Here is a 56,574-nt window from a genome sequence, read left to right on the forward strand (position 1 = left end):
ATTAATAAATACAACCATGAAAAAGCAAATATTGTTGGGCATGGTTACTTTATTAGTAGCTATACCTGGTTTTTCACAAATTAAGGCCGATGAAGATAATGCTATCGGTCCCAACGCAGTTCCCTTTCTGCCGAGTAACCTCAGCCAATTACCTTACATGAATTTTCATGGCTTTCAGTTACAGCCTAAGTTGTACCAGCCGAAAGGATTCCAGGGCGTTTTAATACCTAAACAGAAAACCGAAAAGCCCAACTGGCTTAAACCGGAAAATATTAAAAACAGCATGCCCCGGATGAAGCCGCCGGCCAATCAGAAAATGAGGGTGGCCCGACCAGATTCTACCATCCGGTACCATTAGCCACCGGCCGGGTAATATTTTATGCAAGTAGTAACATTAGTTTTCTTCTGGTTCAGTATGCTGGTGCGGTACCTTCGGGTTTACAACTAATAAAACCAAACTACTTTATTTAAGATAGTTCGGGTGCTATTTTTATTCTGATACCAAAATATTACTGCTTTTAAATATATTGCGGTGTATTATACTTACCTGCTCCTTCCCTGACTTTTTGCTGTAGTCGGTTTTATTTACTACAACAGGTTTCCGGGCCGGCAGATTTCCGGGCATACAAATTTTATAAACCATAACTAATCTATTAACCTGATACCACCCATGAGAAAACTACTTTCCTGCTTAATCCTGGCGCTGTTCTTAGCTGCCTGCGCCGGTTCTAAACCTAATAAAATTAACGACAAAGACTGGGTTAGTATTTTTGACGGCCGCACCCTGAACTGGTGGAAGGTCGGCGAAAACTCCAGCACCTTTCGGGTAGAAAACGGGGCCATTGTAGTAGAGGGCCCCCGGGCGCATTTGTTTTACGATGGCCCTTTACGGAACCATAACTTTAAAGATTTTGAGTTTAAAGCCGATGTAATGACCACACCGGGATCTAACTCGGGTATGTATATTCACACCGAATACCAGCAAACCGGCTGGCCCAGCAAAGGCTACGAAATTCAGGTAAACAATACCCACTCTGACTGGCGGAAAACCGGCAGTGTGTATGCCATTGCCGACGTTAAAGAACAACTGGCCCAAGACAATGAGTGGTTTACCCAGCACATTATTGTACAGGGCAAAAAAATTACAGTAAAAGTGAATGATAAAATTGCGGTAGAATATACCGAACCCGAAAATGTAAACCGCCCCAATGATATGGCAGGCCGCCTGTTATCCACCGGAACGGTAGCGCTGCAAGGCCACGATCCGAAAAGTAAAGTGTATTATAAAAATATTATGATTAAGCCTTTAGATTAATTTAAAACCCAAAGAATTCGGATTTCGAAAATATCTAATTTATACCAAATTGCATCAACTAGCTGCCATTAGTTAAACCTCACTGGTCTTAAAGACCTGTGAGGTTTAACTAATGGTATAACCATAGTTCTGCTATGGAAGATAGTTCATGAGATTTGGTATTATTTCCGCTATATAAAAACCGTCAGCTAGATTCTGGCGGTTTTCTTTTTAGGTTTTCTCTTCTATTTCTCCTATTATTTTTTCAGGAGCTTTAATAAGAATGGCCTCATTCAATAAATTACCCATTTGCCGCAAAGCCCGGGAATAAAGTCATGCCGCCATCCACAAACAGGGTAATGCCGTGCACGTAATCCGATTCGTCGGAGGCCAGCCAGGCAGCCGCTTCGCCAATGTCCTGCGCTACCCCAATCCGGTTGTAAGGAATTAATTCCAATAATTTTTGAGCAGCTTCTTCGGTTTCCCAGGCTTCGGTATTAATGCGGGTTTTAATGGCACCGGGTCCAATGCTGTTTACCCTGATTTTGTGGGGTGCCAGTTCCTGGGCAATAGATTTCATAAAGAGCATGACCCCGCCCTTGGAAGCTGCATAGTTCACGTGGCCAGCCCATGGAATAACTTCGTGCACCGAACTGATGCAGATTATTTTGCCGGCTGCCCGGGAAATATTTGGTTGTACGCCCCGCCGCATAAACTCTTTGGCAGCTTCACGGGCGCATAAAAACTGGCCGGTCAGGTTTACATCCAGCACCTTTTGCCACTGGGCCAGCGTCATGTCCAGAAAAGCAGCATCCTGCTGAATACCGGCATTATTTACCAGAATATGCAGGGTTCCAAATTCTGCTAATATTTGCCGGAACATTTCCTGCACCTGGTCTTCCTGGCTTACATCGGCTTTTATCGCTATGGCCTTACCGCCTTCTTCGGTAATTTCCCGCACCACTTTATCGGCTCCTTCGGCACTGCGCGAATAATTAACAATAACTGTTGCGCCATCGTCGGCTAAAGATTTGGCTATGCCGGTACCTATACCCGAACTAGCACCTGTTACCAGGGCAACCTGATTTTTTAACCGTAATTTTTCTTTCTGGGCCATGCTGCTGAATATTTGTCTCTAATTCGCTTTATCTTGATTAGTCTGATTTTACTCTATTTAGGAGTTATTTGTTCCTTCCAATCTCAGCCCGACTTCTTGCGGGCAATTACCAGTAACCCAATATTCTAAAATTCACTTGGTATAGGAATAAAACCTGAAAAAAGTAGGCGCAAAAAAAATAAAAACTTATATTAAAAACGTAAGCTTCTATCTCTGCCCTATGCCACTACAAACCTTGAACCCCGAAGTTATTACTCCGGAAAAGCCATCCGGCACGCCCGACCCTTACGTTATCACCAACGATAGAATTCAGGATCCGCCGGAAACCCTAAGCGGTATATTCAGCCACCTGGGGCCAGGTTTTGTGTTATCGGCAGCAATTGTAGGCTCCGGCGAACTAATTGCTACAACCGCACTAGGCGCCAGAGCCGGGTTTGTTACTTTCTGGATAATAATTCTGAGCTGTCTGGTAAAAGTTACCTTGCAACTGGAATGGGGCAAACACGCCATCCATTCCGGCGAAACCACCATGGCTGCCCTGAATAAATTGCCGGGCGGCAAATTAGGTAAAGTAAACTGGAGCATCTGGCTATGGCTTTTTATTCAGCTATTTAAATTTTTGCAGATGGGCGGCATTGTTGGGGGTGTGGCTATAATTTTAAATATGGTAGCCCCAGCCCTAAGTATTCCGGTTTGGGCGGTGGCCATTACCTTGCTCACGGCTTTACTGGTATTTAAAGGTTATTATAAACTCATTGAAAAGTTTTCCCTGGTAATGATGGTTTTCTTCACCGTCATGACTTTGGCTTCGGTCTATTTTCTACAGTTTACCGAATTTCAGATTTCCTGGGCCGACCTGCAACAAGGCCTGACTTTTACTTTACCGCCAGATATGGTAATGGTGGCCATTGCGGCTTTTGGTATTACCGGGGTAGGCGGCGACGAAATTATGTACTACCACTACTGGTGCATCGAGAAAGGTTACGCGGCCTATACGGGACCTAAACAAGCTACGCAGGAGTGGGAGAAAAGAGCCCGGGGCTGGATAAAAGTTATGTATTACGATGCCTTTCTGGCCATGGTGGTTTACACCATAGTTACAGCCGCCTTCTATGTGTTAGGCGCGGCAGTACTCCACCGGCAACACCTGGTACCGGAAGGCTACGATGTAATAAAAACTTTATCAACGATGTACACCAACACCTTAGGCCCCTGGGCCGAAGTAATATTTATGATTGGGGCTTTTATGGCACTGTACTCAACTTTCTTTACGGCTGCCGCCAGTTTTACCCGTACTTTTACCGATGCTTTCGGACAATTAGGTTGGCTGCGCTTTCACCACTACCCTACCCGGATGCGGGCCATTGCCATTTTGGCCTGGGTTTTCCCGCTGGCCTGGTGCGCCCTGTTTATCTTTATTAAACTGCCCGTAGGCATGATTTTGATTGGCGGTTTTATGACATCGATTCTGCTTTTGTTAGTAGTGGTAGCGGCCATTCACTTCCGGTACCGCCGTTTGCCTGCCCAGTTAAAACCCAGTCGTTTTTATGACCTGGCTTTTTGGGTAAGCGCCGGGGCAATTGTGACACTGGGTTTGTACGGCATTATCCAGGTTATAAAAATTTAGCGCATTATTATCCCGGATAAAGTTATAGTTACGCCACTTTTAGCAGAACCGCAAGACAAAACCTAAGCGCAATTTTAATAAGTCTTATACCAGGAAATTCCGATGTTATTAAAGTTGCTCGATTTGTTTTTTACCGGGCTGCACCTGGCCATTATCGGTTTTAATCTTTTCGGTTGGCTGTGGCCCCGTTTCCGGAAATTACATTTTTTATTAGTACTAGCTACGGCTGCCTCCTGGCTGCTGCTGGGCTTATGGTTCGGCTTGGGTTACTGCCCCATTACGGATTGGCAATGGCAGGTTAAAACCAAACTCGGTGAAAGAAACCTGCCCAATTCTTTTATAAAGTATTACGCCGATTACCTTACTGGCCGGGATTTTAGTCCGGCTTTGGTAGATACCTGGACGGCTATTTTATTTGGAATAGCGGCTTTACTATCGGTGTATTTTAATTTTATTCACCCAAAACTTAAGAGAACACCTGTTTAATCTTTTCAATCCATTTAAGAATAACTGCTGTTATACAAAAGCACCCAGCGTTATAAAGGTGAAGGATGGGGTACGAGAACAGTTTTAAGTTTCTACTCAACCTATTTGCTAAGCAGCTCTGGCCTGCGCACAGCTACTCGTTTAAGCACGAAGTGAGACAAATCTTAAGTTAAGACTATTATGACCTCTAATTTTAGTTATCCAGTTGCCAGCACCTTAGCTGAAAGCAACAGTAAAAGCTGCTGAGCAAGTGTAACAACCTTTACCATCCGGCTGTAAAGAACAACCCTTACATATTTGATTTGTGCCTTTCCGTGAAAGCTGAAAAATAGTTTGTTTATGTTTGTTAGACGTTAACAGATTACCACTAATGTTCAGCTTTCACAGGAAAGGGCTTAATATTTTTAATTATACCAGTTGCTCTGTATAAAGTATAACATATCTAATTTTTATAAGTCAAATTTCATATTAAATCAAACTTAATATTTCAACCCGTTTATTAAATTTTATATGGTAAAGCTAAATAATAGGTTTAAATTTAACAACACTATCCTATAAAAATAGTTATTTTATAAAATGCAGTCTTTAAATTAAAGCTATTTAATTTATTTTATACAAATACTGAACATTGCATTAAAATTTTAAAGGGATGAACATTAGACTTAAATCATCTTTAAACCAAGTGGTTAATATGGATTGATAGCAGCTACTTTTTTAATGCAGATACTGAGCCATAATAATTAACTTGCCGCCTCTAATTGGTTGCATGCGCCGCATAAAAAAGAAGATTTCGAACTGGAGTTGGGTCATTCTGAAGCTCTCTATCCTGACGGGTACCTTTTATCTTTTATACACATCTGTGATTGGAGACAGGCAAGAGCCGGAGACCTGGTTTTTAGAATTACTGCGTGCTTTGAAAAATGGTAAAGCCACCGGTATTTTGCTGGCGTTCGGCCTGATTTTTCTCAACTGGGGATTGGAAGCAAAGAAGTGGCAAAAACTGGCAGCCAAAGTAGAAAAGCTATCTTTTTGGCGGGCTTACCGGGCTGTGCTGGTAGGCATTTGCCTGGGTTTTATCACTCCCAACCGCCTGGGCGACTACGCCGGCCGGATTATGGAACTGCAAAGCCGTCAGCGGCTGGAAGCGTTGGGGTCCATATTTCTGGGGCGTTTTTGCCAGTTAAGTATAACCGTAGCGGCTGGTTCGGTTGGGGTCTTTTATTTCCTGGCCAACTTTTTAAAACCTGATTTAAGTATTCTGGTGGGTATTGCCACTACCCTGCTTTTAGTAAAAGGCAGTATTTTTCTCTTACTATTCCGACCTGGCATTTTGCTAAACGCTGCTACGGCCATTCCTTTTTTGAACCGGATGTTACCATACGTAAATATTATCTCTACCTATTCGGTGGCCGAAATGCGTTCTTTGCTATGGCTCTCTCTATGGCGCTACGGGGTTTTTCTGGGGCAGTTTATGTTGCTGCTAGTTGCTTTTGGGGTGCAGGTGCCCTGGTACGAAATGGCTTTGGGCGTGAGCAGCACTTTTCTCTTAAAATCGGTGGTACCTTCGGTAAGTGCCTTGGCCGACTTGGGTATGCGCGAATTATCGGCCATCTATTTTTTTAGTTTACTCGGGCAAAGCAGCTTGCTGGTGATGAGCGCTAGTCTAAGTTTATGGTTTATTAATATAGGCATTCCGAGTTTAATTGGTTTATGTTTTATCTGGCGCTTGCAGTGGAAGGTTAAAAGTAAGCGTAAGCGAAAAAAGGAAAATCAGAAGTTCGAATTGGAAATATAGGATTATAACACAACGGGCAGCCTTTATCAGGCTGCCCGTTGTGTTATAGAATTTTAAAGACTAACTATACGCTTAAACCCCATCCCTGCCGGTACTCACGGGTTACAAATTGCGTAGCTTCCGGTGAATTGGTAAATTTCATGTTCACCGAATCCCAAAGTAGTTTCTTACCGGGGAACCGGGGCGCAATCATACCCAGCAGCATGGTTTCGGTTAATGGCCCGGCGTAATCGAAGTTAGAAGAGGGCTGTTTTTTACCGTCTTTGCAGCAGCGCACCCAATCCATTTCGTGGCTCATGTCAACCCGGGCGATGGTTTTTGGCGGTTGTTTATAGCTATCCATACGGCTTTTAGGTAGTAAGCGCGGGTTAGAACCATACGTATCGTGCATGAGTTTACCTTTCTCGCCTACCATAATTACCCCACCGCCCTGGTTCATGTTTTCGGTTATATCCAGTTCTTCGGGGCGGGGTGGCATAATACCCCCATCGGTCCAGATAAGTTTTACCGGCGGCATATTTTCGCGAGCCGCAAACTGGTAGGTAATTTGGGTGGCCAACGGATAACTTACCCGCGGGTCCTCTTTGGTACCACCCCAAGGTGTGCTGGAGGCTTCCACGCTTTCGGGTGGGCCCAGTTTTAAGGCCCAGTTCGGATGATCTAATAAATGCGCTCCCATATCACCCAAAGCTCCTACGCCAAAATCGGTCCAGCCGCGCCACGCAAAGGGGTGGTAATCGGGATGGTACGGCCGCATGGGAGCCGGTCCGATAAATAAATCCCAGTTTAAAGTATCGGGTACGGGTACCGTATTAGTTGGCCGGGCCTGCCCTTGCGGCCAATACGCCATCGGCCGGTTGGTCCAGGCATAAACGGTGTGCACATTGCCAATGGCGCCATCCCAAATCCATTCGTTTATGAGGCGGGCGCCCTCGCTGGAGTGCCCCTGGTTACCCATTTGGGTGATTACTTTGGCTTTCCGGGCCGCCTCGGCCAAAGTGCGCGCTTCGTGCACCGTATACGTAAGTGGTTTTTGCACATACAGGTGCTTTTTGCGCCGGATAGCTTCCATGGCAATAACCGCGTGGGCATGGTCGGGCGTGGCAATAACCACCCCGTCAATGTCCTTTTTCATTTTATCGAACATCTCGCGGTAATCTTGAAATTTTTTAGCTTTGGGATACTGCTCTTTTAATTGCCGGAAATTCGTAATCTGTTCGTTGATGCTTTTGCGTTCCTGCTCGGTTTTAGCCGCACTCAGGCGCGTCTGTGCCCTGCTCATATCATCGTCGAGCTTGGTAAAAGCCTTTTCCATATAGGCCTTGTCTACATCGCACAAGGCCACTATATTCTGGCTCGATAAATTCAGCAGATTCGCTCTACCCATACCGCCTACCCCAATACCGGCCACATTAAATTTATCGCTGGGCGCTACGTACCCCGGCCCTCCCAGCACATAACGCGGAAATATGTAAAAGGAAGCAGCCGTTAAGGCAGCTCCTTTTAGAAATTCCCGCCTTCCTACCGATTTTTTTTCTTTCTTTTCAGGCGTTTGTTCTTTTTCAGACATGTTGTTGGTTATTTATGAAACGGTATAGGTAATCAGCCTTCCAATTATGGTTTTGGTTTTTAAGATATATATTTTAAAGTAAAATGCAGTACCATCAAGTTCTTTTTCTTAAATTTTTTTCCTCCGGAAAGCTAAATATCTGACTTGGTTAAACCAGAATAAAAGATTACTTGATTTTTATAGAAGGATATTTAAAATAAATTTGCCGCGCCTAAGACTTATTCCGGGGCGGCAATTTATGCAAATGCTACTTTGGAGCTTACTATTTACATACGGGTGGGTAATGCTGCGGCGGCTTTGGGCCTGGGAACACATGGAACCGGTAAATATTCCACCAGATTACCTGCCGGAAACCAAAATATCGGTTATCATCCCTATCCGCAACGAAGGCCCGCAAATTGCCCAACTCCTGCAGGATTTAAATGCCCAAACGTATCCGCCGCATTTATTCGAAGTGCTGGTAATTAATGATCATTCCGACGATGACTCTTTAGCTGTGGTTAATAGCTTGTTGCACCAGGTTGCTTACCCCTTGCGTTGCCTGAGCCTGGCAGAACAAACCGGTAAAAAGGCAGCCGTTGCCTTGGGTGTAACCGCAGCCACTGGCGAATTACTGGCTTTTACCGATGGGGATTGCCGGGTGCAGCCGGCATGGCTGGCTTGCCTGGCTTATTATTACACCAGCCAACAAGCTAAATTTATCAGTGGCCCGGTTCTTTACGAGCCCACACCTACTCTTTTTGAGAAGATACAGTTGGTGGAGTTCGCGAGCCTGATTGGTACCGGCGGAAGTTCCATTGCTTTGGGTCAGCCCAATATGTGTAACGGCGCCAACCTGGCCTACCCTAAGAGCGTTTTTGCAGAAGTCAATGGCTTTTCCGGCAACGAACACCTGCCCTCCGGCGACGATGAATTTTTAATGCACAAAGTACACCAGCGTTATCCGGGCTCCGTGTGTTTTATAAAGGCCGCAGGGGCTACCGTATTTACCCGCGCCAGACCCACTTTGGCCGAATTTTTTGCGCAACGGGTTCGCTGGGCCAGTAAATGGTCCGCTTACCAATCCTGGCGGGTAAAGCTGCTGGCCCTGCTGGTATTTGGTGTAAACTTTCTTTTGTTTTTAGGAATGATTCTGGTTGTAGCCGGCAAATTTTCGGTGGGTTTGCTGGTGGTGGCGTTAACCATAAAAATAATGATTGATTTTTCTTTCTTGAAAGCGGTCTTACGGTTTTTTAACAAATTAAATTATTTATATATTATTATACCTTTGCAGATTATTTATGTCCCGTACGTGGTAATTACCGCATTGGTAGCATTGCGGGGCTCTTATTCCTGGAAAGGGCGAAAAATAAAACCATGATATTTCAGGCCTGCTTAACCCTGCCAATTAACACAACTTTAACATTACAAGGCTGCTGTTAAAGATAAATTAATGGTTAAAGTATAATAAAACCCGCCAAAAAACAGTTTTAACCGAATAGCAATAGCATTCCTGGTTGCCTATGAACGAAATTGAATACGACATAATAGACGAACTTTATTTCGTGACTTCCTATGGGGACATTGCGGAGGCCTTAAACCTGAACGGCGAGGCTTTAAGCAATCATTTAGCCGGCCTGCTTAAAAAAGGTCATATAAAAGCCTTATACCCGGACCCAGATACCGAAGTATCGTTTGACGAAATACAGTTTAAGGCTAATTACCAGCAGTATTTTTATTTGGCTACCAAAGCCGGGTTAATAGCGCATAACTCCCGTTAAATGGCAGTAACCCAACCAGCAGTTACTATTTCCCGGCCACCCGCCTATTATATCCGGCAACGTCTTTGGCACAACCAGCCGGCTATGTTGGGTTTGCTGTTTATTCTGGTGGCCACGGTAATTGCCGTATTAGGGTATCTGATTCTGCCCGATTCTACGCCTAATGCCAACAACAGCTTCGTAGAATTGCAGAAGAAGCCGCCGGGCTTTTCGGTTAAGGTTTTGAGGATTCCCACAGATAAGGAATTAGCGCCACCCGCTAATCCATTCCGGAAAATGTTGTTTGGGCAGGAAGAAAACTACCGGGAATATCCTATCCGGAGTTACAGCCTGAAAGGCGATACTGTATTTGCGAAACCGTACGAACAAAATAAGGCCTTACCGCAGGAAGTTCTGAAATTTCACTTACCAAATTTATTAAATGCCGGTAGCCCCGATTTAAAACAATTGCCCGAAAACGTGGTTTATACGGAGCATTTTTGGTTGGGCACCGACAATGCCGGACGCGATGTACTCAGCCGTTTATTGCTGGGCACCCGTATTTCTCTCGGCATTGGCCTGGTGGCAGTGTTAATTTCCGTATTTGTGGGTATTGTGATTGGTGCCATCGCTGGCTACTTTGGTGGTTTAACCGATCGGTTTATGCAGTTCCTGATGACCGTTGTTTGGTCGGTGCCCAGCATCATGCTGGTAATAGCAATCTCGCTGGCCTTAAACAGCAAAGGTATTTGGGTATCTTTTGTGGCGGTAGGGCTTACCATGTGGGTAGACGTGGCCCGCGTGGTACGGGGGCAATTTTTAAGTTTGAAAGAAAAAACGTATATTGAAGCAGCTAGTGTATTGGGGTTGCCCCGGTACCGCATAATAATGTACCATTTATTGCCCAACATGACCGGGCCGCTGATAGTAATAGCCACCGCTAATTTTGCCTCGGCTATTTTAATGGAAGCAGGTCTGAGTTTTCTGGGGTTGGGTGTTCAGCCGCCGGCTCCGTCCTGGGGCATGATGGTTAGTGAAGGTTTTCAGTTGATAGGAGCAAAAGCAGGTTTTTTCCTTGTTTTACTACCCAGTGTTCTCATCAGCTTATTGGTGTTGAGTTTTAATCTGCTCGGTAACGGGCTTCGCGATGCATATGACCCTAAAATCCTCCTTACCCATACCCCTGGCTGATGCTGCGGATATAAAGAAGGAATTAAACCTGAAAAGGCTGGAGCTTTCGGCCCTGCTGGAAATTACCCAGGCAATAAATAATAATCTGCCCGAGTATTCCCTGTACAAGATATTCCACTTTACCCTGCTGGCACAGTTGCACATCAATCGGCTTACCTTGTTTGTGGTAGAAGACGACTGGGAATGTAAAATATGCTTTGGCACCAGTTATAATTTTAAAAAGCTGGATACCTTACCCGAAACCATTACCGCTATTTCCGAAATAACCTTAATCTCAGATTTAAATCTGGATTATAAATGGCAGGAATTTGAAACGGCTATTCCGGTTTATCAGAACAATAAATTATTGGCTTTTGTACTGATAGGTAACTCCCAGGCCTATTATTCTAATATTGCGGCGCTCTCTTTTGTGCAGACCATCAGCAATATTATAATTGTGGCCATGCAAAACCGGCGGCTGGCCCGCCAGCGCTTAGCCGAAGAAGCCATCCGCAACGAAATAAAAATTGCCCGGGAGGTGCAAACCATGCTTTTCCCGAAAACATTGCCCAACAACCAGGATGTGGTGGTGCACGCCAGCTATATTCCGCATTCTTCTATTGGCGGCGATTACTACGATTGCGTGGATATTGATGCCGACCGTTTTTTGTTTTGCGTGGCCGACGTGTCGGGGAAAGGCGTACCAGCTTCTTTGCTTATGTCTAACTTTCAGGCGGGTTTGCGCACCATTGTGCGCCAAACCGACAACCTGGTGAAAGTGGTAAACGAGCTGAATCATTTAATTTATAACAACGCGATTGCCGAAAAATTTATTACTTCTTTCCTGGGTATTTACAACCGCAAAACCCGCGAACTGCAGTATGTAAATGCCGGCCACAATGCTCCGGTAATGCTCTACGAAGATAACTCCTGTCAGTTATTAACCGAAGGCAGTACCATGCTGGGCATTTTTGAAGAATTGCCTTTTATTTCGGTAACCAAATTACAGGTGCCGCACAAAACCTTGCTGCTTTGCTATACCGATGGCCTCACGGAAGTATTTAACCTGGAAGAAGACGAGTTTGGCCTGGAAAATACCATTCAATTTCTGAAAAACTCCCGTTACCTAAGTTTGTCCAAACTCCACGTGGAATTACTCGAAGAAATTAAAAATCACAACCAGGGCAGCACCGCTTTCCAGGACGATATCACCCTGCTTTCCTGCCGGTTTAAATAAGCAATTATGAATATCTCTGAAATATCCTTCGGGCTTATTATTCTAAGAATAGGGCTTTTTAGTTTATCATAAAAACTAAAAAGCCCTATTTTTTACGCCAATCTATGCTGTTCCGGTCCTGCCGGTTCGTTGTTGCCTTTTATGTTGCTACTTTCACCAGTTCCCCAGATAAATTCAGAAATGACAAGATAAGCAGGTAATTTGTAGTGCAGGAACTTATCGATACATTTACATGTATCAATACATATATGACAACTAACCTGAAAGAACTGGAAAAAATGGCGAAAGCTTTGGGCGATGTGAACCGGCTGAAGATTCTGGAATTTCTGGCGCAACAGGGCGGCTCCGGATCGTGTTCAGCTATTCTGGGGTGCCTGAATCTGGCCCAGCCATCGGTTAGTCATCACCTGAAAGTTTTAACCCAGGCCGGTTTGATTGCTGCCGAAAAAGAAGGCCGAAATTTTACGTATTCGCTACAACCAGCGGGTTTTAACACCTTTATTTCCGGCATTTCATTCGGCAGGTCTCCTATTAAATGATGACGAATATTAGACAAAAAGCCGTAAAGGTTTAAGAAATAAATAATTTATAAATAATAAAGTATCGCAGACAATGAGCAAACAAAAAATAACAATAGATATTGTATCGGATATAAATTGCCCCTGGTGCTATTTAGGCGAAGCCCGCCTGCAAAAAGCAATAGATCAAACCCAGGACAAATACGATTTTGAAGTTCAGTTTAAACCATACGAACTAAATCCTTTTGCGGCGTCGGAAGGCGAAGACAAAGAAGAATATTTTATCCGGAATTACGGCCGCGATGGCCTCAGCCGCTTAACCGAATCGAGCCGCAGGTTGGTAGAAGCCGGTCAGGCCGAAGGCATTGTATTTGATTTTGAGAAGGCAAATTCCGTACATAATACCTTTAATGGCCACCGGCTTATTTGGCTGGCGCAACAATATGGGGTACAAACCGAGGTAGCTAAAGCTTTGTTCCGGGCTAACTTTACTAACGGCGAAAATGTAAATGACCCGGCCGTTTTAACCCGGATAGGTCAGGAGCATGGCATTCCGGCCGAGAAATTAAATAATTTCTTCGCTGGCGAAGAAGGCAAAGACGAAGTAAAAGCGTTGGAGCAACAAGCGCAGCAAGCCGGTATCAGTGGCGTGCCGGCCTTTGTCATAAACGAGCGCTACCTCGTTAGCGGCGCACAGCCTACTGAAACTCTCGTAAACGTGTTGAATCAAATTGCTCCGGTATATACCAATATCATCCCGGATGGCGCTACCTGCGAGGTAGGCGGGGATTGCTAAAAAGCTGGCGGTGATAATACCACCTATTGGGCCAGATGCCGTCCGAAACAGCAATATAGAATAGCTTCTATCATGGCATTAATTAGCCCAACGGTTAACCACCAACCGTTGGGCTAATTTTTTTGTGTAAATAAGCTACATCCTTATTTAGTCTCGGCCAGCACATTACGATTCATGGTTTCGTAAAAATCAGCCATAAGCTTGTCCTGGTCAAAATTCTTCCAGACCGTTATTTTGCGCGGGTTATTTGGCTGCTCTACCCACCTGTTATTTCGCAGAACAGTACTTGGTATTTGCCGGGAAGTCGCCCAAACCTATTTTTTTCAATAGCAACTGCAGCTATGTCTAATAGCGCCCGCGGCGGGGGTTTACCGTGGTAATAGATGTGCTCGAAAAGGTTTACCGAATAATCGCCGAAATTGGTGAAAGCTACCAGTGGCGACCGGTGACGGGTTCGGCCACCTTTGGTCCTTTACCCGGCATACGCTGGTTAATTCCGGCTTTGGTAGCCCGTACGGCATTGGTACTGTTTTCTTAAAGGTTTAAATATAGATATGTTCTTCCAGGTAAATTCCTTCTTTAATTTAATAAACCCGCCTATAATTGACCAGACGCAGGATATAAAATAGCAGCATTTTACTTGTGCGGCTAACCGTTTCGGCCATCCGGCTTAGCCGTTTTCGTTCGCCCCGGCTATCACAATTTCATCCCGAATTTCATTTTCTAATTCCAGCTCGTCGGGTTTACTCTGGCGGGACTCCGGTACATAGGGCAGTACTTGTTCTAAAGCACTTTTAAGGGATAACAAGGCTTGATGTTTGGGGCTGCCTGCCTCCTCCGGGTGCAGCAGCGTTTGAACATGGTCGAGTAAATCCTGAACAGATTGTGTAGTGAGGCTTACCGGTAAATTAGGTTGTTCGTTCATGATAATATTAAAATATTCGTTATGCTTAAAGTTTACCTTATGGCTTACGGTTTAAACAATCAGAAGGATAAACAACCTCTATCACAAAAAGTCCAGCCCATTGCTCCCCTTGCATAATTTATAAAATATATTAAATTATAATCCTCAATAAATTATATTAAAATCTATAATTAATCTGAACAACTAAACAATCTTCTATAATATTCTTATCTAATAAATAAGACTATTTCAAACCTGATATTAATTAAAGACAAGTTTCGCATCTCAGATATCACCTTTCGAACACCTTAAATATTAACAATAGGATACCTACTAAAAAAATAAAACCCATCCGGAAATCAGATGGGTTTATTTCTTTTAAAGTTTACCAGCGTTAGTTAACAGACACCATCTTGTATTTTTGTAATTGTTCAACTGGGCCAATCTGCACCTTCTGAATAACTCTTCCCCGCTTTTTAAGCGCAATCTCAACCGGCGCCATGGCTTTAGTTAAGTCAGAAGAGATTACTTTTCCATAAAAATTTAATGCTTCCACCGAAGCACCCTTTTCAAAAGTATGTCGTTGCTGGTTTTTATTTACCGGATGGCCGGGAATTAACTGATAATTAGTACAGATTACTTCGTACTTGGGCAAAAAAGGCTTAATAACGCTGGTAAATATTTTTTTCATAAACTTCTTTTTAAATACAATTTTCGTCTGATTATTTATAATGTTTAATTTCCAGATAAAGTAATAAATAAAAATTTACATTGGCAAATAGTTATACTGTATTTTTTAAATATTACATCCAAAAATAAATATTTTTCTATTATTAAAATATTTATAAATACAAACCAAGCAGCATCTTCTAAATATCTTTGGCGGTGAATGCCTGCGACAATCTCCACACGCAGTAAACTGATGGATACAGGAATTATAAAGCTGGCTATAATTGGAAAGTAGACATCAACAGATCAGGGTTTTAAGAAAAAGCAAATTTTGTTGGTCACCCGGAATTTGTTAATTATCTTACATAATGTTTTTACTGTTGCTTTGAGAGGATGACGAAAATAAGAGAAACAACTGCTATTCCGGATAATGAACAAATCCGGCTGGAATGTTTAAGATCTTACCGGATTCTGGATAGCCAACCCGAGGCTCCTTTCAACCTTATTGCTACCCTGGCTGCCGAGCGGTTTAATGCGCCGGTTGCCCTTATATCATTAGTAGATAAATACCGGGTTTGGTATAAAGCCAGTATAGGTCTAGGAGGTATAAACGAAGTTCCCCGGCAGGACAGCCTGTGTTCGATGGTTGTTTTACAGGATGCGGTAACGGTAATTAACGATGCTTTACAGGAACCATGCTTGTTGGTTAATCCGTTTGTGGCCAGTAATTTTGGATTGCGTTTTTATGCCGGCGCCCCCATTAAAACGCCGGATGGCCTACGTCTAGGCGCTGTATGTGTAATTGATAAACATCCGCGTTATTTTGATGAATCAGAGCAGAAAGGCCTGGAAGAACTGGCTGCTATGGCCATGCAGGAAATTAAGAACCGCCTTTGTTCTTAAACGGGTTAATAAAACGTTGTTAATACAACATTAAGAGTACTGTTTGTTTAGATACCAATTCGTTCTACTTCTACTGATTCATTTTTTTTCCCGATTGAATCACCTAACAGAAAGCGCCAGAACTGTTTCTATATTTCTCCCAAAATTTATTTAAGCCATTAGTAAACCTGCAGTAGCAGTATACCGGTTGGCATTAGTATTTAAAAACAAAAAACTCCGACGTAATTGCCGGAGTTTTTTTTCCATTCTCAGGAATTTACAAAAAAGATTAAGTTCTCATAAATTATCCCTTCTCTTCTTCAAAAGCTTGTGTTCTATAAAGGTTAAAAGGTTAGGTTCAGCATTCTGAGCTTTACCGTTTATGCGACACTAGTTCTTACCCTTATCTTTATGGTTCACGCAGAATATTTTTCAAGAAGCCGCCGTTATGCCAATTTCCAACCATTCTGGTATTCGCGTTTTACAAACTGATTTGCTTCGTCGAAGTTCGTAATCCGGGTATTTTTACCATCCCACAGCAGCTTTTTGCGGCCGGGATAAGTAAAGCCTTTGCCATCGGCGGTTGGGTTACGCAAGGTGTAACTCCGGATAGCCAGGTTACCCATCAGTACGGTTTCGGTGAGCGGACCAGCGTAATCGAACGAGGAAGTTAAGGCTTTGTGCTTGGCACTGTTGTAACCGGCTTTACAGGCCTCCTGCCAGGCCAGGTTATGGCCCCATTCGGGTACACTGGGGCTGGAAGCACTGGGGGAAGTGGTGAGTACCTGACCGGTATTCAAAAATACTTTCGGGTTAACGCCGTAAGTGCCGCAATTCATCACGCCTTTGGTGCCAATCATATACACGCCATTCGCGCCGTCCGGTTCGCTCAGTTGGGCATCAGCCGGAATTACATCGGGCCGGAAAGCCCGGATACCACCATCAGACCAGGTCATGGTAATGGGGGTTTTGTTTTTAGCGGTGGCCGGGAACTTTAATTGTACGTGCGAGGATGGCGGTGCGCCTTCTGGCAGATATTCTGCGTTCCAGTCTTTCAAAAACACCGAACCAATACTGGCTTCTACTTCGGTTGGGTAACCCAGGCCTAACACCCGGAAAGGCGGATCGATGAGGTGGCATCCCATGTCGCCGAGCGCACCGGTACCAAAATTCCACCAGCCCCGCCACTTAAACGGATGATATGCCGGCGTATAACCTACTTTGGTGGCCGGGCCAATCCATAAATCCCAATCCAGATACTCCGGCGCCGGTCCGGTAGACTGAGGCACGGGAATACCTTGCGGCCACACCGGCCGGTTTGTCCAGACGTGTACCGAATGCACATCGCCAATAACGCCGTCGTTAAACCATTTTATCATTTGCTGCTGATCCGGGTTAGAAGCACCCTGGTTTCCCATTTGGGTTACTACCTTGTATTTCCGGGCCGCTTCGGTAAGCAGGCGGGCTTCGTAAATATTATGCGTGAGCGGCTTTTGCACATACACGTGTTTGCCCAACTGCATGGCCGCCAGGGCTACCAAAGCGTGGGTATGGTCGGCGGTAGAAACCGTAATGGCATCAATATTCCGCCGCTCTTTCTCCAGCATCTGCCGGAAATCTTTATATTTCTTCGCTTTCGGGTGTTTGGCGAATTGGTCTTTCGCGTGGTTCCAGTCTACATCGCAGAGGGCCACAATGTTATTAGCACCGTTGTTATAGGCATTATTTACGTCCGAAAAACCTTTGCCCGCAACGCCTACCCCGGCAATGTTTAATTTATCGCTGGGGGCAATAAATCCTTTACCGAGCACGTGCCGCGGAAAAATAAAAAAACTGCCAGCCGCTGCCAGGGCACCGGCCTTGAGAAAATCGCGACGCGAGGTCGTGTTTTTTTCTTTTTCTTTCATGTTTACTTTAAGGTGGTTAACTAAAATACTAAAAGCATCAAGTTATAAATAGGAAGTAAGAATAGGAAGTAGAAAGGGTATTATTTTTAAACAAAGGAGTGAATGCAGGTAAAATTAATATGGGGGATGTAGAAATTTTTATCCTATAAAAAGGCTGGATAGGCTGTTCCTAGGAAAGGCACTAGCGGACGCTTGCGCTAGTGGAAAGTGAATTATCCAAACTAAATTCTACTTAACATTAATGGGCGGAATAACCTTCGCAAATGGCTTCTCCTCCCCTTCTACATACCATTCGGCATGGATACTGGGCTGTTCATCTAAGGTAAGCGATAGCCAGTTGCGGGCTCCTATAATGCGGCGGTTTGTTCCCGGAAACTTTAATAAGCGGGCGGTTATGCCCTGGTCCAAGACTTCCACCTTGCCGGCTAACAGTTTTTCCATCATGTACACCACCAGGGTGGGCGGCGGTAAATTCACCATAGCCGAGGAAGTGAGTTGGTTTATTACCAGGGGCTCAGCACCCGTATTAGCTTCCGGTTCTGACTGAATAAAACCAGTAAAAGCCACGTGGGCATCGCCGGAAACCAGCGTAACCCGGCAGCCGGATTCCTGCGAAAATTTCAACAACCCTCGAATCAACCGGAGGCGTTCCTGCTGGTGCGCCCGGCTCAGCCACTGGTCTTTTAGGTCGTCTTCCATGCGCTGCTGGCCTGGTCTGATATTCAGAGCAGTTTCTAGTAAGGTTAAGTCGGCATTTACCACCGGAATCCCGGATAGAACGAGCAAGTGTTTACAAGCTTTCTGAGGGGTACCGTCGGGCAATAATTTTTCACGTATCGCCTCATCCAGCCAGGTCTGCAAAGAATCCCACGATTCCGGACTCGTTACCTGGTTCTGGGTACGCTCCGAGCGTAAATCCAGGGCTACCAAAGCCAGGTCACCCATCCGGTGCGCGAAGGTGTAACCGCTTTTGCCCAGTAAAGCAAGTTCCCCGATAACTCCATCGGTATTGGTTTGTAACTGAAAAAGCCGGAAGTGCTCGCGGGCCTGGTAGTATATGCCTTTAAAAACAGGGCATTCCTGCTGTTCGGGCACATATGAGCCCCAGCCATCAAAAATATCGTGGTCGTCCCACATCATAAGGGTCGGAATCTGGCTGAGGATAGCGGCAGGTTGTTTCTGGCTCCACATGCGGGTATACAGGTTGAAGTAAAAGCTGGCTACTTCCTGCTCCATTTCGGGGGTAAAAGGCGCCTGTACCCTTTTCTTAAGCTTTTTACTTAACCAGTTACGCAAAGCCGGCACCATTTCCCATACCTGGTCGGAATAAACCTGGTCGCCGCCCAGAAAAAATAAATGATAAGGTTTTTCCTGATGAACCCGCGCCAGCACTTTCCACATGGCGTTTTTATTCCGGAGCTTATTAACGTCCTGCAACGTATGCACCCCAAAACAAGAGCCATAACAAATCCGCAAAGGCTTATTTAGTTCGGGCACCAGGTACTGATAGGCGGTTCCGTTGTTTACTGCGTACGTCACTATTTGCTCGCTGTTGGTTTGCGCTACCCACCAATCCAGCCGCCACACATAAGATCCGGCAAAAGTCTTTAACAGAACAGCTACAGCATTGGCCTGAAACCCGCCAACAGTAAAGGTAAGCTGCGGCGGGGTTGCATTATCGGCCAAAACCAACAGTGCCGAAGTATACCACCGACCTTCTTTGCTACCCCGAAAACCCAATACAGGACCAACTATTATTCTACCGGTCATATGCTTATTTTTTCCGGTATAGGCTTTTTGCCGTTGTTTGTTTCAAATAGCTGAAAAAAGGTGCATTGGTAATTAAAATGAGAAATATTGCTATCCATGGCTTTTCTCCTCCTTTCAGCGCTTTTCCTTTATCACCTACAAAACCAGAAAGGCTGCAATAGATTACCTCCCCTGGTTAAATGCCTTGCATATTCACCCCTGCACTTTCCCGCACCTCTACGGTTTTGCCCATCTTTTTCTGAATAATTTTAAAATGATGCTCGTCTTCGGGGGTAATCAAGGAAATAGCTTCGCCGGTGGCGCCTGCCCGGCCCGTGCGGCCAATCCGGTGAACATAATCTTTGGGAGAGCGGGGCAAGTCGTAATTGATTACAAATGGCAACAACTGAATATCGATGCCGCGGGAAGCTAAATCAGTAGCTACCAGGGCGCGGAGTTGGCCCGTTTTGAAGCGCCTTAAGGCTTCGGTGCGGGCACCCTGGCTTTTGTCGCCGTGCAAGGCCATAGCCTCTATGCCGTTCTTGTTTAGCTTTACCACCAGATTATCGGCATTGCGCGTACTCGATACAAAGATGAGCACCTGTGCCATTTCTTCGTGCTTTAGCAGGTAGCGCAAAAAAGGACCTTTCCGTTCGGAACTAACCCGATAGGCCACCTGCCTGATTAAATCAATGCCTTCATTGGTGGGTGTTTCGGCCACCGAAATTACTACCGGGTTTCGAAGCATTCTTTCTTTAATGGCTTTAATATCGTCGGCGAGGGTGGCAGAAAACAACAGGTTCTGGCGTTTGGGTGGCAGCAGTTTCAGGATGCGGTCTACTTCTTCGGCAAAGCCCAGGTTCAGCATTTTATCGGCCTCGTCGAGTACCAAAACGGCTACTGCCGACAGGTGCACCGCCCGGTTTTCTATTAAATCAAGCAAACGGCCCGGCGTGGCTACCAATATATCGGTACCGCTCAGGGCTTTCATCTGCGGGTTAATGCTTACGCCGCCAAACACCGCCAGCGTTTTTACCCGCTCTCCCAAATACAAGCTAAACCCCTGAAATACGGTAGCCACCTGCAAGGCTAACTCGCGCGTGGGAACCAGCACCAGGGCTTGTACAAACCGGTTGCGGGTGGGCTTTCTTTCGCGAAACTGTTCCAGCATGGGCAAGGCAAAACCAGCCGTTTTACCGGAACCGGTGGGGGCAATACCTAAAATATCGTGGCCCGCTAAAATAGCCGGAATGGTTTGTTCCTGAATAGGATAAGGCTGCTGATAGCCCTGCGCATTGATGGCTTTGAGTAAAGGAGCAGATAAACCGAATTGGGAAAAATCCATAAAGCAGGTTTGGGGTTTAGGCCGAAAAGAGTTGTAAGGCAGCAAAGGTACATTTATTAAACTAAATAGCCTGAAAGGGCTATAGTGCCCAACGGCCGGAAGGGGCAAATAGCACTTGCTGCCGTTGCAGAAATGGGAATATTCAGGCTGAACTTTTAGTAAGAAGGATATAATCCGGAAATTTTTTAGTGGGTGGAATGACGCAGTTTCTAAACTTATAAAGCAGTTTATGAATTAAAATTTGTATATTGAAAAAAATTTGCAACTTATATGCTGGCTACGTTGTAGTAAGTATATAATAAAAAACAAAATATGAATAACGGAAAAGTAAAATTCTTTAATGAACTGAAAGGTTTTGGGTTTATTAAAGATACAAATTCAGATCAGGATTACTTTGTACATGTCTCTGGGTTAGTAGACGAAATCAGAGAAAATGACGAAGTAACTTTTGACCTGCAAGAAGGCAAAAAAGGTCTAAATGCGGTTAACGTTAAACGCGCTTAGTTTAGATATGAAGAAATCAATAAAAAAGCCTTACAATACAGTAAGGCTTTTTTATTGATTTCTTTAAAATTGAAGTCTTCTTTTAGAAGAGCCTTGTCAGGATTGTGAATTTAACCAAAATTAAAGTGAACAGAAAATATTTAGTTGACCCGATTACCCGTGAGTACTTATGTGTAGCTCTGAAAAAAGGAAAGGATTGGGAACCGAACAACCAGAAATCTTTGCCCGGCTTTATGGATTCGCGCACCAACCTGGATAATCCCGAATCTGAGTTGGTAACCGGCGAATTTAATGATAATTCATTTTATGAAAAGTGGATCCGGAACGGCACTAATTACATTTTGCGGTAGCCCTCCGGCATTAATCAGGCACTTAACAACTTAAAAAAACAAAAATCAGATAACAACAAATGGGTAAATCTCAAGAAACCTTTAACAAAAAAGAAAAAGAAAAGAAAAGACTAAAAAAACGTCAGGATAAAGAACAGAAAAAGGAAGAACGTAAAGCTACTTCGGCCAAAGGACAAAGCCTGGAAGAATTATTTGCTTACGTAGACGATAACGGCAATATAACTACCACGCCGCCGGATCCGAAGAAAAAGCGAATTGTTAACCAGGAAGATATTCAGATTGGTATATCGCGGCAGGCGCCACCCGACCCCGCCGATCTAATCCGGAAAGGAACAGTAACCTTCTTTAATTCTTCTAAAGGATATGGTTTTATTAAAGACCACGAAACCCAGGAGAGTATTTTCCTTCACCAGAATAGCTCTGCCGGCCCGGTAAAAGAAAACGACCAGGTTACGTTTGAAGTTGAAAAAGGACTAAAAGGCCTGAACGCCGTTAATGTAAAGGTTATTTCTTAACATACAGTTTAGCCGCTTTAAGAAGTTCAAAGCCGTATTTTTTTTAATAATCCTTTTTGCTTTGTGCTGCCAATCCATTAGTCTTCGGTTAGGCGCAATAAACGCTACTTGTAGTCTTGGTAGACTACAAGTAGCGGAATTTTAACTGTTCGTAAGTTTACCAAATCCTTAGATTTGGGAAAATGCGGCAGGTACCAGAAAGGTTCGGGTAATATTGGAAACAATCCGGGCATTAGCATATTCGGGTATGCTGCTGATTTTTTTCCATTCGGGATCGCTGCCAAATACTTTCCAGTTCTTATCATGTTCGGCCATGTCGTCGAAGGTCAGCATGTAGGTCAGGTTCGGCCGCATTTCCCCAATCAGGGTTTCACCGAAAAATACCGGGGTTAAACCTACTCTCTTAAAAATGGCAATTTCGCCGCCTTCGTTAAACATTTCTATTTTCTTCTTGCCGGCCACCTCACTGTGGCTCTCGTATCGCCGCAGCTCAAACATACGGGGCTGTTTGGCTGGCAACTCCATTTTAGGCATAAAAGCAAAAGCTTTCATAAAAGAGCTCTGAATGCGGTCGTAGGCCGGGGCGGTGGCAGGGGCCGTTAAATAAGCAGCGCCTGCTTTTACATAAGCCGCGTCCTGCATCAATTTATCGTTTACTTTTATAAAATCTTCTACCGAATTAAAAGGAATAACGGCGTACAATTTGGTTTGCCCTTGGGGTTGCTGCTCGGTAAAAACACCAATATTTTTGCTGCCCAATTTATTTAAGGCCGGTATGGCCGCCTGCTGAAAATAATCTTCAACCAGCTTTTGCTGGGTTTCGTTTTTAAGGGTATATACCCGCAGTTCGTAAAACTCCGCGTTGGCTTTCTTTTGTACCGTGTTACCGGTAGCAGCCAAGCTTACCTGGGGCAAAAAACCCGCTACAGTACCGGTAAGCAGGGATGCCTTTACAAAATTCCTTCTTTTCATATAAGATAATATTAGAGTGTTTGTTTAAATACCTGATTGCTCCCGAGCATTAAGATTTAAATCTTTAAAATTTAAGCCTTTCTTTTTTACCAACCTGCTAATAGCGCCCGGATAAAAACCCAAAGTAGAAAAAGCCTCACCCCCATCCAAATTTTAGCTTTGAAATTGTGAATAATACAATATACCGCCGCTTAAAAACCATTCCGCTCCTGCATCCATATTCCGCCCTTGTGGTTGCGAGGCACAGATATGATATTTACTCCGGGCAAAACAAATTTATTCTGGTTTCATTAAGACTTTAAATGGTATTACAGATGCTACTATCAAATAGAAAAATGCGCTTAAAAACAAGCTTTGGTCATTTTGAGCCTGTCGGAGGATCTATAACAGCATTATAAATCAATATTTAGCTATTTCGACAAGCTCAACAGGACTACAATAATGTAAGCGCATTAACCAATTGATATTTTTCATTAAATCCGAATATTGTCTTGTAGGCAGAACCGTATTTTTTCGGCGGCTGGCGGTATTTAAAATGGTAAATATTTCAGTTATTCCGCAGTTTGAACTCCTGATTAAGCGCGGCACATTCTTCTTTTAAAGTACCGAATATTACTTCCGGCGTTGGCCCCCAGCGGGTGATAGCGGTGGCTTTAAGAATAGGGTAAGCCGAAGTATAGCCACCAACCTCCGGTACTGCCAGCCCCATTATAATTTTAGAAATTTTGTGGTGCCGGATAACATAGGAACACATGATACAAGGCTCGTGGGTAGTATACAAAGTAGCTTCTGAAAAATCAGAATAACCTTGGCTAATAGCATGGCGGATGGCTTCAATTTCGGCATGGCAAGTAATATCTTGGTTGGTTTTGCCAGCTTCCCGGCCCGCGCCTATCACTTTCCCGTTCCTAACCAGCACCGCACCCACCGGGGCATTGCCGGTTTGCATGGCTTCCCGGGCCAGTTCCAGACAAATTCTCATCCAATGTTCGTGCATTACTTACTTTTATTTAACAAGGTCCATCCAAACGGCTTTGTACTTTTACCTGGTCTAAAAGTTAAACTTAGCTATTGAATAATTCACCCATTATTTCAAACAGCAATATTCTTTTAATTTTCGTCATCTTTGCAGCCATATTGTAAATAATAAAATATTAAACCCATTTATGGAAGTAAAAGATAGCAATGGCACCCTTTTGCAGGACGGCGACGCCGTAACCGTAATCAAAGATTTAAAAGTAAAAGGCTCGTCCATGACCCTGAAGAGAGGCACCACCATCAAAAAAATAAGGCTGACCGATGATCCGGATGAAGTAGATTGCCGGGTAGATGGTTCTAATATTGTGTTAAAAACAGCCTTCCTGAAAAAGTTATAACCTGGTAAAGCTGTTCTTGGTATTTTTTGTTCTATAGACAAGTCTCTATTTCATCCTAAGTTAGAAAAAGAGGGCTTAATAAAGCCTGAAGCTGCTAATAATAGGTTTTTAGCAGGCAATATTTAGAATGGATTTTAAGGCTTTAGAAAAATATATTGTTGTACAAACCTATTTGGCGGGCCTGGCTCGCAGGATAAAATATAATATTTCTAACCTTAGTAGGCTGTTTGTGCGTAAATAAATCTCCCGGAGTTACTTCCGGTATATTGGAAAAATGTTTCACCAGATAGAAAAAGAAGATTATGGCAGACAGAGTAGATAAGCAGGAAGGAAAAAGTCAGGCCCAGCACGATAGTACCGGCAAAGGCGTAGGCGTAAGCGGACAACAACCCGGCAAACACGAAGGACCGGTAGCCGGCGGTGCCGCAAATACCCGGGGCGAGAATAAACCCAGCCGGGAAGCCAGCACTGGCGGCGCCAAAAAAGGCAAGGAAAATGAAGCCACCGATTTATTAAATCACACGCACCGGAACCCTTCGGATGCGCGCGGCGCCGACAGTTCGGATAAACAGTTCCGCAACAACCAGCCCAACGCTGGCTTAGATCACAGCGACCAATAGAAGTTGGCTGCTTTTTAAAAATTTGAAGGTATTCTGTTTTTTTAAGACCCGGGCATCCCCCGGGTCTTTTGTTATTACTACCGCAGCCATCTAAGAAGAACAATTTAGCACCTACTGACTCTAACCGGCATATTTCCCGCTTAAACCGTTTATCTGTTCTCAACAATTTGTTAATTTGCCGTCCGGTTTAGCAATATTTTTCTGTTGTTGCTTAATTATTTAAACCGGAATTAAGCTCTCAAACTTTCTAATTAATGGGGAATATCATTGTTTTTGGTGCATCAGGACAATTAGGGCAATGCCTGCAGGCTGTGGCTCCTGAAAAGAATATAGATAATATTTATTTTTTAACTAAATCCGAAGCTAATATTTTAGACAATATTTCTTTACAGGCGACTTTTCAGAAATACGAACCGGTTTACTGCATTAATTGCGCCGCTTACACCGCCGTTGACAAAGCCGAAGACGAACCCGAAACAGCCCGCCAGCTTAACCGCGATGCCGTAGAAAATCTAAGCCAATATTGCCGTGCGTTTAATACTACGTTAGTACATGTTTCTACCGATTTTGTTTTTTCCGGTACCGGTTACCTGCCCCTGACTGAAACCGATGCGACGGAGCCGATTAATATATATGGCCTTACTAAATTAGAAGGCGAACAAATAATTCCGCAATATTTAACCAGTTATTATATTCTGCGCACCAGTTGGCTATACTCAGAGTACGGCAATAATTTTGTAAAAACCATGTTGCGTTTCGGGCGGGAAAGGCCCGAATTGAAAGTTATCTGGGACCAGGTGGGTACCCCTACTTACGCCGTAGATCTGGCGCGTTGTATCCTAACTATTATTAAGCAAGGCAGCCAACACTATGGCATTTACCATTACAGCAACGAAGGCCTAACTTCCTGGTACGACTTCGCCAAAAATATTTTTGAACTAAGTAAAATACCGGCTAACGTAATCCCGGTGCGTACCGCCGAATACATAACCAAAGCGGTCCGGCCGGCCTATTCGGTAATGGACAAAGCTAAAATAAAGCAACATTTAAACATAGAGGTGCCGTACTGGCGCGATAGCCTGGCCAAATGCCTGGAGAAATTAAATAACTAGTGCTTCACCAAATTAGAAATTATAAATTTTAGGTTAGAAGGGCTATTTTGACTTTTCAGTCTTCCTCTAATTCTAAAATCTATTTTGGGAAAGTACCAGAAGCTTTACTGGAAAACGTTTTTAGCGAATAAAAATAATGCTGAAAATATAATTATTCGGCTTTGGCTTACGTGCATTTGCACGCTTATTGCCACTACCAGAATCTTCCGATACCTGTTTATCCGATTATTATTCGTATCTTTATTAAAATAGAAAAATTATGCAGAAGATAATCAGGGAGTTAGAACAGATTAAAAAGAAAATGGAAGCTTTAAACTACGATAAAGGCGGGTTAACTTCTTTAAGAGACAATATTCAGACCGCCGTAAACGTACTTATTTCTTTCCAGCCCAAATTGGTTTATAGCCAGGATTTCAGCGCACTTAAAACTAATTCCAATAAATACATCGATCCTTATTTATATAACAAAAGCTTTAGCCCGTCTTACCTGGAAGATAAAATAACCCGGAGCCGGAAATATGCCATCGAAGATATTGATAAATGCATTAATACCTTAAAAGTGTATTAATAGTATTGGCCTGATGAGGGCTATAAATGAAAACAGAAAGCCCCGGACCAACTCAGGTACCGGGGCTTTTTATTTTCTACCGAAAATAACTTTACCCATTCTATACTAATATTAGTGGGTTTATGCGCTTAAAATATTGTAGTTCTGTTGAGCTTGTCGAAATAGTTGAATATTAATTTATAATGCTGTTTTAGATCCTTCGACAGGCTCAGGATAACCAGAACTCGTTTTTAGGCACATTTTCTATTTAATAGTGGTCTTAGATTCGAAGTCTATACCAGTTAAAGCATATTCTGTTTACGCAGTATAAACTAAGCGTTCTTTCGGAGTTCTGATAAAGGATAAAAACTGTCGCGCCAGTAAATACCGCCTTGTTTAAGCGTTAAGTAAGTAGATTTGAGAATAATATAAGAAATGAGGAGCCCGGCTAAGGGCATAAGCAAAACATGCCACCATTTAATGGCCATGCTTTTCCAGGGCAGGTAGAGCGCCAACTGAGAAAGAAATATTAAGAGAACCATGAAACGTTCGGTAGGGCCACCCAGTAGTAGCAGCAACGGCCAGGGTAAAACAAAGGCCAGCAAAGTACCCACCACACCAACCAGGGCAATAAATATGTTGTAATTGGCCACTGAAAAAGTATTTTTCATGAGCCCCTGGGTAAATTCCCGGATGTTGGTGTACCACTCCAGCCCAATTTGCTTATCGCCGTATAAAACATCTAAACGGAACCTGGCTTTTTTAACTAATTCGCCTAATTTCAAATCATCATCGGGCCGCAGTGCAATGGCCTGGTGGGTACCGGCTTTTTCGTATGCCGTTCTTTTCAGTAACATAAATGCCCCTACCCCCATATACGCTTTGGTATTCTGTTTCCGGGCATCCCAGGGCCGCAGTTTAAATTCCAGCATTATTTTAAAAGTAGAAATAACCCCCACCAAAACGCTTGATCTGGATTTTATTTCGGGCAGAATGGTTAAATAATCCAGCTGTTGCTGCTGAGCGTAATGCATGGCCTTGTCCAGGGCTTCGGGCGCATAAACTACATCGGCATCCGTAAAAAGCATCCATTCTTCCCGGCTCTGGTTAAAGCCCTGGTACAACGCGTGATTTTTACCTAACCAGCCGGGCGGCAGTTCTTCTATAGTTACCACTGTAACTCTGGGTTCGTTGCCGGCAAACCGGCGCAATATTTCGGGTGTGCGGTCGGTAGAGCGATCGTTAATGACCAGGATGCGGTAGTTCGGGTAGTTTAAACGGCAAACACTGGTCAGGGCTTCTTCCAGGTTCGCTTCTTCATTCCGGACAGGTATAATTATTGCCACCCCCGGTTTGGTATCCGAAATTGCCGCCGGTATTTCGGTCAGAAACTTAATTTTTCGCCGGTTAACCGACAAATAAATACTGGTGCACACCCAATAAATTGTACTCAGCAAGCCATACCAGAATAGTAGCATACATTTATTAACTGCTAACGGAGGAAATTGTTAAACCTAAAAGCCAAATTCTATTACTGTTCAAATTATCAGCCAATCAGTAAGGAGGCTTAAACTGTTTAATGGCTTTCACTCGAAGGTACAACGGTTACCTACTTTGGTTTTAAAATACAATTATTACCAAGACCTGATTAAGAGTTAAAAGATTAAACGCCTTTTTATTTTGCTTCCTTCTCAGGTTATTATTTTGAAGGTAAAAACAGGTAGAATTTCAAATCAAAGCCATTTTTAGGACATAACCAATATTTTTATTAAAATATTTAATATTTTATATCTACTTTTTGCACTATATTACATAGGTTAATTATTATCAGGTCTTTATCAAACTGGTAAAAAATTATACCTCTTCTTCATATTCCTGAACAAACAACGAGCAGGTTAGGCCAATCAGCTTTTTTTCAACCCGTTACACACTTCCGGGTGTGGGTACCTTTGGTTTTATAAGATAAATGTTGAACCCTCCAATAAAGCTATTGATGATCCTTTGAGACAAAACTCCCGGGCGGCAAGCCTACTCTTCTTTAAACTCCGGCTAAATCTGTTTTTTAACCATAATAATGCCCTGAAAAACAAAATTTTGCCGGTATCTAACCTGCAGGAATTGATTTAAAAGCAGGTGTTCTAAAGAAAAACAGGCATGTACTCCCCGTTTCTGTATCCTGTATCCGGGAAAAGAAAAGATTAACCTTTTCATTTCAGGACACCTAACCTCGCCAGACTTTAACTGAATAAAATTCAGCTTAAAATTACTTTCCCAACTTCTAGCCTGACCGATAAAAGAACAATTTGTCTTTATCCGCCAGGTAAAAACCACCAATAATAAGCGAATTATAATTAGGTAAATATCGCATTAAACGCTTGTAAATAAATCCACCACAAAAACTAAATGAAACCGAAAATGAAAAGACAATTAACCAACTATCAAATTCCTGGTTATACAAACCTAAAACCTGTTAAAAAGGCTTCTTTTATAAGTCTATTAACGCTTCTTGTATATGGTATTTCCCTAACAAACCTACTGGCGCAACCTACCAAAGAATGGGACAAAACGCTTGGTGGGAATAATTATGATGACTTACAATATATTCAGCAAACTTCAGACGGTGGCTATATTATGGGAGGCTCTTCTCTTTCTAATGCAGGTTCAGATAAAAGTGAAAATGCAAGAGGTAATTTAGGTAATTATGACTTTTGGGTAGTAAAAGTAAATGCTGCAGGTTTAAAAGAATGGGATAAAACAATAGGAGGAAATGGTAATGACCGCTTAGAATCGTTACAGCAAACCTCAGATGGCGGTTATATTTTGGCAGGCCCATCAGACTCTGATGCCAACGGTGACAAAAGCGAAAATATTAAAGGTTTTGGAAATTTTGGCAATGATGATTATTGGGTAGTAAAACTAAACGCAGCAGGTATAAAAGAATGGGATAAAACAGTTGGAGGGAGTAATTGGGATCATTTATATTCTGTTCAACAGACAACAGATGGCGGCTATATCTTGGGTGGATTTTCTTTCTCTGACGCTGGTGGTGATAAAAGTGAAAATTCTAAAGGTTTAGGTGATTATTGGATAGTTAAATTGAGATCTAACGGCACAAAGGAATGGGATAAAACGATTGGCGGCAGTAATGGTGATTGGTTGTACGCTGTAGAGCAAACAAGTGATGGTGGATATATACTTGGTGGTTGGTCTACCTCTGATGCTAGCGGAGACAAAAGCCAGGGTGTTAATGGTGGCACTGATTATTGGATAGTAAAACTGGATGCTTCTGCCAATATCGAATGGGAAAAAACGATTGGCGGCAATGGTATTGAATGGCTAAATTATTTACAAGAAACCGCCGATGGTGGCTTTGTTTTAGTTGGTGTTTCCGGTTCGGATGCCGGAGGTGATAAAACCGAGAATTTAAAAGGAGCTTTTGCCGATTATTGGGTGGTAAAGCTGAATTCCAATGGTGATAAAGAATGGGATAGAACCATTCCCGGGTATGGCTTTCCAACTTTAAAGCAAACAACCGATGGCGGCTATATTTTAGGCGGAATCTCTGATGCTAATGCCAGTGGCGATAAAACAGAAAATTCTAAAGGAGGTAACGATTACTGGGCTGTAAAATTAAATGCTGCGGGTATAAAGGAATGGGATAAGACTATTGGGGGAAATGCCACAGATGAATTAAATTCTATAGGGCAAACCGCTGATGGAGGATTTATTCTTGGCGGTACTTCTTCTTCTAACGCTAGTGGTGACAAAAGTGAGAATTCCAGAGGCCAAAGTGACTATTGGGTCGTAAAACTCCGGGCATATAACACGCCGCCGGCTGGCACCTGCAATCTGGCGCTTACAACCAAGGTTATTCAGGCAGAACCCTGGTACGGGGCCAGCGGACCATTTATTGGCGCGGGTGCCATTGATTTAACCGTTATAGGTGGTACTGCTCCTTATACTTACCGCTGGAATGCCGGTGCAGCATCCCAGGACCTGGGCCTGGCCTCGCCGGGTTTGTATTCCGTAACGGTTACCGATGCTAAAAACTGCACCGCCATGACTACGGTTTACGTGGGCCGCAAAAACAGTCCGCTCACGCTTTCCACGTCTCACCTAAATCCTTCGGTAGCCGGCGGGCAAAGTGGCTCGGTAGATTTAAGTGTGCTTGGCGGCAACGGCCCATATACCTTTAGCTGGAGCAACGGCGCCACTACCGAAGATTTAATTAATTTAGCCGCCGGTACCTATACTGTAACCGTAACCGACAATCTGGGCGAAACCGCTACTACTTCCGTTACCATATCGGCACCCGGCCAACCTTTAACCCTTACCCTTGCCTACCAGGACGTATCAACCGGCGGGGCCGACGATGGTTTTATAGATTTAACGGTGAATGGCGGCGTTGGCCCTTTTACTTACCTGTGGAATGCGGGAGCCCGCAGCCAGGATTTAACCCGTGTAGTGGCTGGTGTTTACTTTGTAACCGTTACCGATGCCAATGGCAACACCGCTAACATCGGTGTTCAGGTGGGAACTGCGGGCGCTAACCAAATGCTTGCCACGAAAAACCCCAGCCTGGCGAGTGATTTATTCGAAAAAGGAATTACCCTAACGGCTTACCCGAATCCGGCCACCGACCGGGCTACCATTTCCTTCCGCGTGGTTAAGGCAGGTGCCTATAATTTAGATTTATATGACATCCGGGGAGCCAAGGTAAAAAGTATTGCTGCCGGAAAAGCCCAGGCAACCCAAGCACTGGATTTAGAATTAAATGTAAGTAATTATGCCAAGGGCATTTACCTGCTCAAATTGATAACTGATGAAGGAATACTTACGAAACGACTGATTATTGGTGAGTAACTATAGTTGAATTTAATATCGCTAACTTTTTGATTTTATGTAAAAGCCTCGATTGTAAAAATTGGGGCTTTTGCTTTCTTTATTATGCTAAGGATGATTAGGAGGCTTGTAAAAACACCTAATACGATATAAATTAAAATTAGTCAACTTCAATTTATTTTTTAAATTTTTCTTTTTCTATGTATTCTTCAAATACTGTTATAAAGTAAGAGCAAAATTTTGAAACATCATCAAGCCTAATGCTTAAATCATTAGTAGTAACTCTTGACCCAACCTCAGAAGCAGCTTGATTTCCATGGGCGATATTTACTCTATTTGAAACAATGTCTTGTAATCGTCCTCGGAAAGTAACATCATGGAATATAGGATCCGTTAAACAAAAAATTTTCCAAATACTCTCTAATTGAGGATAGTGAATGTTTTTACCATCAGTGGGTAATATGTCTTCAGAAATTTCAACAAAAGGATTAATTTCAAAGATTTTGAATAATTCATGCCTTTTATCCCACTTTTTCTTAGGTGCTCCGTAAATAGCTTCTAATTCTGAATTTAAGGCTAAACTTAAGATAATTGGTTTTACATCATTTAAGGTAACTGCAGCACTATTAATTAGATTTATAGTCTTTGATATTGTTGTTAATACTGTATATTCTATAACACCATATAATTGTACAAATACTAGCCCCTTTGCGCTGTTTAGAAATCTTGGAGTTGTAACAGGTGGTTTAGGAATTAGTGGGTCGATAAACTCTATATATTCTCTAATTTCAGTTATTCTTGACGCTGAATTAGACTTTATGATACTAAACATTATAACCCAAGGAACTTAGTTTTAGAATACATTATTCTGTGTTCTACTCTAGGCTTTGAATTTGTCGCACCTGTTGTTGAATACCTTAGTTCAGGTCCTTCTATCCATTCTCTAGTATTGTTTAATTTTAATTGCCCTGCTTCTTTTATTGCTAGCGCTGCGCCAACTGCAATTCCTTCAAATAAATTGGCCGGAGTTGTCCCTTTACCTCGGGTAATTCCGTTAGGTAGACCAGCTAATTGTCTGAAAGTCTCCCTAAAAATGTATTCTCCCTCTTTATAGTCGAACTTCTTAGTTGCCTTTCCCATAAACTCATTTAAAAAGTCTACTACACTATGTTCAAAATTTTGGTAATTATTAAGGTATGCAAAAAATCTTAAAACGTATTCTTCTCTTGTACCATCAGACTCCTGTGTAGATGAAACCTTTACTACTTTCTTATAATTTTGGTCCTTAGCTAACTCTTTCAAGAAGTCATTAAAAGCTCCTCTGTAGACACAACTTCTTATTTCTTGATTTGATAAAATTATACCTCCTGTATTTAATCTCTCAAAAAGGTCGAATCTTACTTGTAAGTCACTCTTATCGCTAAGGGTAGTTACTTTCATTGGTTTTAATAAAAAATCTAATTGTACAGTTTTGGGCAAGGCTTCAAAGCTTTTTCCTATGAAAGTACTTAATTTCTTTAAACCAGTAAGTACTAAAGAATTATCTAACAAAATTTTTCTTTTAGCACCAGGCGTGCCTGCAAAATGAATAATAGTGCTTAATCTTTGTACTCCATCTATTAATTCCCAAGTACCATCAAGGTTCGTTGCCATATATAAACTAGGTGTTGGAATTCCTAGTAATATTGATTCAATTAATGCAGATTGTCTTTCATCTTTCCACCGGAATTGCCTTTGGTAATCAGGGGCAATGTTTATGATACTTTCTTCATGCATGGAAATTAATTCCTTTACACTAATATCATAAGTGTTAAAATCAACTTGTCTTTTTAATTCGCTTAATTGTGCTAAAAAATCCATTAGTTTAAGTTTTGAGGAGTTAAAAAGGAAGAAGAATGAAATAGATTATTAAAAATTACAGAACTTCTATTATAATTTCAAATTATAAAATTCTCTTGATTTAAAATAATTAAAATAGAGTGAAATGAAACACTAACCTTTTTAGTTCTCTCAGCCACTCTCTAAAAAACAACAAAGCCTTGCAGTAATTACTTACAAGGCTTTGTATTACAAGATTATACCCAGAGCCGGGGTTGAATCAATTAATTTAATTCTTCGCTCCAAAGAAATCTATCACCAGCACTTTATCCAGGTGCGGGCCTAATATTTTGCCGAACTCTTTGTGGGCGGGATGTGGCAGGTATGCATCGCGATCGGCAGCATTTTTAAAGGTTACCAAAAAACAATGCGTGTAGCCTTGGGCCAGGTTCTCGGGGCTTACATTGGTACCCCACTCGTAACCAATAATGGTAGGTATCTTACTCGGTAACGCTGAGAAAGCCCGCTCTACTTCTTTTACCTGCGCGGGCGTGGCGGAATCTTTAAACTTAAATATTACCACGTGGCGCAGCAGTTTTTCGTCGCTCTGCTTGCTGGCTGTTGGTTTGGCCTGGGGTTTAGTTTTATTTTGACTCATGGCGGAAGTTATGGCGCCGCACCAAAGCAGGGCAACCAGTAAAAAATAAAATCTTTTTCTCATGTAAACTTTGGCAATTAGAAATATTAGTGAACAGTTTTGGTGGTAAAGGTTTTCTCGTGCTTCGTAGCCGGAATGCTGACGGTATATTTTTTACCATCGGGCGCCACAGTCAATTTAACAAAATTGGCTTTACAGTTTTCTTCCAGGTTGGCAATATAACCTTCCTGTGTGTTATACTCCGAATCCTGGCGGATATTTTTGTGCAACTGGTAAGCGGCCTGAATGCTGGGCGTGTTGCGCAGCGTTTTTACCGTTTCGGGGCCACAGCCTTTGCGAGTGCCGTTATTCATGATGCTAACCGTTGGCGCTAAGCTTTTTACCAGCACCGGGTTATTGCTTTGGTCCAGGCCGTGGTGGTTAACCTGGTACACATCTACGGTTCCAACCAGGTTGGTGGGGCAAACCAAATTCTTTTCAATATTCCAGGTCAGGTCGCCGCCGTCGAAAAACCGGAACGGACCGTAATCCATTACCAACACCGTGCTGTTGGCGTTGTCGGAAGTATCAGGGGCTTTGTCCGTGGCGCTTTCGCAGCCATCCGTTGCTTTGGAGTTTTTAGCTACCGCTACAAATTGTTTATCTACTCCCACAAACCGGATACTCAGGTTGGGTAAGCCTTTGGCCAGTTTCTGCAATTGTATGGTTCCGTTTGGTTTTATCAGCGATCGCTTTTTTACGGTCATATCTTTATATGGCTGAATATTCTGGGCAAAGTTTTTGTCTTCTGATAAGTTCGCCGGAATGCCTTTGTCAATTACTTCCACAATGGGCATTTTAGCGGCCAGTTCGGCAGCCCCGCCAAAATGGTCGATGTGCCAGTGGGTGGTTAACAGGTGGTCGATTTGTTTCAGGCCGGCTACTTGACGGGCTACCTGATAAATGCGTTCGGAATCGCGACCGCCCGGGTTACCCGTATCAATCAGCACCGATTCGCCGGCCGGGGTAATAATCAGGGTAGCCGCCCCACCTTCGGTATCAATCCAGTACATGGTAAGATTGGTGGCGGCTGCCGCTACGGCTTTTTTGGTTGGCTCGGGCCGCAGCAGCGGCACCGTAAACCCCGAAACCAATACACTTGCCGCAAACAGGCCGGCGAATAAAACCCTGTTTTTTTTCATATATTTATTATTTTAACTTTTAACTAAGCCAAAGCCTTACCTATTAATGCTTGTGCCTCGGCCGGTAAATCTAATTGTAGCGCCAGTTGGTGGCCTTCCGGGGTCATTTTGCGCCAGGTTTTCTGCACAATGTCAATCACCTTGGCTTCACCGTGCTGCCGGGCAAAATCGAGAAAATAATACTGCAGGAATACCAGGCAAATAATATCTTCCAGCAGTTGCACTTCCGGATCAATTTTAAGCTGCCGTTTCTGTACCAAAAACTGCACCCGCTCAATAGTTTCGGGGTCGTATCCTACTTCCTGTAATATTTGTCCGGCTATTTCGGCATGGTGTTTCTTCAGGCTGTTGCGCCATTTGTTGTAGCCCTGCACATCCATCGGAAAATCTTGGCGCGGGATGGCCCACCGCCGAATGTGCTGGCAGCGCACCGCCAGTTGCAGCGCTTCCGAAGCGTCGGGCGCTACCCGGTTCAGGCAAGCCGTCATGCGTTGGGCGTACAGTACTTCCTTGGGGTAGGTTATGCCCGCGGCAACTTCCACATTCGGGTCTTCGCTGTTAACTTCGTCGAAACGGCGGATAGCCGCCTGAAAGCGGTTTTGATCAGCAATCATGTAAAATATTCTGTTTAGCCCCTTAAAGGTATAAGTTTTAGGTTAATATTAATTAGCCTGCCGTGAATTTTAGAAGCTCTGGATATGTTCGTAGCTTTGTAAGTTCATGATAAGATCAACCCCTACCCTTTTAACCAACAAGCTGATTCTGGGCGTAGATCCCGGCACCACCATAATGGGCTATGCCCTGATAGAAGTAACGGGCGCGAAAGTTAAAGTATTAACCTACGATACCATTAACCTGAAGCGGGTAACCAACCATGCCGTTAAGCTCAAGCGCATCTACGATGGCACCATTGAGCTGATAAACCAATATTTGCCCGATGAAATGGCCATTGAAGCCCAGTTTTATTCTAACAACGTGCAATCCATGCTGAAACTGGGACGGGCTCAGGGGGTGGCGATTGCCGCTGCTTTGTCGCGCGATATTCCTTACGTGGAGTACGCGCCCAAACGGATTAAACAATCGATTACGGGCAACGGCAATGCCTCGAAAGAACAGGTGGCTCACATGCTGAATCAAACCCTCAAACTCCCGGATTTACCTAAATTATTTGATGCCACCGATGCCCTGGCCGTGGCTATGTGCCACCATTACCAGAAAGGCGTCAATACCCAGGCCGGCACCAAGTCCTGGAAAAGCTTCCTGACTGATAACCCGGATCGGATTAAGTAATTAGATTAGCCTTAAATAAATAATAATTATTCGGTTTCGCGAGCTTCTCGATCTTAAATATTTTCCTTCGGTGTCTGGCCGCATCAACTATTATTTGGGAATATTTATTCTAAAGGTGGATTTACAAGGCCATGAATAAATAAGGCACGAGCGGAACACTCGCGCCAGCAAAAGCGAGTCTGGTCAAAAAGCTATTACAATAGTACATTTATGGAAGAATGTTTATACAATGTGAGATAAATCATTGTCATTCAGGAGGAAACCTGTTCATGACTTGCTAACAAGTTTCCTCCTGAATGACAACTTTAAATTAGATATTGTTGCAGATTAAATATTACTGCTTAAAAAAGCTTTGAGCCACAGCAATTATTATTTTATAAACCCAATTCTTCCATCGTAACTACAGGAATATCTTTCGTAGTAATTTCGGCTAAAGGTTTCTGGCTGCTTTTATCATATTGGTAACCGGCTTCGCCGAGCGGCCAGAGCATCGGCATTAAAGAATAAATGGCACCTTTAAAACCCTGGGTAATGGCCTCTAAATTGCCGGTATCTTTCGAGTTCCTGGCTTCGTTTTCGATTTCAAAGGGGCCCGAAAAGCCTTTGGTTTTAATAATATCGACAAAAGCCCGCCAATCCATGCTGTCGGAGCCGCCGAAACCCGGGAGCATGGCTTCGTAGTTGTGGCGGTCCCAATCGTGCGCCGGAATAGGCACGCCGGCTTTTTCGGCCAACGTTTTATCTACCGTTTGCATGGGATACATACTGCCCCAATGCGCCCGGACACGGTTTTGCAGATTTCGTGTGGCTTTTACGTGTATCCGGTGCAGCCGCGAAAAATCTGTTTCCTGCATCACCGCTACTGGATCTACGTGCTGCCATACATCGTGCGAAGGGTCGTAAATTTCGCCGTGGGCTTTGCTCGGAATTAAGGCGTACATGAGTTTACGGGCGGCCAGCACGCCGGTTAAATTATTAAAGGTAGTGGTATAAGAAGCTGAGCGCCAGCCTTCCATCGGGCAGTTTTCGTAGAGCACGGTTACGCCTAAGTCTTCGGCGTATTTAATAATCGGCGTAAACACCCGCGCGTATTCTTCCAGGTTCTTCTGAAAACCATTTTCCTGGTTGCCCAACTCGTGGTTATAGCCCACAAAGGTGCCTACTTTTACATCGTTAGCATCACCGCCTAATAAATGCGCTATCCGGATGAGTCGCAGCAGGTGGTCCTGGTTTTTGCGGCGTTCGGCTTCGGGTCCGCCAATCAGGTTTTCGAAAGCCCCAACCGATAACTTTAGACCCGCCTGGTTAAACGTGGTCAGGGTGCGTTTGGCATCATCCAGGGTAAATGTTTCATAATCCAGGTGGGTGGCAACGTGGTCCTGGCGGGTGCCGTCGCGCCGGAAAACGCATAAATCAATTCCCTGCACGCCAATATGCTGGGCGCGGGAAATTAATTCCGGCAGCTTTAATTTATCAAAAGCCGAACTCATTAACCAGATGGGATTATTTAGTACCTGCATCATTTCGTTTAGGTTTTTTAATGGTTTTAATCTATCAATCCGGCATTAAATAAAAAAGACCTTACCGAAAAACAACGGTAAGGTCTTTTAGCTGAACCTTTAAATTTATAAATTCTTTTGTATGTTAGAGGCTATTTCGGCCATCTCTTCGGCCGTAAACTGTTTTTTCGGTTGTGCAAAATTCATATCGTTCATCTGGTTAATTGGAATCAGGTGCACGTGTGCATGGGGCACTTCCAGACCAATAACTGCTACCCCTACCCGTGTACAACCGGTTGCTTTCTTAATCGCGTGGGCAACTTTTTTGGCAAATATCTGCATATCGCCCAGCAGTTGGTCTTCCAAATCAAAAATATAATCAATTGGCTCTTTGGGTATTACCAGCGTATGTCCTTTTTGCAACGGGTTAACATCCAGAAAAGCCAGAAAACGATCATCTTCGGCTATTTTATAAGCTGGTATTTCGCCTCTTATAATCTTGGAGAAGATTGTTTCCATAACTTCTAGCGCGATATTTCTAATATTTCGAATTTAATTTTACCGGCCGGAATGGTTATCTCGGCTACATCGCCTACCGACTTACCCAGTAAGCCTTTGCCAATCGGCGATTTTACCGATATTTTACCGGCGGCCAGGTTCGCTTCTTCTTCCGAAACCAGGCAATAATCCATTACCATGCCGTTGTTCAGGTTTTTAATTTTTACTTTCGACAGAATAAGGGCCTTACTCATATCCAGGTTAGAATCGTCGATGAGGCGCGCGTTACCTACTACTTCTTCCAGCTTCGCAATTTTTAACTCCAGGTGGCCTTGCGCATCTTTGGCGGCATCATACTCCGCGTTTTCACTTAAATCGCCTTTGTCCCGTGCTTCGGCCAATTGCCGGGCCACTTCAGCCCGCCCTTTTGTCTTTAGTTCTGCCAGTTCATCTTTTAGCTTTTGCAAGCCCTCAGCAGTGTAATAAGAAACAGTTCCCATAATTATAATACGTTTATTAACATCTGGTAAAATAAAAAGAACGGTCTGCGGCAGACCGTTCTTAATGCAAGATACGAAAAATATTCTATTAGGTAAATATTATTGGCGGCAGAATTTATTCTCCGGCCGCTACCTTATTCTGTATTCAATAATTAGGTGCGGCTGCCTTTATAAATTAATCAGCGGCGCTTTTTTGGAGCAATTCTTTAATCTTCTGCACCAATACCTGGTTAATTTTAACGTAAGATTGGTGCGACCAACCACCAATATGAGGCGTTAAGATTACATTTCCGGCGGCAGTTAAGTAATCAAAATTATTTTTCTGCGCTTCGGTTAAAGTCCGTAGTTTTTCGTTTTCGAGTACATCCAGCGCTGCCCCTTTTATTTTGCCGCGGTTCAGGAAATCGACTAAGTCCGGCTGGTTTACGATTTCGCCGCGCGCCGTGTTAATAAACCAAAACTTTTTGGCGAAAGCATCAAAGAAAGCGCCGTTGGCAAAATGCCGGTTTTCGGGCGTAAACGGAATATGTAAACTGATGACATCGGCCTGGGCAAATATGTCGGCTAATGGTACCAACCGGGCAAATTCATCGGCGGTAACGCCATCATCTTTGTCGTAGGCCAGAACCGTACAACCAAAAGCTGCTAAACGGCGGGCAAATGCGCGGCCCATGTGGCCGTAACCAATAACACCGATGGTCTTGCCCATTATTTCTTCGCCCCGGTTGGGCTCCCGCAGCCATTGGGAAGCCCGTACTTCTTTATCGGCTTTTACTATATTCCGGAACAAGGCCAGCAATAAACCCAGGGTAAACTCGCCTACCGCATCTTTATTTCCTTCGGGTGCATTGAGTAAAGCGATATTTAGTTGCGCCAGAGCCGCTTCGTTTACGTTATCTACCCCGGCCCCGGCCCGGGCCACAAACTTCAATTGGTCGGCATTTTCTATTAAGTCGGCCGTGATGTTTAGTTTACTTCTTACCACCAGGCCCTGGTAAGCCGGCAATATTGCTTTTATTTCTTCTTTTTTAATTTCCGGACGGTAATCAACTGCTACGCCAATTTCTTCCAGCATGGGCACAATAGACTCGTGCATCTGGTCGATAATCAGGCAAGAGATGGGAGAAGGCGTCATTTAATCAAGCTAATATTTTATAATTATATTATAAGTGTAATAAGAAGTGGGCTACCAGAAAATAAACACCCAAACCCAACAAATCGTTGGCGGTAGTAATAAATGGCCCCGCCGCAATGGCCGGATTTATTCCGAACCGGTCCAGAATCATGGGTGTCAGGGTACCCATCAGTGACGACAGCATAACCACGCTGAATAAGGCAATGGATACAACAATGGAAAGCCGGGGGTTTTCGTTAAATATTAAATTAAAACCCATTACCAGCGAGGATATAATTAAAGCGTTTAACAGGGCTACCAGTAACACCTTTATTAAGCGCTGGGCCATGTTATCGAATATAATTTGTTTGCTGGCCAGGGTCTGAATAATTAAAGAAGATGACTGAATGCCTACGTTGCCGCCGGTAGCCGTAATAATCGGGATAAAACCAGCCATGGCCGGCACCAGCATAATTTCCGAATCGAATAATTGAATAAACTCGGCGCCTAACAAGCCTCCCACCATGGCTACCAGCAGCCAGGGCAAACGGGCCCGCGATAAGCGCAACACGCTATCGTCTTCCTCCACGTCTTCGGTAATACCCGACATGAGTTGAATGCTGGTTTCGGCTTGTTCCTGAATAACATCTACCACGTCGTCGATGGTAATGCGGCCCATGAGTTTGCCCTGCGAATCTACCACCGGAATGGCTTCCAGGTCGTAGCGTTGCATAATATCTACTACTTCGGTGTCTTTCCGGTAAGTTTCAATCGAGATTACGTCTTCGTCGAATAATTCCGCAATGGGTGTATCGTCGTTCGAAAGAATTAAGGTTTTCATGGCGATGCGGCCAATAAGGCGGTCGCGGTCATCTACCACGTAAATGGCGTACACCTGTTCTACCGCTTCGGCCTGCCGCCTGATTTCTTCGATGCACTGCCGCACCCGCCAGTTTACGTTTACTTTTATCAGCTCTTTGGCCATCAGCCCGCCCGCCGAATCTTCTTCGTAATGGAGCAGGTCAATAATATCGGCGGCTTTTTCTTCATTGTCGAGGAACGAAATAATCTCTTCCCGCGACTGCACTTTCTGCTCGTTCAGAATATCTACCGCATCGTCCGAATCCATAAGGTTTACATAGCGGGCAACTTCTTCGGAGGTAAACGATTTCAGAAAATTGGTGCGCACATCGGCATCCAGACCGCTCAATATTTCGGCTCCTACCTCGGGGTCCAGCAAATCGAGTACGTATTTCGATTGGGCAGTATCCAGTTCGTACAACACCGTGGTAATATCGGCCGGATACATATCTTCCATGCTCGAAATAATAAATTCGGCATTTTGCTGCTCAATCGCCTCCTCAACCTGATCGATATATTCGCGGGTGATTTCTACTGGCATAAACTCAGACATTGGCTTCTACAAGTTTGGTAAGCTCCACAAAATCGGCCACCGACAGTTGCTCGGCCCGCTTATCAAATACCGGCAAACTGGTAACAGCTTCCGGCAGTTTGTAAGGCTTCAGGCAATTGCGCAAAGTTTTGCGGCGGGTACCAAAACTTAATTTTACCACTTCAAAAAACTTCTTTTCGTCACAACCGAGGTATTCGGTACTGTTGCGCTCCAGCCGGATTACCGCCGATTGAACTTTGGGCGGCGGCTCGAAAACGTGGGGCGGTACGGTAAACGCGTACTTAATGGTATAATAGGCCTGCAGCAGTACACTTAAGATGCCATACACCTTAGAACCCGGCGGCGCGGCCAGCCGTTCGGCCACTTCTTTCTGCAGCATGCCCACCACTTCGGTAACCAGGTGCCGGTGGTCCAATACTCTAAAAAATATCTGGCTCGAAATGTTATAAGGGAAATTACCGATAATACTTAAACTCCGGGGAAAAATGCCGCCCAAATCGGTCTTCAGAAAATCAGCCTGTATTATTTTGCCCCGCAAGGCCGGAAAATGCTCTTTCAGGTAAACAATCGATTCGGCATCAATATCAATCACCGTCAGGTCCAGATCTTTTTTCAGCATCAGGTATTGGGTAAGTACACCCATACCGGGACCAATCTCCAGCACGTCGCGGGTTTCCTGGGGTAATTGCAACAGGTCAACAATATTCCGGGCAATCTGCTGATCGGTTAAAAAATGCTGCCCCAAATGTTTTTTTGGTCTTACCTTTTGCATAAACAATATTAGCGCTCTTACCCTTTTAAAACGTATTCAGTTGTACTATAAACACTTAACTTTTAGCTGTTCGGCAACGATTGTCGTATATAAAACGGTAATCCAATGAATCGCGCTTTGCGTTTGCCAAACTTTATTAACTTGCGGGTTAAAGATACGATTCCTATGCCAACACAGCTGAAATACAATACAAGATTAAGTAAAAATATAGATACAGCTATTATTATTGGGCCGGATTATGAGGCGCCGGCAGAAGATTTCAGTCCGGAAGAAAAGGAATATATTAGTCTGCAACTGGCGCAGAAAAGTAAATTAATATTACTCAACCGTTATACGCACCGGGTTTACCTGGTAGTGGCCGCTGCGAAGCCAAACGTAGCACTTTACCACGAAGATTTGCGGAAAGCCGGCTTTACGCTGCAAAAGCACCTGAAAGAAGGGAAAGTAACGGAAATTCAGCTAACCGACCGCACCTTTAGCAAAGCAGCTTATTACCTCGCCGAAGGTTTATTTTTAAGTAATTACGAATTCACGAAACATAAAACCGATAAATCCGAAGCCACACCGCTCCACACCATTACTATAACAGACGGCACCATTTCGGAAAAAGAAGTACACGAACTGCAGGAAATATTAACCGGCGTTTGCCTGGCCCGCGACCTGGTAAATGAACCCCACAATCACCAATCGGCCGAGCAGTTTAGCGAAAGAATAGTAGCCATTGGCGAAGAAGCCGGCTTTAGCACCGAAGTTTTGAACATGCTGCAAATTCAGGCTTTAAAAATGGGTGGTTTGCTGGCTGTAAACCAAGGTAGTCTGGACCCACCTACTTTTAATATTCTGGAATACAAACCCGAAAACGCTAAAAATACCAAACCCTACGTGCTGGTGGGCAAAGGCGTGGTTTACGACACCGGCGGTCTGAGTTTAAAACCTACGCCCAACAGCATGGACTGGATGAAATCGGACATGGCGGGAGCAGCGGCTGTAGTGGGTACTTTTTACGCACTGGCCAAAAATAAAGTGCCCTTGCACGTCATCGGCCTGATACCTGCTACCGACAACCGTCCCGGCGGCCGGGCGTTTGCCCCCGGCGATGTAATTACCATGTTCAGCCAGAAAACGGTAGAAGTGATGAACACCGACGCCGAGGGTCGCCTGATATTAGCCGATGCTTTATGCTTTGCCCAGAAATATCAGCCCGAATTGGTAATTGATTTAGCTACTTTAACCGGTTCGGCAGCCCGGGCGGTTGGGAAAGAAGGGTTGGTCATGATGACTACTGCCCCTGAAGAAACCGTGCAGGCCTTTAAAAAAGCCGGCGACGAAGTGCACGAGCGGTTGGTAGAATTGCCGTTGTGGGAAGAATACCAAAAGCACCTGGAATCGGATATTGCAGATATTAAGAACCTGGGCGGCGCGGATGCCGGGGCTATTTCGGCCGGTAAGTTCCTCGAATATTTTACCGATTACCCCTGGATTCATTTGGATATTGCCGGTACGGCCTACATTCCGACGGGCGATAATTACCGGGGTAAAAACGGCACCGGCAGCGGGGTACGGCTGCTCTACAGTTACTTAACTTCCGGTTTATCTTAAATTATATTCTTACGCCTGCGTATAACTTATATTAAGCGCTCCTGACCAACCATAGTGGAAACAAAAACCAAAATAAAAATAGGCATTAGCCTCGGCGATTTTAACGGCATTGGCCCCGAGGTAATTTTAAAAACCCTGGCCGATAACCGTATCTTAAATTTTTGCAACCCCATTATTTACGGCTCCGGCCCCCTGGTAAATAAAATGCGCAAAAGCCTCGGGCTCGAAAATTTTTCTTTTCAACAATACAAAACCGCCGAAGCCGTAGAAAACAAACGGGTAAACGTAATTAACTGCTGGGACGAAGACTACGAACTCACCCTGGGAAAACCAACACCGGAATCGGGCCGGGCGGCGTTACAGTCTTTACAGGCAGCTTGCCAGGATCTAAAAAACGGGTTCATCGACGGTTTGGTAACGGCTCCCATCGACAAAGATAATATCCAGGCCGATGAATTTAAATTTCCGGGCCATACCGAATATTTAACTTCTTTCTTCGATTCGCCGGAAAGTCTGATGTTTCTGGTCAGTGAAAAACTGCGCGTAGCAACCGTAACCGGCCACATCTCTTTAAAAGAAGTGCCGCAAAAACTTACGCCGGAACTTTTAATTGTTAAGCTATCGCTTTTGTTAAACTCGTTGCGTAAAGATTTTGGCATTCAAAAACCCCGGATAGCGGTTTTGGGCTTAAACCCGCACGCCGGCGAAAAAGGCTTACTGGGCCGGGAAGAAGAAGAAATTATTATACCCGCCATTAACCAGTTAAAAAACAAAGGTCACCTGGTATTTGGTCCTTTTCCGGCCGATGGTTTTTTTGGTACCGCCAACTACCACCAGGTAGATGCCGTATTAGCCATGTACCACGACCAGGGGCTGATACCTTTTAAAACGCTGGCTTTCGAAACCGGGGTTAATTTTACGGCCGGTTTGCCCATTGTGCGCACCTCGCCCGACCACGGCACGGCCTACGATATTGCCGGAAAAAACCTGGCCCGGGAAACGTCTTTCCGTGAAGCGTTGTTCCTGGCCTGCGACATAATCCGGAAACGCCAGCTGGTGCCGGTAAGTCCTATTTAATATTTAGTTATAATTTTTATAATTAAGATTGTTTTAGTAATTTTGCGCTTTGCTTAGAAAAACCGGACTGTGAAGAAGCTAAAGGAATTTGATGTAAATTTAGTCGGCCTCAAAGACAAGAAACACGAATACGACTTTGTGCTGGATAATGGTTTTTTTCAAATATTTGAGCAAAACCTGGTAAACGGGGGCCAGTTAACCGCTCACGTAGAGATGGATAAATCGCCTTTGTTGCTGAATTTTGATATTACTATTAAAGGCGTGGTTAATTTAACCTGTGACCGCAGCCTGGAAAATTTCGATTATCCGGTTGATTTAAATCAGAACCTGCTGATAAAGTACGGCGATGAAGAGTTGGAGCTGGATGAAAACGTTTTACAGATTACACACAACGCGCAGAAAATAAATATTGCCCAGCATTTGTTCGATTATATCGGACTGGCTATCCCGATGAAGAAGCTGCATCCGCGCTTTGCCGCAGACGAAGCCGAAGAAGGCGATTTGCTGATTTATTCTACTGCTCCGGAAAGCGGCCAGGCCGAAACCGAAGCAGGTAACGAAGAAAATAATGATCCCCGGTGGGATATCCTGAAGAACTTAAGTAAGAATTAAAAATAGAAAAATAGTTTATTAGTTTACAAAAATGGCACATCCTAAACGTAGAATTTCCAGCACCAGAAGAGATAAAAGAAGAACGCATTATAAATTAACGCCCAGCACACACGCTGAGTGTTCTAATTGCGGCTCGCCAGTTCTGTATCACCGTGTGTGTTCAGAGTGCGGTTACTACCGCGGCAAGCTAGCAATTGAGAAAGAAGTAGCGGCTTAAAGTATGAGAATTGCCCTGGACGCTATGGGCGGCGACTTTGCGCCTGAGGCTATCATTGATGGTGCTATTCTGGCTACTCAACGTTTAAAAGACGATATTACAATTGTTCTGGTTGGGAAAAAAGACGTTATTCATTCATACTTAAAGAAGAAAGATTTTAATTCTTCTAGAATTGCTATTGTTCATGCCGATGAGGTGATTTCGATGGGCGAACATCCCACCAAAGCCTTGACGCAGAAACCGAACTCTAGCATTAGCGTTGGGTACTACTTACTCAAAACAAAAGAGGTTGGTGCCTTCTGTAGTGCCGGTAATACCGGCGCCATGATGGTAGGCGCTATGTTTAGCGTAAAGGCGGTGGAAGGCGTTATTCGGCCTTGCATCGCTAATTTACTGCCTAAACTCAATGGTAGCACCGGCATATTTCTGGATGTAGGCGCTAACGCCGATTGTAAACCCGAAGTTCTGGAGCAATTCGGCGAAATTGGCTACACTTATGCCAAATACGTTTTGGGCATTAAAAACCCCAAAGTAGGTTTAATGAACCTGGGAGAAGAAGAAGGCAAAGGTACTGTTCTTACCCAGGCCGCTCATCAGCTGTTAAAAGGGAATAAGAACATTAATTTTATTGGCAACGTAGAGGGCCGCGATTTATTTAATGATAAAGCGGATGTAGTCGTATGCGATGGCTTCACCGGCAACGTCATTCTTAAAATGGCCGAGTCTATCTACGATATTATGGCCAGTAAAAATATGTCCGATCCTTTTTTCGATCGCTTTAATTATGAAGCAGTAGGCGGCAGCCCTATTCTGGGCGTAAACGGCAATGTAGTTATTGGCCACGGTGTTTCCAGTCCGCTGGCAATTGCCAATATGCTCGACCTGGCTTCCAGCCTGGTTCGGGCCAATATTTCAGAACATTTCAAAGAAATTTATAGCGCCTAAACCGCACGGTTTAGGCTTTCGCTTTTTATATGACCAAAATTACTGCTGCAATTACCGGGGTTAGCGGATACGTGCCGGACTATGTTCTGACGAACAAAGAACTGGAGACCATGGTAGAAACCAACGATGAATGGATCGTTTCCCGCACGGGCATCAGAGAGAGACGTATTTTAAAAGGAGAAGGCATTGGCACTTCTTTTATCGGGATTAAAGCCGTTCAGGATTTACTGGCCAAAACTAATACCCGGGCCGAGGAAGTAGACCTCCTGATTTGTGCAACCACGACCCCCGACATGGTTTTTCCGGCTACGGCCAATATTATTTGTGAAGCCGTAGGCGCTGTTAATGCCTTTGGCTATGATTTACAGGCGGCTTGCTCCGGCTTTATTTTTGCCCTTGCCACCGGCGCCCGGTTTATAGAAACGGGCCGTTATAAAAAAGTAATTATTGTGGGCGCCGATAAAATGTCGTCTATCATTAATTACAAAGACCGGACTACCTGCATTATTTTTGGTGATGGCGGCGGCGCAGTTATGCTGGAGCCCAACACCGAAGGCTTAGGTATTCTGGATGATATTTTAAAATCGGATGGTTCGGGTGCGGCTTACCTGAATATGAAAGCTGGCGGCAGCCGTTACCCGGCAACGGCCGAAACGGTGGCCCGCAACGAGCATTCAGTTTTTCAGGAAGGTACCACCGTATTTAAATTTGCCGTAAAAGGCATGGCCGATGTAGCCGCCGAAGTAATGGACCGTAATAATTTAACCGGCGACGATATTGCGTGGCTGGTACCTCACCAGGCAAACAAAAGAATAATTGATGCTACCGCTTCGCGCATGAACGTGGGCAGCGACAAAGTAATGATGAATATCGATCGCTACGGCAATACTACCAGTGGTACTATTCCGCTTTGTTTGTGGGATTACGAATCTCAGCTTAAGAAAGGCGACAATGTTGTGTTGGCAGCATTTGGCGGTGGTTTTACCTGGGGTTCTATTTACCTGAAGTGGGCCTACGATACCGTACAAAATTAATAACCGGATAACCTGATTTTTATAAATAATTAAAATCAGGTTATTTTCTTTTAAATCTTATTCTCGATTTTTATCTCCCATCTTTGGGGAAATCAAATAAAAAATTAATTACTGCACACCAGTAAAATATAGCATTAAAAAAATGGCAACCACTGCGGATTTTAAAAACGGACTTTGCCTGGAATACAACGGCGACTTATACGTAATCACCGAATTTCAGCACGTAAAACCAGGTAAAGGCCCGGCTTTTGTAAGAACCAAATTAAAAAATATTAAAACCGGCAAAGTACTCGACAATACTTTTAATGCCGGCGTAAAAGTTACCACGGCCAGGGTAGAACAACGTCCGCACCAGTTTTTATATAAAGACGATTACGGCTACACCTTTATGGATAACAATACCTTTGAGCAGGTAGTGCTGGAAGAAAAGATGGTGCCTTTTGCCGATTTATTAAAAGATGGTCAGGAAGTAACTATTTTATTCCACGCCGAAACCGAAACTCCACTTACCTGCGAAATACCGCCATTCGTGGAATTACGGATTACCTATACCGAACCAGGCATTAAAGGCGATACCGCCACTAATGCTTCTAAAGCCGCCATCGTTGAAACCGGTGCCACCATTCAGGTACCTCTTTTTATCGAGCAGGATGAATTGATAAAAGTAGATACCCGTACCTATACTTACGCCGAACGTGTTAAATAGCCTATGAAACCGAAGGAACTACAAGAATTAATTGACTTTATTGCTAAATCGGGCCTGAATAAAGTTGATATTGAAACAGAAGATTTCAAACTATCTGTAAAACGGGATGCCGACACGCCTAAAATCCGGTACGTATCGGAAGCACCCAGCGCACCGGCACCAACGCCTCTGCCCCAGGCCGCTCCGGCACTAAATATGCCAAGCGACCCGGCCAGCATTATTGCGCCTCCGGTAGGGCCGAAATCGGGTAGTAATACCGATGAAAGCCGTTATGTTACCATCAAGGCTCCTATGATTGGTACGCTTTACCGGTCTTCAACGCCTGATTCTCCGGCGTTTGTAAATGTAGGCGACGAAATCAAAAAAGGCCAGGTAATCTGTATTATCGAAGCCATGAAGCTTTTCAACGAAATTGAAGCCGAAGTATCCGGCAAAGTGGTAAAAATATTGGTAGAGAATGCTTCGCCGGTAGAATACGACCAACCGTTATTCCTGGTTGATCCCAGTTAATTTGGAAAACTAAATACAGGAGAAGGAAAATGGAGATGTAAACACGTCTCCATTTTCCTTCTCTAACCTTTTGGACTTCCCAAATATTAATTTTTAGCACGAAACTATGTTTAAAAAAATATTAATTGCCAACAGAGGCGAAATAGCCCTGCGTATAATTCGTACCTGCAAGGAAATGGGAATTAAAACGGTAGCGGTTTATTCTACTGCCGATAAAGAAAGCCTGCACGTACGGTTTGCCGATGAGGCAGTTTGCATTGGACCGGCAGCCAGTTCGGCTTCTTACCTGAATATTCCAAGTATAATATCAGCAGCCGAAATTACCAACGCCGATGCCATTCACCCGGGCTACGGCTTTTTGTCAGAAAATGCCGAGTTCTCGCGCATTTGCCAGGAAAACGGTATTAAGTTTATTGGGGCCACTCCCGATATGATTAATTCCATGGGCGACAAATCTTCGGCTAAAGCCACCATGAAAAAGGCCGGCGTACCTACCATTCCGGGTTCCGAAGGTTTGCTAAAATCGGTGGAAGAAGGTATTAAAATTGCGAATAAAATTAAATACCCGGTAATTATTAAAGCAACAGCCGGCGGCGGTGGCCGGGGCATGCGTATTATTAATTCCGACGATGAATTTGAGAAAGCCTGGCACAGCGCCCGCACGGAAGCCAAAGCTGCTTTTGGTGATGATGGCATGTACCTGGAGAAATTTGTAGAAGAACCGCGTCACATCGAAATTCAGTTAGTCGGCGACCAGTACGGCAAGGCTTGCCACTTATCGGAACGCGATTGTAGTATTCAGCGGCGGCACCAGAAATTAATTGAAGAAACCCCCTCTCCTTTTATTGATGAAAAACTGCGCGATGCAATGGGCAAAGCAGCAGTAGCCGGCGCCAATGCTATTCAATACGAAGGCGTAGGTACCATTGAGTTTTTAGTTGATAAAAACAAAGACTTCTACTTTATGGAGATGAACACTCGGATTCAGGTGGAACACCCCATAACCGAAGAAGTAATCAACTACGACTTAATCAAAGAACAGATAAAAGTAGCCGCCGGTATTCCTATTTCGGGTAAAAACTATTATCCGCAGATGCATGCCATTGAGTGCCGAATTAACGCCGAAGACCCCGGCAATGGTTTCCGGCCGTCACCGGGTAAAATAACCACCCTGCACATTCCTGGTGGCCACGGCGTACGGGTAGATACCCACGTGTATGCCGGTTACACCATTCCGCCTAATTACGATTCGATGATTGCCAAACTAATTGTTTGTGCCCAAACCCGGGAAGAATCGATTGTAAAAATGAAGCGGGCTTTAAGTGAGTTTGTGGTAGAAGGCGTTAAAACCACGATTCCGTTTCACCTGAAGATGATGGACGACGAAAACTTCAAATCCGGTAATTTTACCACCAAGTACCTCGATACTTACGATTTTAGCGATTTATAATATTCAGTTCTTACCAAAATAAAAGCCCTGGCCATTCCAGGGCTTTTATTTTGGGTAATGAAACCGCAGCCTATAATTTAATGGCTAACAAACTCCTAGTTATTGTTTACCCCAATTACTGACGGCCAAACTATTATTTTTGAGCGTTAACCTTTAGCTTTTAATTTGCTGTACGCCCTCTTCTTCCGCAATAATATTTTCCAGTTCCTGGTACCATTCGCTGCCGTATTTCCGGATAAGCGGTTCTTTTAAAAACTGGTAAACCCGCACGCCCAAATCAGCACCGAAGCTACAAGCCGGACTACAGATATTCCATTTATCGTAATTTAAAGCTTCAAAGCCATCATATTTAGTAATCCGGATGGGATACAAATGGCACGAGATGGGTTTCTTCCAGTCTATTTTACCGTCCAGGTAAGCCTGCTCAATACCGCATTTTAAGGTTAAATTCTCGTCGTAAATAGCGTAGGCGCATTCGCGATCGTTGATGGTGGTGGTAGAGAAATCGCCTTCCCAATCTTTGATGTACAAACCCTGCTCCGCAATAGCCTTTACGCCGGCATCTGAAAGGTAAGGTTTAATCTGTTCGTAGTTATCGGCTAATATTTGCAGCTCATCTTCCGCCAGAGGAGCACCCAAATCGCCTTCCACGCAACAAGCCCCTTTACATTTTTCGAGGTTACAGACAAAGAATTTCTCTTTTAGATCGTCGCTGATAACCGTGTGCTGCAATACTATCATTATAATATATTTAAAAGAAAGACAAAAGTACAGCTAATTTGGTTCGGCACAAAAAAGAGATTACCCGGAATAGAGAGCGGCTACCGAACTGCAAAAAAATTTAAGATAGCACTTGCGGGGATAAGCCCCAAATAAACCAAATTTTACATTTTTCGATATAAATCCGCATAAGGTAAATTTAGGCTGGTTTATTAGTTGCACTATAGCTATAAAGCAGGGAATTACCCTTGGAAATGCCGCCTAATTTTATTATATTACAATACCAGATTAAACGATTACTTATGAAAAAACTGCAAACCAATTGGCTAACCGACGGTCTGATTGATTTTGAATATAAGAAGTACCTGCTGCTGGCTTACCTCGAAGGTGTAAAAGAAGAATTTGGGGCTAGGCGCTTGTACCCGGTTTTTTCAGATTTGATAATGCATTATAATAACCTCATGCAGGTGAAAGAACACAAAAAGCTGGTATACGAACAATTTCCGCAACGTATCAGCCGCGCCGATTTTAACAAGCTGGAAATTATTTACCAGAAAATTGTAGAAGACGATGAAACCATGCGCGAAATTGAAGAAATTGTGCAGTTTGCCGCGCCCAAATTCAACCATGCCTTACAGAATGGCAAGGAGATATATGATTACATCGAAAGCAATCTGGAGATAAGTCCCGTTGGCATAACTCCGCTTTACCGCGACGCCGGCTATTTATTTCTGGATGAATTTACCGGCAAGGAAACCCGGGTATATGAATACCAGATGACCATTTTTGAGAATGCTTACGAAACTTACCGGGGCATTAACACACTCTTTATTGATACTTTTAGAAGGAGTTTAAGCAATACGTACGAAAATCTGAAAGTTAGCCTGGTAAAACAACGGAAAAAACTACCAAACCCGGCCACCTTTGTGATTGTTGCCAAGGTACCCTGCTCCTTCGATCAGTCGTTGCTCCCGATAGCCAAACGAACTTTGGTAAAATACGTGAGTAAACTGTAGGCTTAGCTATAGCGGAATTAAATATTTAACGCTTTCGCTGCCTTTTTCAGAAATTGAATTTTGTAATAATAACTCCCACCCGGCTGAATAAAAAAATTTCGGATAAAAAAATACCCGCCCTTGAATCAGGTGCGGGTATTTTTTATTTTAACATTCCGCAGGCCTAATCAGTCATGTCTTCGAGTTTCTTGGCTTCTTGTAAGTGCATACGCAACACCGGTAAGGTTTTGTCTACAAAGGCTTGTACTTCCGTATCGGTAATGTCTTCATCGGCATCTTCAAAAAGGTCTATTGCTTCTTCGTGGGCGTCTACCTGCATTTGTGCAAACTGGCGGTCAAAAGCAGACCCATTCTGGCCTTGTAGAGTAGTTACTTTCTGTTGTTTATCAGCTGGCAAGGGTACCGGGTTTGGCAAGGCAACGTTTTTCTGGGTGGCCAGCGTTCTCAGCTCAGCACTGGATTTGGTATGATCTGTTACCAGCATAGCACCGAAAGTTTTCACCTCCGCCATTACCCCTTTTTGGGCAGCCAATCCGCCTGTAGTAATTTCAAACATATCACTGGCTGCTGCCTGCTGCATAAACTCCTGCACCGTTAATTTCGGGTCATTGTCATCATCATCGTCGTCGCAGGAGGTAGCGCCCAAAGCCGCCAGTAATAAAAATAAAATCTTTCTTCTTAAAAGTAATTTGTTCATAGTTTATCCTGATTATGTTTTTTCCCGCAGTTCCTCTGGGAAATCTTTCCTTTTAACGGCCTGAAAAATCAGCAGTTTACCAGGTTGGTCTGAATAAACACTGAATTTTCGCAGGGTAAACACGTAATCATGATATCAATATAATCCTATATTTAAACATATAAATCCTTCCCAAATACTTTATTTAAGGAATATTACATAGTTAAATACAATTTAATCTTAACTACCAAAGAATCTAGTACAGCCTGGAATTACGCCCTAGACTAACTACTCTGAGGCATGCTTTCGGCCAAATAAGAAGAGTGGACTGTTTTTAGCAGTCTACTCTTCCGGTAATATTATTTTGTTATATCTATGCTTTTGGCAAAAGCGGGTATTGGGGGGAGTTTACCATATTTCCTTTCTGCCTTGGCCCTGCCTTCCGCTGTTTTTAAGTTGTATTCTTCCGTCTGTCCGGATTTCAGGTAAAGTAGCAGATTTCCTCCTTTTTTCCAGTTTAAATTTTCTACCTGTGGGTGGCGTTTTAAAAACAGTTTTTGGCCTTCCGGTAACTGCGCAATTGAAATAACCGGTGGCGGTGGTGGCGGCGGATTTTGAATCGGGAAATATCCATACCGTTGCTGAAACTGGGCTAACTCTGCTTCATTTTTAAAATTATAGTTCTCTTTCTTACCTGATTTTAGCTCTACCACCGCCGATACGATGGCGTTATCTTTCAGGACAGGGCTAAAATTTTTAATAGCTGGATTTCTCTTAAAAAAGGCATCTACCGTAAAGGATTGATCCTGCGAAACCTCTGTTTTGGTTATAGACGCTTCTGGTAATGGTACAGGGGGAGCTGGCGGCGGGGGCGGCGCTTCCGGAATTGATATCTCCTCTACAGTTGCACCCTTGGTCTTAGCTTTGGGCAAATTCTTAAATGTTGCCTCGGCATTATCCTGGCAGGCCCATAGTAACAGCGCCATCATGGGCAATAAAAACAGGAATCTTCCTAATTCCCGTTGCTTACTCGGCATTCGGTTCATCATATTAATTCTGGTTTTAAGTGAAGAAATATTAAACTGATTAGCAATTGTGAAGTCCGGCATTCCAATTATCTTTAAGAGCAGATATTGGTAGTATTTTTTGTCTGATTGGGGCGCCGATAAAATTTCTCTATCTACCATAAACTCCAGGTTTTGCCTGACGGCCCGTTTTAACAACCAGGCAAAAGGGTTATACCAATTAACCAAAGTTAAAAATTCAAGCCACAATACATCCAGCGTATGTTTTTGCTGGATGTGAACCAGTTCATGCCGGATTATTTCTTTCAGTTCTGGCGGGCCTAACAGATTTTTATTCAGGAAAATGGAATTCCCAAACGAGAATGGGGCAATATTTTTATCTACCTGGTAAATTTTAACCGCCCCATCCTGCAGCCGGGTAGCGGATCGGCGAAGGCGGAAAAAAGATACAAACTGCACAAATAATTTAACTCCCTGCACCAATAAACCCAACCCGAAAAGAATAGCGGTAAATTGCAAGATGGGATAAGCCGGCTCAGCAGCTTTATCGGTATAAAATACCGGCGTGTATAAATTGCTTAGGTTGGGGATCTCTTTTATAATTCGCAGGTTGTAAACTTCCTGATTCTCCAGCAGCGGCCCTATATTTATTAGCGGAAACAAAAAGCAAAAGGCGGTGCCAGATAATAAAAACCAGCGATTCCAAGTATAAAAGGTGAGGTTGCGTAAAGCCAGGTAGTAAAAAGAGTAAATTACAGCCAGGCAGACCGAAAACTTAATTTGATATAAAAAGAAGGCAGCCATATCTTTACTTTTATTTTTTGTCTTTGCCCTCGATTAATTGGATAATCTCTTTCAATTCATCGGCCGAGAGCTTTTTCTGCTCCACGAAAAAGTTTACCAATTCTTTATAAGAATTGGCGAAGTAATTCCGGACCACCCCACTTAAAAACTTTTGCTTGTATTCTTCTTCCGAGATTACCGGTTGGTACAGGTAAGCATTGCCCACTAAGCGGCTGGTTAAATAGCCTTTCTTCTCCAGGTTTTTAACCGTAGAGGCCAAGGTGGTATAAGGGGGTTTTGGTTCCGGAATATTTTCCAGAAATAATTTAACGTGGCCTTCACCTGTTTTCCAGATGGCCTGCATGGCTTGTTCTTCCGGGGGAGTAAGCTTTTCCATAATTTAGTCCTTTTTTCTCTTATACTACGATAACATTGTAATGTTACGGAATTTTCGTAATGCTACGAACTATTCGTAATTATATTTTTTCACTTTTATACCGGAAAGATTTTAAAGAAAAACCAGGAAAACGATTCGGTACTTTTAGGTGTTAGATATAGCAGGAGATGCGTATAAAAATACGTAACTTTGTCCCTCTTTTCTTTAGAAAGCTTAGCAGCGATGGATTACCTTAAACTACTGAACGACTCTCAACGACAGGCCGTAGAACAAACCGACGGCCCGGTTATGATAATTGCGGGTGCCGGCTCCGGCAAAACCCGGGTACTGACCTACCGGATTGCCCACCTAATAAACAAAGGCGTGGATCCTTTTAATATATTGGCTTTAACCTTTACGAACAAGGCGGCCAAAGAAATGCGCCAGCGGATAGAAAAAGTAGCTGGTCCGGAGGCTAAAAATATCTGGATGGGTACTTTCCACTCGGTATTTGCCCGCATTTTACGGTCCGAAGCGCCCAAAATTGGTTACCCCAGCAGCTTTACCATTTACGACACCGACGACTCCAAAACCCTGATCCGGAATATTGTGAAGGAGATGGACCTGGACGATAAACTATATAAACCCGGTATGGTATTGGGCCGGATTTCAGCCGCTAAAAATAAACTAATTTCGTGGCAGCAGTACAAACAAGACCCCACCATCCAGGCCGACGACGAAGCAGCGCTGCGCCCGAAAATTGGTAAAATTTACGAAACCTACCAGAACCGCTGCTTTAAAGCCGGCGCCATGGATTTCGACGATTTGCTGTTTAACACCAACGTGCTTTTCCGCGACCACGTAGATGCCCTGAACAAATACCAGCACATTTTTAAATACGTGATGGTAGATGAGTACCAGGATACCAATTATTCGCAATATTTAATTACGCGCAAGTTAGCCGCCAAAGACCGCAATATTTGCGTGGTAGGCGACGATGCCCAAAGTATTTATGCCTTCCGGGGGGCTGATATTCAGAATATATTAAATTTTGAGCGTGATTACCCGGAACTGCAGGTATTTAAGCTGGAGCAGAATTACCGTTCCACCAAAAATATAGTACAGGCGGCTAACTCGGTTATTAAAAACAACAAAGCCCAGCTGCGCAAATCGGTTTTTACCGATAACGAAGAAGGTCCGCTGATTGAAGTAATTAAAGCAAATTCCGACAACGAAGAAGGTAAATTGGTGGCCAACGCCATTTTTGAGGAAAAGATGAACAACCATCTTTCTTACGAAGATTTTGCCATTCTGTACCGCACCAATGCGCAAAGCCGGGCCATGGAAGAAGCCCTGCGCCGCATGAATATTAAGTACCGCATTGTGGGTGGGTTATCGTTCTACCAGCGCAAAGAAATTAAAGATTTAATTTCCTACTTAC

58 protein-coding genes (1 of these 58 only partly in view) are annotated in these 56,574 nt (G+C 43.8%); 33 read left to right on the forward strand and 25 right to left on the reverse strand.

From position 1 onward, the window contains the following. A partial coding sequence (locus AAE02nite_RS08635; RefSeq protein ID WP_218033455.1) for a hypothetical protein occupies window positions 1-358 on the forward strand: 358 nt, incomplete at its 5' end. Between the two features lie 312 nt (window positions 359-670). Next, window positions 671-1,315, forward strand: a complete 645-nt coding sequence (locus AAE02nite_RS08640; protein ID WP_146897158.1) for a 3-keto-disaccharide hydrolase — start codon at window positions 671-673, stop codon at window positions 1,313-1,315. Window positions 1,316-1,595: 280 nt separating this feature from the next. On the opposite strand, the gene AAE02nite_RS08645 is transcribed toward AAE02nite_RS08640, so the two are convergent. After that, window positions 1,596-2,411, reverse strand: coding sequence for an SDR family oxidoreductase (locus tag AAE02nite_RS08645; protein ID WP_146897161.1), 816 nt, complete (start codon window positions 2,409-2,411; stop codon window positions 1,596-1,598). 220 nt (window positions 2,412-2,631) lie between these two features. Here AAE02nite_RS08645 and AAE02nite_RS08650 point away from each other — a divergent pair, with 220 nt between their 5' ends. From AAE02nite_RS08650 to AAE02nite_RS08660, 3 genes are all read left to right on the forward strand, one after another. After that, window positions 2,632-4,038 (forward strand): Nramp family divalent metal transporter, encoded by a 1,407-nt coding sequence (locus AAE02nite_RS08650; protein ID WP_170252554.1) that lies wholly within the window; start codon window positions 2,632-2,634, stop codon window positions 4,036-4,038. A gap of 102 nt (window positions 4,039-4,140) precedes the next feature. Then, window positions 4,141-4,524, forward strand: a complete 384-nt coding sequence (locus tag AAE02nite_RS08655; RefSeq protein ID WP_146897164.1) for a DUF2784 domain-containing protein — start codon at window positions 4,141-4,143, stop codon at window positions 4,522-4,524. Window positions 4,525-5,290: 766 nt separating this feature from the next. Then, window positions 5,291-6,319, forward strand: coding sequence for a lysylphosphatidylglycerol synthase transmembrane domain-containing protein (locus AAE02nite_RS08660; protein ID WP_146897167.1), 1,029 nt, complete (start codon window positions 5,291-5,293; stop codon window positions 6,317-6,319). Window positions 6,320-6,383: 64 nt separating this feature from the next. On the opposite strand, the gene AAE02nite_RS08665 is transcribed toward AAE02nite_RS08660, so the two are convergent. Then, window positions 6,384-7,889, reverse strand: coding sequence for a Gfo/Idh/MocA family protein (locus AAE02nite_RS08665; protein WP_146897170.1), 1,506 nt, complete (start codon window positions 7,887-7,889; stop codon window positions 6,384-6,386). 238 nt (window positions 7,890-8,127) lie between these two features. Here AAE02nite_RS08665 and AAE02nite_RS08670 point away from each other — a divergent pair, with 238 nt between their 5' ends. The 7 genes from AAE02nite_RS08670 to AAE02nite_RS26240 all read left to right on the forward strand — a co-directional run bounded on the left by AAE02nite_RS08670 (window position 8,128) and on the right by AAE02nite_RS26240 (window position 13,887). Continuing rightward, a complete protein-coding gene (locus AAE02nite_RS08670; RefSeq protein ID WP_146897338.1) occupies window positions 8,128-9,249 on the forward strand; it encodes a glycosyltransferase in 1,122 nt (373 codons plus the stop codon). A 142-nt stretch (window positions 9,250-9,391) separates the two neighbouring features. Further along, entirely contained in the window at window positions 9,392-9,649 is a 258-nt protein-coding gene (locus tag AAE02nite_RS08675) for a hypothetical protein (RefSeq protein WP_146897174.1), read from the forward strand. Further along, window positions 9,650-10,819 (forward strand): ABC transporter permease, encoded by a 1,170-nt coding sequence (locus tag AAE02nite_RS08680; RefSeq protein ID WP_246150901.1) that lies wholly within the window; start codon window positions 9,650-9,652, stop codon window positions 10,817-10,819. Then, window positions 10,782-12,035 (forward strand): PP2C family protein-serine/threonine phosphatase, encoded by a 1,254-nt coding sequence (locus AAE02nite_RS08685; protein ID WP_146897177.1) that lies wholly within the window; start codon window positions 10,782-10,784, stop codon window positions 12,033-12,035. Before AAE02nite_RS08680 ends, AAE02nite_RS08685 begins: the two co-directional genes overlap by 38 nt. Window positions 12,036-12,283: 248 nt before the next feature. Further along, window positions 12,284-12,574, forward strand: coding sequence for an ArsR/SmtB family transcription factor (locus tag AAE02nite_RS08690; RefSeq protein ID WP_146897180.1), 291 nt, complete (start codon window positions 12,284-12,286; stop codon window positions 12,572-12,574). A 73-nt stretch (window positions 12,575-12,647) separates the two neighbouring features. Then, complete coding sequence (locus AAE02nite_RS08695; protein WP_146897183.1) at window positions 12,648-13,349, forward strand: DsbA family oxidoreductase; 702 nt, start codon at window positions 12,648-12,650, stop codon at window positions 13,347-13,349. Between the two features lie 385 nt (window positions 13,350-13,734). Then, a complete protein-coding gene (locus AAE02nite_RS26240; RefSeq protein WP_170252555.1) occupies window positions 13,735-13,887 on the forward strand; it encodes a hypothetical protein in 153 nt (50 codons plus the stop codon). A 132-nt stretch (window positions 13,888-14,019) separates the two neighbouring features. Here AAE02nite_RS26240 and AAE02nite_RS08700 read toward each other — a convergent pair whose 3' ends face one another. Together AAE02nite_RS08700 and AAE02nite_RS08705 are read right to left on the reverse strand one after the other, a co-directional pair. Continuing rightward, window positions 14,020-14,274, reverse strand: coding sequence for a hypothetical protein (locus tag AAE02nite_RS08700; protein WP_146897186.1), 255 nt, complete (start codon window positions 14,272-14,274; stop codon window positions 14,020-14,022). 373 nt (window positions 14,275-14,647) lie between these two features. Further along, on the reverse strand, window positions 14,648-14,944 hold the full coding sequence (locus AAE02nite_RS08705; protein WP_146897190.1) for a hypothetical protein: 297 nt from the start codon (window positions 14,942-14,944) through the stop codon (window positions 14,648-14,650). A 371-nt stretch (window positions 14,945-15,315) separates the two neighbouring features. Between AAE02nite_RS08705 and AAE02nite_RS08710 the strand changes: the two genes are divergently transcribed. Continuing rightward, a complete protein-coding gene (locus tag AAE02nite_RS08710) occupies window positions 15,316-15,825 on the forward strand; it encodes a GAF domain-containing protein (protein ID WP_146897193.1) in 510 nt (169 codons plus the stop codon). 425 nt (window positions 15,826-16,250) lie between these two features. On the opposite strand, the gene AAE02nite_RS08715 is transcribed toward AAE02nite_RS08710, so the two are convergent. The 3 genes from AAE02nite_RS08715 to AAE02nite_RS08725 form a co-directional block, all read right to left on the reverse strand. After that, the gene (locus AAE02nite_RS08715; protein ID WP_146897196.1) at window positions 16,251-17,711 is read right to left on the reverse strand and encodes a Gfo/Idh/MocA family protein; all 1,461 of its coding nucleotides are present in this window, start codon (window positions 17,709-17,711) and stop codon (window positions 16,251-16,253) included. A 228-nt stretch (window positions 17,712-17,939) separates the two neighbouring features. Then, window positions 17,940-19,481 carry an alkaline phosphatase D family protein gene (locus AAE02nite_RS08720; protein ID WP_146897199.1) on the reverse strand — a complete coding sequence of 514 codons (1,542 nt, stop codon included), beginning with the start codon at window positions 19,479-19,481 and terminating at the stop codon, window positions 17,940-17,942. A 175-nt stretch (window positions 19,482-19,656) separates the two neighbouring features. Further along, window positions 19,657-20,805: a DEAD/DEAH box helicase gene (locus AAE02nite_RS08725; RefSeq protein WP_146897204.1), complete on the reverse strand. Its 1,149-nt coding sequence runs from the start codon at window positions 20,803-20,805 to the stop codon at window positions 19,657-19,659. 312 nt (window positions 20,806-21,117) lie between these two features. Between AAE02nite_RS08725 and AAE02nite_RS08730 the strand changes: the two genes are divergently transcribed. The 3 genes from AAE02nite_RS08730 (at window position 21,118) to AAE02nite_RS08740 (ending at window position 22,174) form a co-directional block, all read left to right on the forward strand. Further along, entirely contained in the window at window positions 21,118-21,309 is a 192-nt protein-coding gene (locus AAE02nite_RS08730) for a cold-shock protein (protein ID WP_146897207.1), read from the forward strand. A gap of 125 nt (window positions 21,310-21,434) precedes the next feature. After that, the gene (locus AAE02nite_RS08735) at window positions 21,435-21,659 is read left to right on the forward strand and encodes a hypothetical protein (protein WP_146897210.1); all 225 of its coding nucleotides are present in this window, start codon (window positions 21,435-21,437) and stop codon (window positions 21,657-21,659) included. 59 nt (window positions 21,660-21,718) lie between these two features. Continuing rightward, window positions 21,719-22,174, forward strand: coding sequence for a cold-shock protein (locus tag AAE02nite_RS08740; RefSeq protein WP_146897213.1), 456 nt, complete (start codon window positions 21,719-21,721; stop codon window positions 22,172-22,174). 168 nt (window positions 22,175-22,342) lie between these two features. Here the strand turns inward: AAE02nite_RS08740 and AAE02nite_RS08745 are convergent, their stop codons facing one another. Together AAE02nite_RS08745 and AAE02nite_RS08750 are read right to left on the reverse strand one after the other, a co-directional pair. Next, window positions 22,343-23,146 carry an NIPSNAP family protein gene (locus AAE02nite_RS08745; RefSeq protein WP_146897216.1) on the reverse strand — a complete coding sequence of 268 codons (804 nt, stop codon included), beginning with the start codon at window positions 23,144-23,146 and terminating at the stop codon, window positions 22,343-22,345. 547 nt (window positions 23,147-23,693) lie between these two features. Further along, the gene (locus tag AAE02nite_RS08750; RefSeq protein WP_146897220.1) at window positions 23,694-24,143 is read right to left on the reverse strand and encodes a nucleoside deaminase; all 450 of its coding nucleotides are present in this window, start codon (window positions 24,141-24,143) and stop codon (window positions 23,694-23,696) included. A 169-nt stretch (window positions 24,144-24,312) separates the two neighbouring features. On the opposite strand from AAE02nite_RS08750, the gene AAE02nite_RS08755 reads away from it, so the two are divergent. The 4 genes from AAE02nite_RS08755 (at window position 24,313) to AAE02nite_RS08770 (ending at window position 26,822) form a co-directional block, all read left to right on the forward strand. Beyond that, window positions 24,313-24,522 (forward strand): zinc ribbon domain-containing protein YjdM, encoded by a 210-nt coding sequence (locus tag AAE02nite_RS08755; RefSeq protein WP_146897223.1) that lies wholly within the window; start codon window positions 24,313-24,315, stop codon window positions 24,520-24,522. Window positions 24,523-24,824: 302 nt separating this feature from the next. After that, complete coding sequence (locus tag AAE02nite_RS08760) at window positions 24,825-25,142, forward strand: hypothetical protein (RefSeq protein ID WP_146897226.1); 318 nt, start codon at window positions 24,825-24,827, stop codon at window positions 25,140-25,142. Between the two features lie 254 nt (window positions 25,143-25,396). Then, window positions 25,397-26,254, forward strand: a complete 858-nt coding sequence (rfbD, locus tag AAE02nite_RS08765; protein WP_146897229.1) for a dTDP-4-dehydrorhamnose reductase — start codon at window positions 25,397-25,399, stop codon at window positions 26,252-26,254. 259 nt (window positions 26,255-26,513) lie between these two features. Continuing rightward, window positions 26,514-26,822: a hypothetical protein gene (locus AAE02nite_RS08770; protein ID WP_146897234.1), complete on the forward strand. Its 309-nt coding sequence runs from the start codon at window positions 26,514-26,516 to the stop codon at window positions 26,820-26,822. A 311-nt stretch (window positions 26,823-27,133) separates the two neighbouring features. Here the strand turns inward: AAE02nite_RS08770 and AAE02nite_RS08775 are convergent, their stop codons facing one another. After that, window positions 27,134-28,279, reverse strand: a complete 1,146-nt coding sequence (locus AAE02nite_RS08775) for a glycosyltransferase family 2 protein (protein WP_146897238.1) — start codon at window positions 28,277-28,279, stop codon at window positions 27,134-27,136. 937 nt (window positions 28,280-29,216) lie between these two features. Between AAE02nite_RS08775 and AAE02nite_RS08780 the strand changes: the two genes are divergently transcribed. Then, on the forward strand, window positions 29,217-31,664 hold the full coding sequence (locus tag AAE02nite_RS08780) for a T9SS type A sorting domain-containing protein (protein WP_170252556.1): 2,448 nt from the start codon (window positions 29,217-29,219) through the stop codon (window positions 31,662-31,664). A 154-nt stretch (window positions 31,665-31,818) separates the two neighbouring features. Here AAE02nite_RS08780 and AAE02nite_RS08785 read toward each other — a convergent pair whose 3' ends face one another. The 5 genes from AAE02nite_RS08785 to AAE02nite_RS08805 form a co-directional block, all read right to left on the reverse strand. Further along, a complete protein-coding gene (locus AAE02nite_RS08785; protein ID WP_146897243.1) occupies window positions 31,819-32,475 on the reverse strand; it encodes an MAE_28990/MAE_18760 family HEPN-like nuclease in 657 nt (218 codons plus the stop codon). Then, complete coding sequence (locus tag AAE02nite_RS08790; protein ID WP_146897246.1) at window positions 32,475-33,503, reverse strand: DUF262 domain-containing protein; 1,029 nt, start codon at window positions 33,501-33,503, stop codon at window positions 32,475-32,477. The genes AAE02nite_RS08785 and AAE02nite_RS08790 overlap by 1 nt, the downstream gene beginning before the upstream one ends. 247 nt (window positions 33,504-33,750) lie before the next feature. After that, window positions 33,751-34,182, reverse strand: coding sequence for a Dabb family protein (locus AAE02nite_RS08795; protein WP_146897249.1), 432 nt, complete (start codon window positions 34,180-34,182; stop codon window positions 33,751-33,753). Window positions 34,183-34,205: 23 nt separating this feature from the next. Continuing rightward, complete coding sequence (locus AAE02nite_RS08800) at window positions 34,206-35,300, reverse strand: ComEC/Rec2 family competence protein (protein ID WP_146897253.1); 1,095 nt, start codon at window positions 35,298-35,300, stop codon at window positions 34,206-34,208. Window positions 35,301-35,323: 23 nt separating this feature from the next. Further along, the gene (locus tag AAE02nite_RS08805; RefSeq protein WP_146897256.1) at window positions 35,324-35,914 is read right to left on the reverse strand and encodes a DUF4202 domain-containing protein; all 591 of its coding nucleotides are present in this window, start codon (window positions 35,912-35,914) and stop codon (window positions 35,324-35,326) included. A gap of 106 nt (window positions 35,915-36,020) precedes the next feature. Between AAE02nite_RS08805 and ruvC the strand changes: the two genes are divergently transcribed. Continuing rightward, window positions 36,021-36,590, forward strand: a complete 570-nt coding sequence (ruvC, locus tag AAE02nite_RS08810) for a crossover junction endodeoxyribonuclease RuvC (RefSeq protein ID WP_146897259.1) — start codon at window positions 36,021-36,023, stop codon at window positions 36,588-36,590. 374 nt (window positions 36,591-36,964) lie between these two features. Here ruvC and AAE02nite_RS08815 read toward each other — a convergent pair whose 3' ends face one another. The 6 genes from AAE02nite_RS08815 to rsmA all read right to left on the reverse strand — a co-directional run bounded on the left by AAE02nite_RS08815 (window position 36,965) and on the right by rsmA (window position 42,387). Further along, a complete protein-coding gene (locus AAE02nite_RS08815; RefSeq protein ID WP_146897262.1) occupies window positions 36,965-38,113 on the reverse strand; it encodes a sugar phosphate isomerase/epimerase family protein in 1,149 nt (382 codons plus the stop codon). Window positions 38,114-38,215: 102 nt separating this feature from the next. Next, window positions 38,216-38,608: an HIT family protein gene (locus tag AAE02nite_RS08820; RefSeq protein WP_146897266.1), complete on the reverse strand. Its 393-nt coding sequence runs from the start codon at window positions 38,606-38,608 to the stop codon at window positions 38,216-38,218. Window positions 38,609-38,613: 5 nt separating this feature from the next. Then, complete coding sequence (gene greA, locus AAE02nite_RS08825; RefSeq protein WP_146897270.1) at window positions 38,614-39,087, reverse strand: transcription elongation factor GreA; 474 nt, start codon at window positions 39,085-39,087, stop codon at window positions 38,614-38,616. Window positions 39,088-39,262: 175 nt separating this feature from the next. Further along, complete coding sequence (locus AAE02nite_RS08830) at window positions 39,263-40,222, reverse strand: NAD(P)-dependent oxidoreductase (protein ID WP_146897273.1); 960 nt, start codon at window positions 40,220-40,222, stop codon at window positions 39,263-39,265. 28 nt (window positions 40,223-40,250) lie between these two features. Next, the gene (mgtE, locus tag AAE02nite_RS08835) at window positions 40,251-41,603 is read right to left on the reverse strand and encodes a magnesium transporter (protein ID WP_146897276.1); all 1,353 of its coding nucleotides are present in this window, start codon (window positions 41,601-41,603) and stop codon (window positions 40,251-40,253) included. 4 nt (window positions 41,604-41,607) lie between these two features. After that, the gene (rsmA, locus tag AAE02nite_RS08840) at window positions 41,608-42,387 is read right to left on the reverse strand and encodes a 16S rRNA (adenine(1518)-N(6)/adenine(1519)-N(6))-dimethyltransferase RsmA (protein ID WP_146897279.1); all 780 of its coding nucleotides are present in this window, start codon (window positions 42,385-42,387) and stop codon (window positions 41,608-41,610) included. Window positions 42,388-42,552: 165 nt separating this feature from the next. Between rsmA and AAE02nite_RS08845 the strand changes: the two genes are divergently transcribed. From AAE02nite_RS08845 to accC, 9 genes are all read left to right on the forward strand, one after another. Then, the gene (locus AAE02nite_RS08845; protein ID WP_146897282.1) at window positions 42,553-43,986 is read left to right on the forward strand and encodes a leucyl aminopeptidase family protein; all 1,434 of its coding nucleotides are present in this window, start codon (window positions 42,553-42,555) and stop codon (window positions 43,984-43,986) included. Window positions 43,987-44,040: 54 nt separating this feature from the next. Then, window positions 44,041-45,063 (forward strand): 4-hydroxythreonine-4-phosphate dehydrogenase PdxA, encoded by a 1,023-nt coding sequence (pdxA, locus tag AAE02nite_RS08850; protein WP_146897286.1) that lies wholly within the window; start codon window positions 44,041-44,043, stop codon window positions 45,061-45,063. 69 nt (window positions 45,064-45,132) lie between these two features. Continuing rightward, the gene (locus AAE02nite_RS08855) at window positions 45,133-45,675 is read left to right on the forward strand and encodes a YceD family protein (protein WP_146897289.1); all 543 of its coding nucleotides are present in this window, start codon (window positions 45,133-45,135) and stop codon (window positions 45,673-45,675) included. A 31-nt stretch (window positions 45,676-45,706) separates the two neighbouring features. Continuing rightward, entirely contained in the window at window positions 45,707-45,892 is a 186-nt protein-coding gene (gene rpmF / locus AAE02nite_RS08860) for a 50S ribosomal protein L32 (protein ID WP_146897292.1), read from the forward strand. Window positions 45,893-45,895: 3 nt separating this feature from the next. Continuing rightward, window positions 45,896-46,837: a phosphate acyltransferase PlsX gene (gene plsX / locus AAE02nite_RS08865; protein ID WP_146897295.1), complete on the forward strand. Its 942-nt coding sequence runs from the start codon at window positions 45,896-45,898 to the stop codon at window positions 46,835-46,837. A gap of 29 nt (window positions 46,838-46,866) precedes the next feature. Next, a complete protein-coding gene (locus tag AAE02nite_RS08870) occupies window positions 46,867-47,871 on the forward strand; it encodes a beta-ketoacyl-ACP synthase III (RefSeq protein ID WP_146897300.1) in 1,005 nt (334 codons plus the stop codon). Window positions 47,872-48,013: 142 nt separating this feature from the next. Continuing rightward, complete coding sequence (gene efp, locus AAE02nite_RS08875; protein ID WP_146897304.1) at window positions 48,014-48,577, forward strand: elongation factor P; 564 nt, start codon at window positions 48,014-48,016, stop codon at window positions 48,575-48,577. 3 nt (window positions 48,578-48,580) lie between these two features. Then, window positions 48,581-49,087, forward strand: a complete 507-nt coding sequence (gene accB / locus AAE02nite_RS08880; RefSeq protein WP_146897307.1) for an acetyl-CoA carboxylase biotin carboxyl carrier protein — start codon at window positions 48,581-48,583, stop codon at window positions 49,085-49,087. Between the two features lie 106 nt (window positions 49,088-49,193). Further along, the gene (gene accC / locus AAE02nite_RS08885; RefSeq protein WP_146897311.1) at window positions 49,194-50,537 is read left to right on the forward strand and encodes an acetyl-CoA carboxylase biotin carboxylase subunit; all 1,344 of its coding nucleotides are present in this window, start codon (window positions 49,194-49,196) and stop codon (window positions 50,535-50,537) included. A 153-nt stretch (window positions 50,538-50,690) separates the two neighbouring features. Here the strand turns inward: accC and AAE02nite_RS08890 are convergent, their stop codons facing one another. Further along, entirely contained in the window at window positions 50,691-51,278 is a 588-nt protein-coding gene (locus AAE02nite_RS08890; protein WP_146897314.1) for a DUF3109 family protein, read from the reverse strand. Between the two features lie 281 nt (window positions 51,279-51,559). Between AAE02nite_RS08890 and AAE02nite_RS08895 the strand changes: the two genes are divergently transcribed. Then, window positions 51,560-52,273: a hypothetical protein gene (locus tag AAE02nite_RS08895; RefSeq protein ID WP_146897316.1), complete on the forward strand. Its 714-nt coding sequence runs from the start codon at window positions 51,560-51,562 to the stop codon at window positions 52,271-52,273. A gap of 163 nt (window positions 52,274-52,436) precedes the next feature. On the opposite strand, the gene AAE02nite_RS08900 is transcribed toward AAE02nite_RS08895, so the two are convergent. The 3 genes from AAE02nite_RS08900 to AAE02nite_RS08910 all read right to left on the reverse strand — a co-directional run bounded on the left by AAE02nite_RS08900 (window position 52,437) and on the right by AAE02nite_RS08910 (window position 55,154). Next, on the reverse strand, window positions 52,437-52,970 hold the full coding sequence (locus AAE02nite_RS08900; RefSeq protein WP_146897318.1) for a DUF4142 domain-containing protein: 534 nt from the start codon (window positions 52,968-52,970) through the stop codon (window positions 52,437-52,439). Window positions 52,971-53,308: 338 nt separating this feature from the next. Next, window positions 53,309-54,778: a M56 family metallopeptidase gene (locus AAE02nite_RS08905; RefSeq protein WP_146897320.1), complete on the reverse strand. Its 1,470-nt coding sequence runs from the start codon at window positions 54,776-54,778 to the stop codon at window positions 53,309-53,311. A 10-nt stretch (window positions 54,779-54,788) separates the two neighbouring features. Further along, a complete protein-coding gene (locus AAE02nite_RS08910; protein ID WP_146897323.1) occupies window positions 54,789-55,154 on the reverse strand; it encodes a BlaI/MecI/CopY family transcriptional regulator in 366 nt (121 codons plus the stop codon). A gap of 222 nt (window positions 55,155-55,376) precedes the next feature. On the opposite strand from AAE02nite_RS08910, the gene AAE02nite_RS08915 reads away from it, so the two are divergent. Continuing rightward, window positions 55,377-56,574, forward strand: the 5' portion of a protein-coding gene (locus tag AAE02nite_RS08915; protein WP_146897342.1) for an ATP-dependent helicase. Its footprint extends 1,031 nt past the window's final position; the window shows 1,198 of its 2,229 coding nt (coding positions 1-1,198); the start codon lies at window positions 55,377-55,379; its stop codon lies off the right edge, out of view.

Source organism: Adhaeribacter aerolatus (genome assembly GCF_007991635.1).
GTDB lineage: Bacteria > Bacteroidota > Bacteroidia > Cytophagales > Hymenobacteraceae > Adhaeribacter > Adhaeribacter aerolatus.

What these genes read in the sequence shown, in the direction of transcription:
- AAE02nite_RS08640 (WP_146897158.1), top strand. Translation starts at nt 671, where the DNA reads ATGAGAAAACTACTTTCCTGCTTAATCCTGGCGCTGTTCTTAGCTGCC.
- AAE02nite_RS08645 (WP_146897161.1), bottom strand. Translation starts at nt 2,411, where the DNA reads ATGGCCCAGAAAGAAAAATTACGGTTAAAAAATCAGGTTGCCCTGGTA.
- AAE02nite_RS08650 (WP_170252554.1), top strand. Translation starts at nt 2,632, where the DNA reads ATGCCACTACAAACCTTGAACCCCGAAGTTATTACTCCGGAAAAGCCA.
- AAE02nite_RS08655 (WP_146897164.1), top strand. Translation starts at nt 4,141, where the DNA reads ATGTTATTAAAGTTGCTCGATTTGTTTTTTACCGGGCTGCACCTGGCC.
- AAE02nite_RS08660 (WP_146897167.1), top strand. Translation starts at nt 5,291, where the DNA reads ATGCGCCGCATAAAAAAGAAGATTTCGAACTGGAGTTGGGTCATTCTG.
- AAE02nite_RS08665 (WP_146897170.1), bottom strand. Translation starts at nt 7,889, where the DNA reads ATGTCTGAAAAAGAACAAACGCCTGAAAAGAAAGAAAAAAAATCGGTA.
- AAE02nite_RS08670 (WP_146897338.1), top strand. Translation starts at nt 8,128, where the DNA reads ATGCAAATGCTACTTTGGAGCTTACTATTTACATACGGGTGGGTAATG.
- AAE02nite_RS08675 (WP_146897174.1), top strand. Translation starts at nt 9,392, where the DNA reads ATGAACGAAATTGAATACGACATAATAGACGAACTTTATTTCGTGACT.
- AAE02nite_RS08680 (WP_246150901.1), top strand. Translation starts at nt 9,650, where the DNA reads ATGGCAGTAACCCAACCAGCAGTTACTATTTCCCGGCCACCCGCCTAT.
- AAE02nite_RS08685 (WP_146897177.1), top strand. Translation starts at nt 10,782, where the DNA reads ATGACCCTAAAATCCTCCTTACCCATACCCCTGGCTGATGCTGCGGAT.
- AAE02nite_RS08690 (WP_146897180.1), top strand. Translation starts at nt 12,284, where the DNA reads ATGACAACTAACCTGAAAGAACTGGAAAAAATGGCGAAAGCTTTGGGC.
- AAE02nite_RS08695 (WP_146897183.1), top strand. Translation starts at nt 12,648, where the DNA reads ATGAGCAAACAAAAAATAACAATAGATATTGTATCGGATATAAATTGC.
- AAE02nite_RS08700 (WP_146897186.1), bottom strand. Translation starts at nt 14,274, where the DNA reads ATGAACGAACAACCTAATTTACCGGTAAGCCTCACTACACAATCTGTT.
- AAE02nite_RS08705 (WP_146897190.1), bottom strand. Translation starts at nt 14,944, where the DNA reads ATGAAAAAAATATTTACCAGCGTTATTAAGCCTTTTTTGCCCAAGTAC.
- AAE02nite_RS08710 (WP_146897193.1), top strand. Translation starts at nt 15,316, where the DNA reads ATGACGAAAATAAGAGAAACAACTGCTATTCCGGATAATGAACAAATC.
- AAE02nite_RS08715 (WP_146897196.1), bottom strand. Translation starts at nt 17,711, where the DNA reads ATGAAAGAAAAAGAAAAAAACACGACCTCGCGTCGCGATTTTCTCAAG.
- AAE02nite_RS08720 (WP_146897199.1), bottom strand. Translation starts at nt 19,481, where the DNA reads ATGACCGGTAGAATAATAGTTGGTCCTGTATTGGGTTTTCGGGGTAGC.
- AAE02nite_RS08725 (WP_146897204.1), bottom strand. Translation starts at nt 20,805, where the DNA reads ATGGATTTTTCCCAATTCGGTTTATCTGCTCCTTTACTCAAAGCCATC.
- AAE02nite_RS08730 (WP_146897207.1), top strand. Translation starts at nt 21,118, where the DNA reads ATGAATAACGGAAAAGTAAAATTCTTTAATGAACTGAAAGGTTTTGGG.
- AAE02nite_RS08740 (WP_146897213.1), top strand. Translation starts at nt 21,719, where the DNA reads ATGGGTAAATCTCAAGAAACCTTTAACAAAAAAGAAAAAGAAAAGAAA.
- AAE02nite_RS08745 (WP_146897216.1), bottom strand. Translation starts at nt 23,146, where the DNA reads ATGAAAAGAAGGAATTTTGTAAAGGCATCCCTGCTTACCGGTACTGTA.
- AAE02nite_RS08750 (WP_146897220.1), bottom strand. Translation starts at nt 24,143, where the DNA reads ATGCACGAACATTGGATGAGAATTTGTCTGGAACTGGCCCGGGAAGCC.
- AAE02nite_RS08755 (WP_146897223.1), top strand. Translation starts at nt 24,313, where the DNA reads ATGGAAGTAAAAGATAGCAATGGCACCCTTTTGCAGGACGGCGACGCC.
- AAE02nite_RS08760 (WP_146897226.1), top strand. Translation starts at nt 24,825, where the DNA reads ATGGCAGACAGAGTAGATAAGCAGGAAGGAAAAAGTCAGGCCCAGCAC.
- rfbD (WP_146897229.1), top strand. Translation starts at nt 25,397, where the DNA reads ATGGGGAATATCATTGTTTTTGGTGCATCAGGACAATTAGGGCAATGC.
- AAE02nite_RS08770 (WP_146897234.1), top strand. Translation starts at nt 26,514, where the DNA reads ATGCAGAAGATAATCAGGGAGTTAGAACAGATTAAAAAGAAAATGGAA.
- AAE02nite_RS08775 (WP_146897238.1), bottom strand. Translation starts at nt 28,279, where the DNA reads ATGCTACTATTCTGGTATGGCTTGCTGAGTACAATTTATTGGGTGTGC.
- AAE02nite_RS08780 (WP_170252556.1), top strand. Translation starts at nt 29,217, where the DNA reads ATGAAAAGACAATTAACCAACTATCAAATTCCTGGTTATACAAACCTA.
- AAE02nite_RS08785 (WP_146897243.1), bottom strand. Translation starts at nt 32,475, where the DNA reads ATGTTTAGTATCATAAAGTCTAATTCAGCGTCAAGAATAACTGAAATT.
- AAE02nite_RS08790 (WP_146897246.1), bottom strand. Translation starts at nt 33,503, where the DNA reads ATGGATTTTTTAGCACAATTAAGCGAATTAAAAAGACAAGTTGATTTT.
- AAE02nite_RS08795 (WP_146897249.1), bottom strand. Translation starts at nt 34,182, where the DNA reads ATGAGAAAAAGATTTTATTTTTTACTGGTTGCCCTGCTTTGGTGCGGC.
- AAE02nite_RS08800 (WP_146897253.1), bottom strand. Translation starts at nt 35,300, where the DNA reads ATGAAAAAAAACAGGGTTTTATTCGCCGGCCTGTTTGCGGCAAGTGTA.
- AAE02nite_RS08805 (WP_146897256.1), bottom strand. Translation starts at nt 35,914, where the DNA reads ATGATTGCTGATCAAAACCGCTTTCAGGCGGCTATCCGCCGTTTCGAC.
- ruvC (WP_146897259.1), top strand. Translation starts at nt 36,021, where the DNA reads ATGATAAGATCAACCCCTACCCTTTTAACCAACAAGCTGATTCTGGGC.
- AAE02nite_RS08815 (WP_146897262.1), bottom strand. Translation starts at nt 38,113, where the DNA reads ATGATGCAGGTACTAAATAATCCCATCTGGTTAATGAGTTCGGCTTTT.
- AAE02nite_RS08820 (WP_146897266.1), bottom strand. Translation starts at nt 38,608, where the DNA reads ATGGAAACAATCTTCTCCAAGATTATAAGAGGCGAAATACCAGCTTAT.
- greA (WP_146897270.1), bottom strand. Translation starts at nt 39,087, where the DNA reads ATGGGAACTGTTTCTTATTACACTGCTGAGGGCTTGCAAAAGCTAAAA.
- AAE02nite_RS08830 (WP_146897273.1), bottom strand. Translation starts at nt 40,222, where the DNA reads ATGACGCCTTCTCCCATCTCTTGCCTGATTATCGACCAGATGCACGAG.
- mgtE (WP_146897276.1), bottom strand. Translation starts at nt 41,603, where the DNA reads ATGCCAGTAGAAATCACCCGCGAATATATCGATCAGGTTGAGGAGGCG.
- rsmA (WP_146897279.1), bottom strand. Translation starts at nt 42,387, where the DNA reads ATGCAAAAGGTAAGACCAAAAAAACATTTGGGGCAGCATTTTTTAACC.
- AAE02nite_RS08845 (WP_146897282.1), top strand. Translation starts at nt 42,553, where the DNA reads ATGCCAACACAGCTGAAATACAATACAAGATTAAGTAAAAATATAGAT.
- rpmF (WP_146897292.1), top strand. Translation starts at nt 45,707, where the DNA reads ATGGCACATCCTAAACGTAGAATTTCCAGCACCAGAAGAGATAAAAGA.
- plsX (WP_146897295.1), top strand. Translation starts at nt 45,896, where the DNA reads ATGAGAATTGCCCTGGACGCTATGGGCGGCGACTTTGCGCCTGAGGCT.
- AAE02nite_RS08870 (WP_146897300.1), top strand. Translation starts at nt 46,867, where the DNA reads ATGACCAAAATTACTGCTGCAATTACCGGGGTTAGCGGATACGTGCCG.
- efp (WP_146897304.1), top strand. Translation starts at nt 48,014, where the DNA reads ATGGCAACCACTGCGGATTTTAAAAACGGACTTTGCCTGGAATACAAC.
- accB (WP_146897307.1), top strand. Translation starts at nt 48,581, where the DNA reads ATGAAACCGAAGGAACTACAAGAATTAATTGACTTTATTGCTAAATCG.
- accC (WP_146897311.1), top strand. Translation starts at nt 49,194, where the DNA reads ATGTTTAAAAAAATATTAATTGCCAACAGAGGCGAAATAGCCCTGCGT.
- AAE02nite_RS08890 (WP_146897314.1), bottom strand. Translation starts at nt 51,278, where the DNA reads ATGATAGTATTGCAGCACACGGTTATCAGCGACGATCTAAAAGAGAAA.
- AAE02nite_RS08895 (WP_146897316.1), top strand. Translation starts at nt 51,560, where the DNA reads ATGAAAAAACTGCAAACCAATTGGCTAACCGACGGTCTGATTGATTTT.
- AAE02nite_RS08900 (WP_146897318.1), bottom strand. Translation starts at nt 52,970, where the DNA reads ATGAACAAATTACTTTTAAGAAGAAAGATTTTATTTTTATTACTGGCG.
- AAE02nite_RS08905 (WP_146897320.1), bottom strand. Translation starts at nt 54,778, where the DNA reads ATGGCTGCCTTCTTTTTATATCAAATTAAGTTTTCGGTCTGCCTGGCT.
- AAE02nite_RS08910 (WP_146897323.1), bottom strand. Translation starts at nt 55,154, where the DNA reads ATGGAAAAGCTTACTCCCCCGGAAGAACAAGCCATGCAGGCCATCTGG.